A 50,188-nucleotide genomic window follows, 5' to 3' on the forward strand; every position below is an offset into this window, starting at 1 on the left:
TAGTGCGATTCAATCTCCAGGCCGCGTTGCCGGAAGTTTTCCCGCGCCTTGGTCAGCATGGTGCTGCTGCCGTCCGTGGCCACTACCTCAAACCCTGCTTCCTTGAGCTGGACCGCGTGGAAGCCGCTGCCCGTCGATACATCGATCACCGAGCGCACACCATGCTGGCGCAACAGTTCTTCAAAAAAGCCGCTCTCCCCGGCCTTTCGTTTTTCCCAATCGATCAACTCGTCCCAACGCTCCACGAAGTCTGCGGAGTATTGCGTGGCATAACTGGCGACTTCGCTGTGTTTGCGCCCTGACATCTGATTCATCACACACCTACCAAGTTGAATTTTTGAAGGCCAGGTACTTGCTCGCCAATTCCCGGGCAAAGTCGGCGGACTGCTCGATGGACATGGTTGGCTTGGAGTACCCCAGCAGCGCCTGCATGACGGCCATGCATTGCGGGTTGTAGGTGACCGATCCGTCACAGTGGATTTCGTCGATGCCATCCTGGCCCTGGCAGATACTATTGATGCGCACCGCCTCGTCCTGGGGGCAGGCCTCGCTGAACTGCACGTCGATCCGCCCCTCGTGCAGCTTCACCGGATAGCCACCCGGCAGCCCAAGCGGGCCCGGTGCATGCGCCCACACCGGCGTGGGGGAAAACAGGCCCTCGATGACGGTGACCGCAGAGCAGGCCGTCAGGAACTGCCCATCGATCCCGCCCAGGCGGCGGAACTCGGATTTCACCGTGGAGAAGATCTCTGCGTCTGACAGGTGCGTCACTGGCGGCCGGTCGCGCACCTCGTATAACAAGCGGTAGCTGGCACGCGGCGGCAACCCACCGCGCGGCACGTAGTGGCTGAAGTAGTGCTGGGTATACAACTGCACCTGCACGTCCGCGGGCGCGCACTCGAGCAACCGTGCGATGGAAAGCTGCGTGGCCGGGATCAGGTTGGCCACGTTGCCTACGCCGATATCCGGCGCCAGGCCGACCCTGGCCAGAATCGGATTGACGGCATCGGGGAAGGCCGCATTCACGGTCCTGGCCGAGATGCCGGAGGCTTTTACCGCCTGCATCAGGCAATGCATCAACGTCAGGTGCATGGGCAACCAGGGACCGAATTGCGCCTGGTCGAGCTGCTCGAACGACAACCTCGGCAAGCCGGTAATCACCCGCCACGATTGCAACGACGCGCAGTTCACCAGCATGTCCGGCGCTTCTTCACGCAGCACTCGCGTCATCTTGGGGATGTCCGTCAGGTCGGCGATCACCGGCTTGATTGCGATGTACTGGCCCAACTGGGCGCAGGACAGCGCCACCAGGTTGCACAGCCGGACAGTCGACTCTTCGTTGCGCCCCAGCACCACAAATTCGAAGGCGTTTTTTGGCCCGAGAATCTTCAGGATCTGCAGGCACAGGTTGCCGGCGCCCACCAGCAGCAGTTTTTTCTTGCGCAAGGACTGGCTCACCGTGGGTAGGCTCCGTTGTCCACGGGGATGACCTTGCCGGTCATGTGCCGGAAGCCCTCACCGATCAGCAGCAAAATCACCTCGGCCACGCCGCTGGGCAGGATAGGATCCTTGAGGATCTCCTGGCGTGCGTACTCCACACGGCGGTACTCGGGGATGGTGTCGTAGATCGCGGTCTCATGGATCAGCGCCGGCGAGACCGCGTTGACCCGCACAAACGGCGCGAAATTCCAGGCATTGGCCTTGGTCAGGCCAATGACCGCGGCCTTGGTCGCACCGTAGAGTGCGTCACAGCTGCCGACCTCACCCGCTACCGAGGAAATATTGACGATGGCGCGCGGGGCCTCGTGCTTCATCTCGCGCTCGGCAAAATCCTTGGACAGATAGACCAGCGCCTTGAGGTTCACATTGAGGATTTCCTCGATCTGCTCATCGGAATAGGCGTAGACGCTTTTGCCGTGGTAGATCCCGGCGTTATTGACCAGCCCGTAGATCGTTGTATGGCGCTCATACAGCGCGGGGATAAACCCCTTGATAACGGCGGGGTCGGAGAAGTCGGCAACGTGAGTCTCCAGGACCTCGCGGCCATGAAGCCCCTGCAGCCGTTCCAGGCCTTGTCGATCCTTGTCGGCCGCAATAACGAAGTAACCGTCCTTAATCGCCTGTTCGACAGTCGCCCGGCCGATGCCATTGGCCGCGCCGGTAATAATCAACTTCTTCATACCACAATCCTTATTGGCAAAATTCATTCATGCGCGCATAAAACGTGCGGTGGTATTCGTACAATTCCCGCAACTTTGGAAATTGATCGAGTACTGTCATATCAATCTGTTGTTTAGCCGGTGAAATAATCCGCTCACTATTTTCTGCCGCCACGTGCCAACTTCTCCAGGTTTTCCACTGGGGCGGACATTCACGTTTCCACGTCATGGCGTGAGGCAGGAATTCAATCTCCAGGTAATCACATAGTTTGCGTATTACCCGTTCCGGCTCAGCCGCCAGATCATCGGCATTGATCACATAGGGCACTGTGCCGGTCAATTTGGTGACCACGCAAAAGATGTCATATAACGCTTTATGCCCAATGGCCTGGACAGGCATATCGGGATGAACCCGATGATGGGAAATAATGCTGCTGGCCGGTTCACGAATAAGAAAGATGTTGGCTTGTTGTGCAAGAAACCCAAGATCAACTTTCAAGTCATCCAGGCAGTGGTAGCACATGTCTTTATGAAACACATTGCTGCGCTCTTTGGCCGCCAGCAGGTGCTCTTTGATGCCTTCGTACGTGGTGGGCAAACTGTGGTCCCATTCATCCGAGGGGATCGCCGACGCCTCGGTAAACGCCATGTGCGCAAAGGGCTCGTGGAACACTTCAAAATCTCCACGCTCGATGAACACCCGTTCCAGCACGGTGGAGCGCGAACGTGGGTGGGCCCACAACCCGATCATCTTGTTCATGCGATCACCCCGAATTCGGCAGCGAGCAGCGCGGTGAGCGACCGCTTGAACGGCTTCGCCACCGGGCAGAGTCGCACGCAGTAATCGGCCAGCCGCCGGTGCGCGCTGTTGGCCTCGTTGCAGGCGTTGATAAACGCCTCATGGTTGCCGAAGTCGTACGCCTCGATGCTGTCGATGAAATAGGCTTCGCAGAAATACGGAATCCGGATCAGCTTGGCGAAGATCGACGCCGGCGGCGTCAACGGCTGCGTCGCCGGGACAACCGGCTTGCCGTGGCTCTCACGTTCGATCAGGAACTCCACCACGTCCGGCGTCAGCGTGTAGCAGGTCGCCTTCAGCCCGGTTTTTTCCAGGTGCCAGCAGTGCTTGTTGCCGCGCTCGTCGACATCGATCTTGATGCTGGACAACAGGGTCTTGACCGGCACCGTCGACGCCGCGACCAGCGCCTGGATCTGCTCGTAGACCATCAGTTCGGCCCAACGCAGTTCCTCCGGGCTCAACGCCAGGCCGCGCTCCGCCGCCTGCAACGCAAATTCCGGCTGACAGGCAAAACGTCCGATCATGAAGGTAATCACGTGCCGGCAATGACGGGTGTCGATACCGTGACTGCGTGCGGTCGCCATGCCCCGCTCGATGGCCTGCAGGCCGGCCTGGAACTGCGAGACCGTGAAGCAGAAGGTGATATTCACCGAGCCGCCCCGGGCCACCAGGTATTCGACGGTGGCCATGCCCTCCAGGCTGCCGGGCACCTTGACCATCACGTTCGGCGCCAGCTGCTGCAGCTCCAGCCCGCGGGTCGTCATGCGTTCGATACAACGCACATCCACCGGGTCGACCTGCGCGCACATCCAGCCTTCAACCTGGCCCGACTGCACCCAGAGCGCCTGGAGCGCTGCGGCGCCCTCGGCGATCACTTCGTTGTAGAGCTTCTTGCGCAACTCTGCGGGCGACAGGCTCGCCAGGTTGAAGCGCGACGACCAATACTCGCGCTTGTCGAGAATCGCTGCGGTCACCAGCCGGGGGTTGGTGGTCACACTGCTGAAGCCGCTGCCCTGCGAGAATTCATCGGGCATCACCTGCTCGATATGCGCAATCGCCGCCGGGTACTTGTCCAGCAAGTGACTTTTAAAAGGCGCGTACACCACCGGCGATGAATCCCACCACACTTCTGAACCGGGGTCATTGGCCTTAAGCCGTTCTCTATAACCGTGTACGCTCACAACGCCTCCTCCCTGAGTAAGGTCAATGATTAATAAGGGACAACACTTCACGCATATCGGAAAACGGTAATGCCCCGGCCGCTGCCAACTGTGCGTGGCGACTGGGCGGGCCAAACCCCAGCACTTTTATATGTGCTGCCATCGCCGCCTGGACGCCGGTGACACTGTCTTCAACTACCCAGGCGTCAGCGGTGTCAATGTTGTAAGTTGCACAGGCGGTTAAAAACACCAGGGGATCGGGTTTCCAACGCCCCAACTCATAACAACTGAATATCCGCCCCTCGAAGTAAGGCAACAGCCCGGTAATGCGCAGGCAATGTTCTATCTTGTTGCGCGGCGCACTCGACGCTACGCAATAAGGCACCGTCAAGGACTGCAGGACTTCAACCATTCCATCAGTGGCTTTCAAGTTGAGTGTCAGTGCCGCCAGGGCCTGGTGTCGAAAGTGTGCTTCGAACTGACTGTCCAACTCGATATTTAATAACCCTTGCGCTTCGCGCAAACACTCCGCGATGCGACGACCGCGGAAGCGCTCGATATACGTTTCTTCATCCAGTTTGAAACTGCCCGTTACTTGGGCATTCAGCAGGGTAATCAACACAGACAGGGTGATTTCTTCACTGTGAACTAAGACACCGTCGCAATCGAAGATAATCAACTTGGGAGCGCGTAATAACGCGGCCCGTTTTTCCTGCTCTGGTAGTTCCCCTATAACGGCCGACAGGCACATACATTTCTCTTATAGGTGGCCCCGCGATGACATCCGAACTACCAACGGAGCGGGTTGAGGTGTGCCTATAAGACACGCGACAAAAAATCCTGTCAAACGCTTTTGAGCGGTTTTTTAGTATCTTATGGTTATTTCTTATTATTCTTTTATTCCATTTCTCACCATGGTTGTAGTCGCTAAAATCACACGGATGAACTTCCGTTGCGCGACGTCAGTCAGCTACTTGAACTCACGAATTTAAGGTCGGGTGGGCAATGCACATCTCGTTGGAGCAACAAGTGGCACTGGTGACAGGCGCCAGTTCCGGAATCGGCGCCGGCGCGGCCAAGGCGTTGGCCCAGGCAGGCGCCGCCGTCGTGCTCAATTACAACGCCCAGGCCGCACCGGCCGAAGCCCTGGCGGCCCAGATCAATGCAGAAGGCGGCCGGGCGATTGCCATTGGCGCCGATGTGTCCAAAGAGGCCGACGTAGAACGTTTATTCGCCCAGACCCTCGAGGCCTTCGGTCACCTCGACATCCTGGTGGCCAATTCCGGTATGCAAAAGGACGCCAACCTGGTCGACATGAGCCTGGACGACTGGAACAGCGTGATCGGCGTCAACCTCACCGGGCAGTTCCTGTGTGCACGCGCGGCCGTGCGTATCTTCAATCGCCAGGGCCTGCGTGAAGGCGTGTCGCGGGCAGCCGGCAAAATCATCCACATGAGTTCGGTGCACCAGCTCATCCCCTGGGCCGGGCATGTGAATTACGCGGCGTCCAAGGGCGGCGTGGAAATGTTGATGCGCACTCTCGCCCAGGAAGTCAGCGAACAGCGCATCCGCATCAACGGCATTGCGCCCGGCGCGATCCGCACCGCGATCAACCGCGCCGCCACTGAAGGCGCGGCAGCGAAGGAGCTGCTGAAGCTGATTCCCTACGGCCGTATCGGCGATGTGGAGGACGTAGCCAACGCCGTGGTGTGGCTGGCCAGTGATGCCTCCGACTATGTAGTGGGCAGCACTTTGTTTATTGACGGCGGCATGAGCCTTTATCCGGAGTTTCGTGGCAATGGTTGATTTGAATGACGAGCAACAAAGCGCCATCGATGCCCACGGCATCATTGGCGACATGCGCAGTGCCGCCCTGGTGAATGACAAAGGCAGCATCGATTTCTTCTGCTGGCCGGAATTCGACAGCCCGTCGATCTTCTGCTCATTGCTGGACACCCCCGGTGCCGGGATTTTCCAACTCACCCCCGACCTGCCCAACGCGCGACGCGAGCAGATCTACCTGCCTGATACCAATGTGCTGCAAACCCGCTGGCTCAGCGACGAAGCCGTGGTCGAAGTCACCGACCTGCTGACCATCAGCGAAGAAATCGACGACCTGCCCCTGCTGATCCGCCGCGTGCGTGTGGTCAGCGGCAAGGCCACCCTCCACCTGCGTTGCTCCGTGCGCCATGATTACGCGCGCGCGTCCACCCACGCCGCCCTCGATAACGGCACCGTGTGTTTCACCGCCGATGGCCAGCCGGGCCTGCGCCTGGCCGGCAGCCACCCGCTGCAGATCGAAAACGACGCCGCCGTGGCGCACTTTGAGCTGGGCCAGGAAGAAGGCGCCGAGTTCGTGCTCGGCGGCCAGGACGATGAGCGCGTGGACAGCGGCTGCACTGACCTTGCACTGGCCCATACCTTGAAGTTCTGGCGCGGCTGGATCGCGCAGTCGAACTATCGCGGGCGCTGGCGCGAGATGGTCAACCGCTCGGCCCTGGCGCTCAAGCTGCTGACCTCGCGCAAACACGGCGCAATCATTGCCGCCGCGACCTTCGGGCTGCCGGAAACCCCAGGCGGCGAGCGCAATTGGGACTACCGCTACACCTGGATCCGCGACGCCTCGTTCACCGTCTACGCCTTCATGCGCCTGGGCTTTGTCGAAGAAGCCAACGCCTATATGCGTTGGCTCAAAGGCCGGGTCAGCGACTGTTGCGGCCAGCCGACCAAGATCAATATCCTCTACGGCATCGACGGTCGCCAGGAGCTGCCCGAAACCCAGCTGGAGCATTTGAGCGGCCACGGTGGCGCCAAACCGGTGCGCATCGGCAATGAAGCGGTCGACCAGATCCAGCTGGATATCTACGGCGAACTGATGGACGCGGTGTACCTGGTCAACAAGTACGGCGAGGCCATCTCCCACGAGGGCTGGAAACACACGGTGGAAGTCACCGATCAGGTCTGCGAAATCTGGAACCGCAAAGACGTGGGCATCTGGGAGATGCGCGGCGAGCAGCATCACTTCCTGCATTCGCGGCTGATGTGCTGGGTGGCCCTGGACCGGGCGATCCGCCTGGCGTCCAAGCGCTCGCTGCCGGCGCCGTTTGCACGCTGGGACCAGACGCGCCAGGCCATCTACGCCGACATCTGGAGCAACTTCTGGAACGAGGAGCGCGGACACTTCGTGCAGCACATCGGCAGCACGGCGCTCGACGGCTCGATGCTGCTGATGCCGCTGGTGCGCTTCGTTGCCGCCACCGACCCGCGCTGGCTCTCGACCCTGGAAGCCATCCAGAAAAGCCTGGTGCGCGATGGCATGGTCTACCGCTACCGCAACGACGACAGCCAGATCGACGGCCTGCAAGGCACCGAAGGCGCGTTTGCCGCCTGCTCGTTCTGGTACGTCGAATGCCTGGCCCGCGCCGGGCAAGTGGAGAAGGCCCACCTGGAGTTCGAGCAACTGCTGCGCTACGCCAACCCGCTGGGGTTGTACGCCGAAGAGTTCGACAGCCAGGCCCACCACCTCGGCAATACACCCCAGGCCTTGAGCCATCTGGCGTTGATCAGCGCGGCCACCTTCCTGGACCGCAAGCTCAGCGGCGAGAAGACCACCTGGCAACCCTGAGGTGGGCTGTGCACAATGGGGCGCCCCTCGACCCGTCACGGGAGCCCCATGCGCCAGGTACTGCTGATCATCGATGTGCAACCTTCCTTCAACCCTCCCGAGTGGCTGGTGGACGGCATCAATGCCCTGCTCGGGCGGTTGCCGTCAGTGGCCACCGTGGAGCGCCATGACGAAAGCATCACGCCCTTCACCCGCCAGCTCGGCTGGCAACCGGCACCGGATGACCCCAGCCTGATCGCGGCAGATCGCGTCTTCATCAAGCACGGCTATGCACCGACACCCGAAACCATCGCCTACCTGAAAAGCCTCGCTCCCGAGCGCGTGCTGGTGTGCGGCATCCAGACCGACACCTGCGTACTGGCGGCGGGGTTTGCGTTGTTCGATGCCGGGCTGCAGCCGACCTTGATCAGCGACTTGACGGTCGGCTCGTCGCTGGATCGCTCGGGCAAGCTGGGCGTGGATCTGTGGCGGCACCACTTCAAACAGGTGCGCAGCAGCGCCGAGCTGGACCTGGACAAGTAACCCCACTGCCTTCAGGCGCGCCCTATCCCGTCACGCCCGTGGACTACAGTTGCAACACCGCTGACCAACCGACAGGAGCCCCCATGACCGCACTGCTCTATATACGTACCTCCATGCTCGACGTGGCTTATGAAGCCCATGGCCCCGCCGACGGTACCCCGGTGATCCTGCTGCATGGCTTTCCCTACGACCCGCGCGGCTACGACGCGATCGCGCCGGTGCTGGCCGCGCGCGGGTGTCGGGTGCTGGTGCCGTACCTGCGCGGTTATGGCCCGACGCGGTTTATCAATGAACAAGTGCTGCGCTCCGGGCAACAGGCGGCGCTGGCCAAGGACTTGCTCGAGTTCATGGACGCGTTGTCGATCCCGCAGGCCACGCTTGCCGGATATGACTGGGGTGGCCGCGCCGCGTGTATTGTCGCGGCGCTGTGGCCGCAGCGGGTGCGCGGGTTGGTGACCGGGGACGGCTACAACATCCAGGACATCGCCAAGTCGCTCAAGCCGCGCTCGCCCGTGACGGAGCATCGGTTGTGGTACCAGTTCTACTTTCATACCCAGCGCGGCGTGGATGGGCTGACTGCCAATCGCGCGCAGTTGTGCAAGTTGCTCTGGTCACTGTGGTCGCCGTCCTGGGCCGAGGGGCCGAGCCTGTATGACCAGACGGCGCCGTCGTTCGACAATCCGGACTTTGTCGAGGTGGTGATTCACTCCTATCGCCATCGCTTCATGTACGCACCCGGCGACCCGGCGTTGGAGCCCATCGAAGTGGCCCTGGCCCTGCAACCGCCGATTTCGGTGCCGAGCATTTCGCTGTGTGGCGCCGATGATGGCGTGGGACCACCGCCGGAAGAGGACGACGATGTGGAGCACTTCAGCGGCTTTTACCGGCGCGAAGTGTTGCCCGGCGTCGGCCACAATATTCCCCAGGAAGCCCCGCAGGCGACTCTGGCAGCGATCATTGAGTTGCTCGACCGACGCTAGGGCGCAGCCGCAAGCCGGAAGCTGAAGACGCTGCCCTGCCCCGCCACGCTTTCCGCCCACAGCGTGCCGCCATGGGCCTGGATGATCCCGTGGGAAATGTACAAGCCCAGGCCGCTGCCGGTGGGGTTGCCCTCGCGGGACGTCCAGTAGCGTTCGAAGATGTAAGGCAGTTGCGCCGCGCCGATGCCCGCGCCGTTGTCGCAGACGCGAAACAGCACGTGATCATCCGCCGCCTGGGCGAGCACCTCGATTGCGCCGCCCAGGCCGGTGAATTTCAGGGCATTGCCGAGCAGGTTGGAAAACACCTGGAACAGTCGCTCCGGGTCGGCCTCGACGCGCAGCCCTGGCTGGGCCTGCCAGGTCAGATTGACGCCCTTGGCCGCCGCCAGCGGCTGCCACATCAGGCCCAGTTGCTCCAGGGTCGTCACCACATCCAGCGGTTGCGGGGCCACCCGGTAACGCCCGGCCTCGATGCGCGAAATATCAATCAGGTCTTCGAGCAAAGTGTTCATGCGCGAGGTGGCGTTCTGCATGGTTTCAATCGCGCTGGTCAAGCGCAGGCTGGCCTTGGTGTCGTCGACGGGCACCAGCTTGCGCATCATGCCGCACTGCATCAGCAGAATGGTCAGCGGGCTGCGCAGGTCGTGGGAGACCACCGCCACCAACTCATCCCGCGCGCGCACGGCGGCGTGTTCGCGCTGTACCTGGCGCGCCAGGTCATGTTCCAGGGCGTGGCGGCGCAGGCTTTCCACCGCCAGCAACTCCGAGGGCGACCATTGCAGCGCCTTGCCGTCGACCTGCTGCTTCCATCGCTCAAACGACAGGCGCGGGCTCAATGTGGTCGTGCCCGCTTCGCGCGATTTGATCGGCTCGCCGCTCCAGTGCACGGTGGTCTGGACCTCGGGGCGGAACCACATCACCGCGTTGTCCACCGGCTTTGGCAGGCGAAAAGCCAACAGGCCGCTGGCGATGGCTTGATAGGCCACCGCCGGCGGGAACTCCGCGCCCAATTGATGGCTGCAGACCACGCCCTTGCCCTGCGCCTGGAGCCACGGATACAAGGCGCGGATCTCTTCCTCGGTGGGGCACACGCCAAACCGGTGCAGCCGCGCCTCCACCAGAATCGCAAGCCCATCGGCGGCCGTCAGGTTGAGCAAGATCTGCGCGTGCGGGCGCAGGCTCTCCATCACGTCACAGGTCTGCAGCGCCATGGCAGTCGCCAGCGCATCGATCATGCTGGTTTTTTCCTGCTGCTGGCGGCGGGCCTCCTGCTCCTGGAGCAAGGTGATCTGCATCGACAGCAACTGGCCAATGCTGGTGCAGGCGGTGCGCAACTCATGGGGCACGCGCAGGGGCTCGCGGTGGCCGCAGGTGATCAGGCCCCAGAGCTGGTCGTCCTTGAGCAGGGAAATGCTCATCGACGAACGCACGCCCATGTTTTTCAGGTAATGGCAGTGCACCGGCGAGACACTGCGCAGCACCGCGAAACTGAGGTCCAGCGCCTGGCCGGTGTCGGGGCGCAGGGCCGGCAGGATCGGCACTGGCGTGTAGGCGGCATCGGGAATCACGCGAATCCAGTTCAGCCGGTACAGTTCACGCGCCTGGGGCGGGATATCCGACGCCGGAAAACACAGGCCCAGGTACGGCGGCATGCCGTCACTGAGGGACTCGCCGATCACCTTGCCGTGGCCCTCCTGCTCGAAGCGGTACAGGGTGACGCGGTCATAGCCGGTGAGTGCGCGGATCTCGGTGACGCAGATCTGGTACAGCCCATCGAGGCTCTTCGCCGACTGCAGGCGACGCAGGGCACGGGCGACATGCAGCGCGGCGGCATGCCGGGGTGTCACGGCGCGCTCCAGTTCGAGAAACAGCACGCCCTGGTGCCGGTGCAGCAAGGCGTCAAAAAGATCACCGTTGAGCGTCACTGGGTGCAGCTCGTCTTCATCCGTATCCAGGTCGACCAGCGCCAGGCGCACCTGGGCTAACGCGTCTGCGCCGATCAGGCTGCCCAGCGCCTGGCCGCACAACGACTCGCCGCCAAGGCCCAACACGGTATTGACGTTGGCGCTCGCCTGCAGCACCACCAGCGTCGGCTCACTGAGGGTCAGCAGCAACCCGTGGGGCTGGATCGAGCCGGGAATGTGAATAGGCTCGCTCGCGCAGTCGTCCGACAGGGGGACGGCGCCGATCACAGGCAATGGCTTCATGAGCAGCGTCACGCCGGGGGGGCGGAGGAAACAGCGGTGCAGCGGCGGGTGCTCACTGCGCAAGGTAGTCAGCCAACATAGCACCTTGGTACAGATGTGTACGTTTTCGTTCAAGCCGGATCGTAGAACCGCTCACGGTAGGCCTGGGGCGTGACTTGCAGGGCGCGCAAAAAGCTGCGGCGCAGCGTCTCTTCACAGCCAAAACCGCAGTGCACGGCGATGCGCTTGATCGATGCGGTGCTGTCGGCCAGTTGCCGGCGTGCGGTTTCAACCCGGATCAACTCGACGGCGCGCGCGGGCGTCTGGCCAGTTTCGGCGCGGTAGTGACGCACGAAACTGCGCTCGCTCATACCCGCCTGGGCGGCGAGCGTCGCGATGTTGAGGTCGAGGGTGAGGTTGTCGGCGATCCAGGCGTGCAGCTCGGCAAAGCGGCTGCCGGCTTTTTGCAGCGACAGGGTCACGCTGAACTGCGATTGGCCGCCGGGGCGCTTGAGGAACACCACCAGGTGCCGCGCCACTTCCAGGGCCACGGCGCGGCCCAGGTCTTCCTCGACCAGGGCCAGGCACAAGTCGATGCCGGCCGTCACACCGGCGGACGTCCACACTGAGCCTTGCTGGATAAAGATCGGGTTGGACTCCACCGTCAGCGCGGGAAACTTGCGCGCCAGTTCCTCGCAGCGGGTCCAGTGGGTAGCGACGCGGCAACCGTCGAGCAAGCCGCTCGCGGCCAGCAGGAAAGCCCCGGTGCACACCGACGTCATGCGCCGGGTATGACGGGATTTTTCACGCACCCACTGCACCAGCACGGCGTCTTCGGCGACGCCATACACGCCCCAGCCACCGGCGATCACCAAGGTGTCGCAAGGTGCGTCGACAGCGGGCAGCGGCTGCGCCACCAACGCCAGGCCCGCCGAGGTCATGACCGGTTCTGCCTGGTCGGCGATCACGCTGACGGCGTACGGCAACGGCAAGCCGCGTTGGCGCGCCAGGTCATTGGCCGAGGCGAACACCTGCAACGGCCCGGTCACGTCGAGGACCTGAGCGTTATCGAAAGCGAGGACGTGGATGATTCTGGGCATGATTGGCGTGATTGGTGGGTTCAATGGCGTATTCGCCAAAGCCTAGGCCTCTAGAGTGAAGTCGTCCACCCCCTTTAGCGGAGCTTCATTCATGACCTTGCAGATTGGCTTTCTGTTGTTCCCCGGCATCCAGCAACTGGACCTGACCGGCCCTTATGACGTGCTGGGCTCGCTGCCGGAGGTGAAACTGCACCTGATATGGAAGGACCTCGCGCCGGTCACGTCCAGCACCGGCCTGGTGTTCACCCCGACCATGACTTATGCCGACTGCCCTGCCCTGGATGTGATTTGCGTGCCCGGCGGTTCCGGCGTGGGCGCATTGATGGAAGACCCGTCCACCCTGGACTTCCTCAAGGCCCAGGCGCACACCGCGCGCTACGTGACCTCGGTGTGCACCGGCTCGCTGGTGCTCGGCGCAGCGGGTTTGCTGCGCGGGCGCAAGGCCACGACTCACTGGGCCTACCACGACCTGCTCGCCCCGCTTGGCGCGATCCCGGTCCAGGCGCGTGTCGTGCGCGACGGCAACCTGTTCACCGGTGGCGGAATCACCGCCGGTATCGACTTCGCCCTGACCCTGGCGGCCGAGCTGTACAGCGAAGCGGCGGCGCAGCTGGTGCAACTGCAGATCGAATACGCGCCGGCGCCGCCGTTTGATTCGGGCAGCCCCGACACCGCCCCGAAGCACGTCCTGGAAGAAGCCCACAAACGCACCGCCGAGTCGCGCAAGACCCGCGCAGAAATCGTCGCACGGGCGGCGGCACGGTTGGGCTGAGGTTGAGCCTGGGAAGCTGGCGGTACCTGTGGCGAGCTTGCTCGCCACAACAGGCTCAGGCCGGACGAGACATCAGCGCCAGGCGCACGGCCAGCACGGTCAACACCGTCGCCAGGCCCCATTTCTGCAACGCCGCACCCGCTGAACGGCCGGCAAAAAACCGGCTGACTGCGCCGCCGAAAATCCCCAGCAACAGGTGAAACACCGCGGCGATCACCGTCAGTACGCCGCCCAGTACCAGCAGTTGTATCGCGATCGACCCCGTCTCAGGGCGCACGAATTGCGGCAGGAACACCACAAAGAACAGCAGCGCCTTGGGATTGAGCAGGCTGTTGAGCATGGCCTGCAAAAACACTCGGCCCAGCGGCACCCGCTCGACTTGAGCCTGCGCCCCACCCGGACGTTTCTGCAGCGTCTTGAACACCAGCCACAGCAGATAGATCACCCCGGCAAAGCGGATCAAGTCAAACGACGGCGGCCAACTCGCGACCACCGCAGTGACCCCCGAGGCGGTCAACCCGGTCAACAGCAGGTCTGCCACGCCAATGCCCAGCGCCGAGGCCATTCCCCCGCGCCAGCCATGGGTCACACCATGGGTGATCACAAACGCCATGTTCGGCCCCGGCGATAACAGCAACAGCAGCACAGCACCGGAAAACACCGCCAGGGTTGCAAGGTCGATCATGCTCGCGCCGTCCATGAGGAAAAGCCTGCAGATTAGTCGGCTCACCCCGGCCGAACAAAAAATTGTGCTGGATACATTGCGTGCCGGGAATTGCGAATGGCCACGACCACCGTCTAGAATGCGAAACATTATCAATTAAGACTGCTGCGCCAGGATGCCCATGTCGAGCGACCACCCACTGGACCATGCCGCCATCGGCCAGTTGTACCACGCCCATCATTCCTGGCTGCGTGGCTGGCTGAACCGCCGCACCGGTTGCCGTGAACATGCCGCGGACCTGGCGCAGGAAACCTTCGTGCGCTTGCTCAACGCGCGCAAGCAGCAGACCTTGCAACAGCCCCGCGCCTACCTGAGCAGCATCGCGCGCAGCCTGATGATCGACCAATACCGGCGCCGCGAATTGGAACGCGCCTACCTCGAAAGCCTCGCCCACTTCCCCGAGGTCGAGGTGCCGTCGGAAGAAACCCGGTGGCTGATCCTCGACAGCCTGGAACGCATCGACCGCCTGCTCGACCAGCTCAAGCCACGGGTGCGCGAAGCCTTCCTGCTGGCGCAACTGGATGGCCTGACCTGCGCGCAGATCGCCCTGCGCCTGGGCGTGTCCAAGGCTACCGTGGAGCGCGACCTGGCCAAGGCGCTGCACGCCTGTTATCGGTTGCGCTATGCCGAACTCTGACCCGCGCCTGGTGGACCAGGCCATTCAATGGATGATCAAGCTGCGTTTCAACGTGGCCGACGACGCCAGCACCGCCGCGTTCGATCGCTGGCTGCACACCAGCGCCGAGCACCAGCAGGTGTGGCAGCGGGTGGCGACCATGAACGATGATTTCAACCAGCTGCCGGCCCAGGTCGGCCGCCATGCCCTGCAAGGTGCGCGTCAACGCATCAGCCGCCGCGAAGGCTTGAAGCTGCTCGGGCTGGTGGCCGGCGCAGCGGGCTTGACCTGGCTCGGTCGCGACTACACACCGCTGCCCGGCTTGATGGCCGACTACCGCACCGCCACGGGTGAGCGGCGTTGGGTAGCGTTGGACGACGGCAGCAAGATCCAGCTCAACAGCGCCAGCGCCTTCGACGCCACGTTCAGTGCCGAGCGCCGCCTGGTGCACCTGCACCGGGGCGAAATGCTGGTGAACACGGGCGTCGACGACCGGCCACTGTGGGTACAGACCCGCGACGGTTACCTGCGTGCCCTCGCCAGCCGTTTCCTGGTGCGTGAAGAAGCCCAGGGCACGCTGCTCGCCGTCCAACAGGGCGCCGTGGCGTTATTTGCCAACAGCCGGGAGGCCAACGCGCGCCACGTGCTCAAGCCCGGCGAGCAGGTGCTGTTCGACCACACCGGCATTCATGCGCCCATCGCCAACGGCCTCGATCCCTGGGGTTGGAGTGACGGCGTGATCAGTGCCCACAATATGCGCCTGGACGACTTCCTCAGCGAGTTGAGCCGCTACCGCAATGGCCTGCTGCGTTGCAGTGAAGCGGTGGCCGGGTTGCGCGTATCGGGGACTTATCAGTTGAACGATACCGATCAGGTGCTGAGCCTGGTGGCGCAATCGCTGCCGGTCGACGTCACCTACCGCAGCCGCTATTGGGTGACCGTCAGCCCTCGCGTTTAACGCGTCGAAAAATAAATGAGGTGAATTCTCATTGCCGCTCGACCTGTAAGGAAAGGCCGATCAACAGGCCGGTTCTGTCCACTTCCTTCAGGAGCATCCCGCGGTCATGCAAGCGTTCCCCTCACAACGTTCTCCACTCAAGCGCGCGGTACAGGCCGCCTTGCTCGGTGCCTGCCTCAGTGGCGGCGCCGTGCCGCTGGCCGTGCTGGCCGACACCTTGGCGAGTGACACCCAGGCCCGCGACTGGAACATCGCCGCCGGCTCCCTGGCCAGTGCGCTGGACCAGTTCGCCCGCCAGGCCGGGATCAGCCTCTCGTACGACGCCACCAGCGTGGCCGGCAAGGCCAGCCCGGGCCTGAGTGGCCGCTTCGACCGCGAGCAAGCCCTCGGCCAGTTACTGCGCGGCCAGGGCCTGCAAGCCCAGCGCCAGGGCAGCAGCAACTGGCTGCTGTTGCCGCAAGTGGCCGACACCGGCGCACTCAACCTGGGCGCCACCACCGTTACCGGCGACCGACTGGGGGCAACCACCGATGGCACCGGGTCCTACACCACCGGCGCGGTCACCATCGGTAAAGGTCAACACAGCCTGCGCGAAATGCCGCAATCGGTGAGTGTGATGACCCGCCAATTGATGGATGACCAGAACCTCACCACCATCGACGACGTGATGGAGCGCACGCCCGGCATCACCTCCTACGAATCGCCCATGGGCGGCAAGTATTTCTATTCCCGTGGTTTCAAGATGCTCGGCCAGTACCAGTACGACGGCGTGCCGCTGGACATGGGCAAGGACTACGCACAGGCCGACAGTTTCAGCGCCAACATGGCGATCTATGACCGTGTGGAAGTGCTCAAGGGGGCCGCCGGCATGCTCAAGGGCGCCGGCACGGCCAGCGGCGCAGTGAACTTCGTGCGCAAGCGGCCACAGGCCAGCCCCACCACCAGCCTGTCGCTGTCCGCCGGCACCTGGGACAATTACCGCGCCGACGTCGACACCGGCGGCCCGCTGAATGACAGCGGCACGGTGCGCGGCCGTGCGGCGGTCAGCCAGCAGAATCGTGGCTCCTACATGGACATCGCCAAGCGCCAGGACCAGGCCTTCTACGGCGCCCTGGACATCGACCTCAGCGCCGACACCACCCTCGGCCTCGGCGCCAGTTATGAAGATGTCGATGCCACCCCGTGCTGGGGCGGCCTGCCGCGCTACGCCGATGGCAAAAGTGCCAAGCTCAGCCGCTCGACCTGCCTGGGCCAATCCTGGAACGACTGGCAGAGCCGGCGCGCCACGTACTTCGCCGACCTCACGCAGCAGCTCAACGACGACTGGAAACTCAAGGTCGCGGCCGTGCACAGCCGCAACCTGCAAGACATCAAGTACGCCGCCAGCGAAGGCACCATTGCCTACGACAACCCTGCTCCGACCGCCGTCTCCTACGCGGCGCTGATGGACTACGACCACAAGGACTTCGGCCTCGACGCCTACCTCGACGGCAAATTCGAAGCCTTCGGCCTGCAGCACGAACTGATCCTCGGCGCCAACGGCAGCCGTGGCACCCAGGACGACATCTACGCGATCCAGAACCTGCCCACGCGCCAGAGCATCTACCAACCCAACCATCACTTCCCGGAACCGGCCGATAACACCTTCTGGCCCAACATGTACCGTGGCAGCACCATCAAGGAGACCGCGACCCAGTACGGCACTTACGCGACCTTGCGCCTGCGCCTGGCCGAGCCCTTGATGTTCATCGTGGGCAGCCGCGTGAGCTGGTACGAAAACCGTCGCCAGTCCTACAGCCTTGGTTGGGGCGAATGGTCGCTGCAGGATGCTCGCACGAAGGAAACCGGCGAGGTCACACCGTTTGCAGCGCTGATCTATGACCTCAACGAGCACCTGTCGGTGTACGCCAGCTACGCGGATATCTTCCAGCCGCAAAGCGCCTACGCCACCGCCGACGGCGCCGCGCTCAAGCCGAAAATCGGCGACAACTATGAGCTGGGCATCAAGGGCGAATGGTTCGAGGGGCGCCTCAACAGCTCCCTGGCGCTGTTTCGCTCCATCGAGAAAAACGGCGCCGAAACCGACTACCTGAGTTTCTGCCCGACCTCCGCCGATGGCTATTGCTACACCGATACCGGCAAGGTCCGCGCCCAGGGCGTGGAGGCCGAAGTCAGCGGCGAACTGCTCGAGCGCCTGCAGGTGTCCGGCGGCTACACGTACACCCAGACCAAGACCCTGAAGAACATCGACAGCGCCGCAGAAGGCGGTGTTTCCAACAGCTACGTACCGCGCCACATGCTGCGGATGTGGGGCGACTACCAGCTCGACGGCGCGCTGTCGAAATGGAGCGTAGGCGCCGGGGTCAATGCCCAGAGCAGCAACTATCGCGTACAGACCATCAAGCTGGAACAGGCCGGCTATGCAACCTGGAGCGCGCGCCTGGCCTACCGTCTCGACGACACCTGGACCGTGGCGGTCAATGGCAACAATCTCTTCGACAAAACCTATTACAACACCGTCGGAACTGCATCATGGGGCAACTTCTATGGTGAACCGCGCAATTTCACCGTTAGTTTGAAAGGCAACTTCTAATCCCGCGAAACCCCCAGTGGCAGGGCACTTAGTGCGCCCTGCCACGCCCTCTTTGTCCCCCCTTCCTACTGCCGCTGGAAAAAGGTTTGTCCTTTAAACAGGAAAAATCTCACATTTGTTCCTACACTCAAAAACACACCCATTCACCGAGTGTTCGGACAAGGAATGTCAATAAAATGCCACCTAAAAGACTGATTAACCTGTCTAGCGCGCCACCTCCGCACCATCGTCAATTTGTTGACTAAGCACAAAAGGGAACACTCCTTTAGTCACTATCGCCGCAAAATCCCTTCAAATGGATAGCTTCACTGGCATGTGCATTTGGATTGGTAGTTGCGTATTACCCAGAGTAGCCGTAGTTCGAAGTGCCCTCTAACGCCATCGCGGCTTTATTGAAGCGACAACGAACAACAGCAACTGGAGTGCAATGAGGGATGTTTTATGCGAGAAAAGTCGTCCGTCGACAGCCTGTTTTTAACGCGCGCCGGTTTTGTTGAGTTCTTTGTCGTTTTCGTCAAATTGATCCATGGCCTCACGGCCATTCTGCCGCCGCTGGTCCTGGTGCTTTTCCTGGACCCGTTGGCCCCTGAGTTGCGCCCGCATTTCATCGGCCTGCTGGTATTTTTCGCAGTGCTGACCATCATTCTGTTCCAGGCCCTGGGCATCTATTCCGAGGAGCTGTTCAGCAACCGCCTGCGCCTCAAAGCCAAGATCAAGGCCTGGACCGCGGCGTTTTGCATTCTGCTGTTCATGTACCAGATCCTGCAGTTTTTCCCGCAGTTGACCCCGCGCAACCTGGCCGTGTGGTACGTCGCGAGCCTGGGCCTGCTGTGCCTCGAACGCCTGGTCATGCTGCGCCTGTACCGCCGGCTGATGAGCGCCGGCAAGTACCTGCAACGCACGGTGATCCTGGGCTTTACCGACACGGCCGTGCACGTTGCCGACCACCTGCAGCGCAACGGTGATATCCGTTCCGGCCTGATCGGTTTTATCGACGACCGCACCGAGCGGATCCCCAAGGAGCTGAGCAACCTGCCCTTGCTCGGCAACACTCGCGACCTGGAAAAACTGATCCGCGCCGAGCAGGTCAACCAGGTCATGATCTGCCTGCCGTGGGCCGCCGAGCAACGCATCCACGGGCTGGTCAACCGCCTGCGGCAGATGTCGGTGAACGTGATGCTGGTGCCCGACATGGCCGCCCTGCGCTACGGCCACAGCCGCATCACCGACGTGGGCGGGATCCTGATGTTCAACACCTCGCAATTGCCCTTGCGCGGCTGGTCGCCGGTGATCAAGCGCTGTGAGGATTTCCTCCTGGCGAGCCTGGCCCTGGTAGCGTTGTCACCGGTGATGCTGGCGACCGCGATTGCGATCAAACTCGACTCCAAGGGACCGGTGCTGTTTCGCCAGAACCGCTACGGCTATAACGACAACGAAATCCGCGTGTTCAAGTTCCGCTCGATGTTCACCGACCAGAGCGACTTCACTGCCGAGCGCCAGACCACCCGCCATGACCCGCGCATCACCCGCGTGGGTCGCATCATCCGCAAGACCAGCATCGACGAGTTGCCGCAGCTGTTCAACGTGCTGCTGGGCAACATGTCCATGGTCGGCCCGCGCCCGCACGCCACCGCCACCAAGGCCGCGGGCATTCCCTTCGAAGTGGCGGTGAGCGAGTACAGCTCGCGGCACCGGGTCAAGCCGGGCATCACCGGCTGGGCGCAAATCAATGGTTACCGGGGTGAGACCGACACCCTGTTCAAAATCCAGAAACGTGTCGAGTACGACCTGGAGTACATCTCCAAGTGGTCGGTGTGGTTTGACTTGTACATCGTCTTCATGACGGTCCCGGCCGTCCTTTCCACCAAGGAAGTCTATTGATGAATACCCTCAACGGATTAATTCCCTGCATCATTTCCGGTGGTTCGGGCACGCGGCTGTGGCCGGTGTCCCGGCAGAACATGCCCAAGCCGTTCATGCGCATGCGCGATGGCCAGAGCCTGCTGCAAAAGACCTTCCAGCGCGCCGCCAAGCTGCCCGGCGTGGAAAGCGTGTTGACGGTGACCAACCGCGACCTGCTGTTTCGCACCCTGGATGACTACCGCCTGGTCAACAAGGCGCACCTGCCGCTGGATTTGCTGCTGGAGCCGTTCGGCCGCAACACGGCCGCGGCGATTGCCGTGGCGGCGCTGCATGTGCAGGAGCATTTCGGCGGCGATGCGCAATTGCTGGTGATGCCTGCCGACCACTTGATCCTCAATGAAGTCGCGTTCGCCGCGGCGGTGACCCAGGCCCGCGACCTGGCCGAGGCCGGCTACCTGGTGACCTTCGGCATCCAGCCCGACCACCCGGAAACCGGCTTCGGCTATATCGAACAAGGTGAGCCGCTGAGCACCGGCAACCGGGTCAAGCGCTTCGTCGAGAAGCCCGACTTGGCCACCGCCCAGGCCTACCTCGACGGCGGCAAGCACCTGTGGAACGCCGGCATGTTCTGCTTCAAGGCCAGCACCCTGGTAGATGAACTGGCCACCCATGCCCCCGACGTGCTGGAGGCCGCGCGCGCCGCGCTGGAACACAGCCAGAGCCTGCAGAACAAAACCTCGCGCCAGCGTGAGCTGGACGCCGATGCGTTTGGCAGCGCGCCGGATATTTCCATCGACGTGGCCCTGATGGAAAAGTCCCAGCAGGTCGCCGTGGTGCCCTGCGATATCGGCTGGAGCGACATCGGTTCCTGGGAAGCGCTGCGCCAGCTCACGCCCAGCGATGCGCACGGCAACCAGGTCAACGGCGAAGCGATCCTGCATGACGTGCACAACTGCTACATCGACTCGCCCAAGCGCGTATTGGGCGCGGTGGGCGTGCGCGACCTGATCATCGTCGACACCCCGGATGCGCTGCTGATCGCCGACGCCAACCGCAGCCAGGACGTGCGCTACATCGTCGCCGAACTCAAGCGCCAGAATCACCCGGCGTACAGCCTGCACCGCACCGTCACGCGGCCGTGGGGCACCTACACCGTGCTCGAAGAAAGCAGCCGCTTCAAGATCAAGCGCATCGTGGTCAAGCCCCAGGCCTCGCTGTCATTGCAGATGCACCACCACCGCAGCGAACACTGGGTGGTGGTCAGCGGCGCGGCGCAGATCACCAACGGCGAGCGTGAATTCCTGATCAACGCCAACGAGTCCACGTACATCCCCGCCGGGCACAAACACCGGCTGACCAACCCCGGCATCATCGACCTGGTGATGATCGAGGTGCAGAGCGGCGAGTACCTGGGCGAAGACGACATCGTACGCTTCGACGACATCTACGGGCGCGCCCCTCTCGAGGCGAAGAAATGACATGCGCACTTCGCTGATCATCCCGACCCGAAACGCCTCCAGCCACCTGGCGCGCTTGCTGCCGGCGCTGAAGATGCAAACCCTGCAACCGGACGAGATGCTGGTAGTCGACAGCGCCTCCAGCGATGACACCGTGGCGCGTTTTCGCGAGTTCGGTGCGCGGGTGGAGGTGATCGACGCGCGTGATTTCAACCACGGCGGCACGCGCCGCTGGGCCAGCGAACAGGTGGGTGGCGACGCGCTGATCGTCATGACCCAGGACGCCATCCCCGCGACCCCGCAGACCTTCGCCAACCTGCTGGATGAATTGCAGCAGGACCCGCTCAACGGCGTGGCTTATGGTCGCCAGCTGCCGCACCCCGATGCCGGGGTGCTGGGCGCGCAGTCGCGGCACTTCAACTACCCGGAGCAGAGCCGCAGCAAAAGCCTGGCCGATGCGCCCGTGCTGGGGATCAAGACCTGCTTCAGCTCCGACTCGTTTTCCGTGTACCGGCGCAGCGTGCTGCAGGCAGTCGGTGGCTTTCCCGCCGACGTGATCGGCAGCGAAGACGCCTACGTTGCGGCGCGCATGCTGCTCGAAGGCTACAAGGTGCGCTACGCCGCCACGGCGCTGGTGCATCACTCCCACGATTACAAACTCATGGATGAGTTTCATCGCTACTTCGACATTGGCGTGTTCTACGGTCGCGAGCCGTGGATCAGACAGGCCTTTGGCGACGCCGGCGGTGAAGGCAAACGCTACGTGCTGGCCGAACTCGCGGCCTTGCGCAAAGCCGGTGCCTTGCACCGCGTACCCGAAGTGCTGGTGCGCAGCGCGTTCAAGTTGCTCGGCTACCGCCTGGGCCATCTTGAGCGCCGCCTGCCGCTGGCCCTCAAGCGGCGCATCAGCATGTTTCCCGGTTATTGGAGGTGAGCAGCATGACCCACAGGAAGTCCCGCTTGATCAAACCCGCCGTGCTCGCCTTGGCCATGCTGGCCCTGTCCGCCTGCAATACGCCGGCACGCATCGTCCCGCCCGACGACCAGACTGTCGAGGACGGCAAGCGCGCCCTCGACCAACTCGCCCAACTGCCGCCGGCGGTGGAACGCATCCGCATCGGCGACCAGTTGCGTATCGTCCGCGATGCCGGCGAGATGCCGACGCTGTCGGCGTTCAACGTCAGCACCATCTACGAGCTGACGCTGTACACGGTGCAGAACGACGGCAAGATCAACTACCCCTTCCTGGGGCCGATCCAGGTGGCGCATCGCACCCCCGCCGAGGTCGCCGCCGACCTGACCAAGAGCCTCGCCCCGGTGTACCGCGAGCCACGCGTGACGGTGAACATCAACCAGGCACCGGGCAACTCGGTGATTGTCGGTGGCGCGGTGAACAACCCGACAGCGGTCCAGATCGCCACGGCCAACACACTCGAGGAGGCAATCGTCGGCGCCGGCGGGGTCAACCCCTCGGGCAACGCGAGCATGGTCGCCTTGCTGCGTGAAGATGCCCAAGGCGCCTACCACGCCTACTTCCTGGACTTCAGCCAGTACCTCAAGACCGGCCCCAACGGACGCAAACAAGTGCCGCTGCAACGCGGTGACGTGGTGTTCGTGCCCAAATCCAACGTGGGCGAGCGCATCCAGGGCGTGGATACCTACCTGAACCAACTGATCCCGTTCACCAAATCCATTGGGGTTGGCTACAACTACACCAGAACCAGCGGCGGCAATAACTAAAGGAGCGACATCCCATGATCGAGATCCGTTCTTTTCGTGATCTTCTGCGCCTGTTTTTCATCTTCCGCCACGAGTTCAAGCTGGCGGCCATCGCGGCGCTGGTGATCATTCTGCTCGGCGCTTTCCTGCTGCCGGCCAAGTACGAGTCCACCGCACGCCTGCTGGTCAAACCGGGGCGTGATTCGACCCTGCCGATCGAGATCAGCAACCGCCAGGCGCTGGTGATGCCCAGCACCCAGCGCGACCCGATCGTCGACGAGGAGCGCCTGCTCACCGGGCGCCCGATCGTGCGTGCGGTGGCCGAGCACTATCTGGAAGTGATCAACAATGCGCCGCCGCCCCAAGGCTTTTTCAAAAGCGCCAAGCATTACCTCAAGGAAGGCGTGGGCGCAGTCTTCGATGGCCTGCGCGTGGTCCTGGAAACCCTCGGCGTGGTGGAAAAAACCACCCCGGTGGAACGCCTTGCCGCCGGCCTGGAAAAGAGCTTTGAGGTGAGCCACGCCGCCGGCTCCACGGTGATGGACATCAGCTTTACCTGGGGCGACCCGGAAATTGCCCAGGCGGTGGTCAAGGACTGGGTCGAGACCTACATCAACGAACGCACCCAGGCCCTGGGGCGCAAGAGCCTGTATGCCTTCTACGAAGGCCAGGTGAATACCAGCGCCACCGAGATCAAGAGCTACAAGGAGCAGATCCTCAAGCACCTGAACGAGATCGGCGCGGCGAGCATCACCGACCGCCTGGAAGACTTGTCCGAGCGCATCAACGTGCTGCGCGGCGAGACCTTCAATACCACCCGCCTGATCGCCTCGTCCGACAGCGCCATCGAGAGCACGCGCAACCAGCTCAAGGGGCAGCCCAAGGAAGTCACCACGGTGCGCCAGATCGCGCTGAACCCACAGCAGCAGGACTTGCGTCGCCTGCTCAACCAGAAGCTGCTGGAACGCGCCGACATGATGCGCACCTACACCGACAACGCGCCGCCGGTCAAAGCGCTGGACGCATCGATTCGCGCCATGCAGGCCCAGGTCGCCAACGAGAGCAACACCGTGCAGGCCTCGGAGAACCGTGCGCCGAACACCCTGGAAATCCACCTGCAGCGGGTGCTGCTGGATGAGTCGAGTAACAACCTGGCCCTGCGCACCCAACTGGTTCAACAGCAGAAGCAACTGGTGAATCTCGAAGACCAGCGCAAGCAGGCCCTGGAGATCGAACCGGAGCTGGCGCGCCTGTCCCGTGAGCTCAGCGCCACCGAGCGCAACTACGCGCTGTACGTGGACAACCTGGAAAAATCGCGCATCGACCGCGAGCTGGACAACAGCCAGATCAGCAACATCGCGGTGATCGAAGAAGCCACCCTGAACCCGGGTCGCATCTTCCCGAAAACCCTGTTGATGCTGGTGTTGGCGATTCCGTTTGCAATCGTCGTCGGCCTGCTGGTGATCTATCTCTGCTACCTGCTCGACCAGCGCATTCACGACGGTGGCCTGGTGGAACGCAAGTTCGGCTTGCCGCTGTGGACCACCCTGCCGGAGCTGGACACCACCACCGCGCAAAGCGCCAACGCCTTCAATGCAAGTATCTACCGGCTGTACAGCCTGTTGCAGCCCGACCGCATTGCCGAACGCGGCCTGACCCTGGGGCTGACGTCGGCGCGCCATGGCGAAGGCGTGACCTTTGTGGTGGAACAGCTGCGCCTGTTGTTGCGCGAGAACGGCATCAATGTCCGGGTCGGTGGGCTTGAAGCCGCCGCACCGGGCGAAGTGGTGCTGCTCGACGCCTCGGCCTTGCTCGACAACCGCGAAGCCTTTATCACCTTGCGCCGCGCCGACCTGATCGGCCTGGTGGTGGAAGCACGCAAAAGTACCGTGCCGGTGGTCGAGCATGCGCTGTCGATCCTCAATACCGCGTTTGGCAAGGTCGACGGCATCATCATCAACCGTCGCAAGTTCGAAGTGCCGAGCAAAGTGCTGCAGACCATCGCCAAGTACCGGGGAGCGTTCTGATGCGTATCGCCCTGCTTGCACCCTTGCCGCCGGAAAAAAACGGCATCGCCGACTACGCGAACCACTTTCGCACGGCGCTGGAGCAGCTCGGTGTGACGGTGCTGACGCCGTTGGCCGGGGTGGCGGGCACTTCCGAGGCGATCAAGCACGCGGTCGCGACGTTCAACTGGCAGACCGTGGACCTGGTCCACGCCGAGCTGGGCGGCGGGCGCCTGGGTGAGTTCCTGGCCCTGCGCGAGTTGCGCAAGGCCTACTCGCACCTGCCGCTGACCGCCACCGTGCACGACCCGGAGCGCATTGTGTGGCGCCGTGAACGCCTGCCGTTTCCGCTGAACCTGCTGGAGCGCTTGCCCAGCCCCTTGCCGCAGGCGGCCGTGGTACTGGCCGACCCATTGACCCTGCGTGAGGAACGCCAGGTCGCCAAGGGCCTGACCCGCCTGGTGACGCTGACTCGCCTGGGCGCCGATTGCCTGCGCCTGCGCATGCAACTGCCGCCCGGCAAGGTGGCCGTGATCAACCATGCCAACCTCGCCGTGCCACCGGCACCGCTGCCCGCGCTCGACACCCTGCGCCTGCTGTATTTCGGGTTCATCTACCGCGGCAAAGGCATCGAAGACCTGGTGCAGGCGCTGGCCGATGTCTTCGCACAGGCCCCTGAACTGCGCGGTCACGTGCGCCTGACGCTGGCCGGCGGCACGGCGGCGGAAATGGCCTTTGGCGCCGGCGGCAACTACCTGGAGCAACTCAACAGCCAGATCGCCGCACTCGGCCTGACCGACGCCATCGACTGGCGGCTGAACCTGCCGGCCGACGAGATTGCCCAGACCATCCAGGCCCATCATGTGATGGTGCTGCCCTACCGCGAATCGAAAAAACTCGGCCTGCTCGGGCGCCAGCGCGGCACCAGTGGCGCGCTGTCCTGGGCCGCCGCCTGTGGGCGCGGAGCAATCACCTCCGACGCACGCGCGTTTGCCGAGGAAGTTGCCAGTGGCAATGGCGCCATCTACCCCGAAGGCGATGTGGCGGCGCTGGCCGAACAATTGCTGCGCCTGGCGCGCACGCCGGCGCTGGCCAGGGACTGGGCCGAACGCGCTGGCGAGATCGGCCGTGAACGCCTGTGGCCGCTGACCGCGCAGAAGTTCACCGAAGTGTTTGCCGAGGCCATCGCAGGAGCCCGCCATGGCGCGTAGACAAACGTTCCTTGCCAGCCTTGCGGTGGTCGCCGTGCTGGGCCTGACCGCCGTTTTGTGGGGACGCCAGGCGGATGCCGAAAGCCATGTGCTCAAGGGCAACAAGACCGTGGTGTGGAAGGACTTTTTGGGCGTGAACGCACAGTTCCTCTGGTTCAGCCCCCAGCGTTACCAGATGCAGATCGACCGTCTCAAGGACCTGGGCCTGGAGTGGGTGCGCCTGGACCTGCATTGGGATCAGTTGGAGCCGGCGCAGAACCAGTATCAGGTGGCCACCCTCGATCAACTGGTCGGCAAGCTGCAAGACAATCAACTTAAGTCGGTGTTCTACCTGGTGGGTTCGGCGCCCTTCGCCACCACCGCGCCGGCGGGTGCGCCCTATCAGGACCAGTACCCGCCCAAAGACCCGAACGTGTTCGCCAACCGTATGGCGCTGCTGGCCCAGCGTTACCCCAGCGTCAACGCCTGGCAGGTGTGGAACGAACCAAACCTGCTGGGCTTCTGGCGCCCGGTGGCAGACCCGGCCGGCTACGCCACGCTGCTCACTGCCAGCGCCGCCGCACTGCGCGCGGTCGCCCCGAACACCCCGGTGGTGGCTGCCGGCATGGCGTTCTTCAGCGAAATGCCCAACGGCCAGACCATGTTCGACGCCCTTGCCGCGCTGGGCGTGGCCAGCCTGAACACCGTCGTGTCCTATCACCCCTACACCCAATTGCCCGAAGGCAACGATCCGGCCAACCTCGACTTTATCGCCAAGACCACCCAGCTCAACCAGGCACTGCGCAACGGCGGCGTGCAAACCTTGTGGAGCACCGAGTGGGGCTGGTCCACCTACCCCGGCCCCAAGGACGCCCAGGACATCATCACCCAGCAGGGCCAGGCCGATTACGTGGTGCGGCGCCTGGCGCTGATGAGCGCGCTGGATTACGACCGCATCTTCCTGTTCACCTTGAGCGACCTCGACCAGCGCGCCAGCGTGCGCGACCAGTTCTACGGGCTGCTGGACATCGACGCCAACCCCAAGCCGGTCTACACCGCGCTGAAGTATTTCCTCGACGTCAGCGGGCCGTCGCTCACCCCGGGTGACCCGCCGGTCGCCGACGCCTTGCCCGACGGCCTGTTCAGCATTGGCTGGACGCGTGCCGATGGGCGCAAGGTGTGGTTCTTCTGGTCGGCCGAAGGCGGTAACGCGCACTTGCCCAACCTGGCCAGCGCCACCCTGTACGACCCGTTGCGCGGTACGCAAACCCCGGTAAGCGGCACCAACGGCCTGACCGTACCCGTCAAGCCGAACCTGCAAATCCTGTTATGGGACTGAGGCCTGCCATGCGCATTTTATGGATCCTGCCCTACTCGCCCTGGCCCGCCACCAGCGGCGGCAAGACGCGCCAGTTCCATCTGCTGCGCAGCCTCGCCGCGCGGGGGCACCGGATCACCTTGCTGCTGCATGACAAGCACCCGGTGTCACTCGCCGACCGCCAGGTGCTGGAGGCGTTCCTCGAGCAACTGATCGTCCTGCCGCGCCGCCCGCTGCGCAGCGCCACGACCCTGTTGGCCGGGCTGTTTGCGCCCTACCCGCTGCTCGCCAGTGTGAACGGCCTGTCGGGCGCCTTGCAGGACACTTTCAACAGGTTGCTGAATGAGCACTGGGATGTGGTGCAGATCGAGCACACCTACACTTTCCAACCCTACGAAGATGCGCTGGCACGCAAATCCCAACCGTTCGCGCTGACCGAGCACAACGTCGAATCGGCCCTCGGCGCCGCCACCTACGACCGTCTGCCGCGCTGGGCGCTGCCGTTCATTCGCTACGATCAATGGCGCTATGCACGTTGGGAGCGCCGGGTCATGCGCCAGGCCACGCAGGTGATCGCAGTGACCGACAGCGATGCCCAGGTACTGGAAAAAATCGCCGGCAAGCCGGTGCCGGTGGTGGTCAACGGCGTGGACTGCGACCACTTCGCCGCCGCCCGGCCCGACCCGTCGACACGCCGCGTGCTGTTCCTTGGCAACTACGAATACGCGCCGAACGTGGACGCCATCGAGTGGGCCCTGGATGACATCCTGCCCAAGGTCTGGGAGCGCTGCCCGCAGGCGCGCATGAGTGTCTGCGGCTTCGGCATGCCGGCCAGTTGGCGCGAACGCTGGCAGGACCCGCGTATCGAATGGCAAGGCTTCGTACCCAACCTGCTGGCGCTGCAATCGAGCTGTTCGGTGTTCCTCGCGCCGTTGCGCCATGGCGGCGGCTCCAAGCTCAAGGTGCTGGAAGCCCTGGCCGCCGGCCTGCCGCTGGCGAGCACCGCACAGGGCGTGTCGGGGCTGGACCTGGTGGAAGGCCTGGACTACCTCGGCGGGCAAACCGCTAGCGCCTTGGCGGACGCGGTGGTGCGCCTGTTGCAGTTCCCCGATGCCGCCGAACCGATGGGTGAAGCCGGCCGCGCCTATGTACGCCGCGCCCATGACTGGAGCGTTGCCGCCAGCCAGTTGGAGCAGGTGTACGCGAGCCTTTTACCGCTCACGCACAAGGAGCCCGTATGCGTGTAGGCCTGGATTACCGCACCGTCGGCACGTCGCCGCAATCGGGCATCAGCCGCCAGGTGTATGCGCTGGAAAGCGCCCTGCGCACCTTTCCAGGCATTGAGCTTGAGCGTTTTACCGTGGCGCCGCTGGGCGACGAAACCCGCTTGAAGGCCCATTGCCCGGCCTGGGGCTGTGCCAAGACCGCCATGCACCAACCGCAGAATCGCCTGCGTTTCGAGGCTGGTTTTTTGCCGCGCGCCTTGCGTGAGCAGCACATCGACCTGTACATCAGCACCTTCAATATGGGCTTGCCATTGCCGCCCAAACCCAAGGGCCTGCGCAGCGTGGTGCTGTTGCATGACCTGTTCCAGATCACGTTGGACAACTACCACGCCAACCGCCTCAAGGCACTGATCTACAAGACCAGCGATCGCCTGTCGATTGCCTACGCGGTGCACAGCGCCGACCGCGTGTGGACGCCGTCGCAGTACAGCGCCGATGAAACCGCGCGGCTGTTTCCCAAGGCTGCGGGCAAGATTCGCGTGCTGCCCAATCAGGTCGACGCCTTTGCCGAGCTGGCAGCGGACCTGTCGGCGCGCCAATTGCCGGAGCGCTACTGGCTGCTGGTGGGCACGCGCGAGCTGCGCAAGAACGTGCCATTTCTGGTCGATGCCTGGCAGCAGGCGCGATGCCAGGCCCCCGGTGTGCCGGAGTTGGTGCTGGTGGGCAGCCTGGAACACCTGCCCGAGTCCCAGCGCACGCTGCCGGGGATTCGGGCGCTGAGCGGCGTGTCGGATGCCGAGTTGCATGCGCTGTACCGGCAGGCGTCGCGCCTGTGGCAACCGTCTTACGCCGAAGGCTTTGGCCTGCCGGTGATCGAAGCCCTGAGCGTCGGCACGGCAGTGGCAGTGGCCAGCGGCACCTCGCTGGATGAAATCACTCCGCCGTCGGCGCCACGTTTTTCGCCTACCGACGGCCCGGCGCTGGTGCAGTTGATGGTCAGCCTGGCGCAGCAGCCTATTGAAGAATCGGCCGCGCAACGGCGCCAGTGGGCGGAGCGTTTCAACCATCACGCCTACCGTCGACGCCTGGCCGAACTGATCGAGGAACTGAAGTGAGAGTGAATCTGGCAAGCCTCGTCGCGGTGCTCTTCGGCCTGCTGTTCGGCGCCCTCGCCCTGCTGCTGTCACCGGCCAAGGCCTTCCTCGCCGTGGTCGGCCTGGCGGGCGCGGTGACGATCCTGCGCTTTCCGTTCTGGGGCCTGTTGCTGTTTGCCCTGGTGGCGACGTTCATGCCGTTTTCGACGATCAACCTGGGCATCCGCAGTACCGTCAGCGAAGCGATCCTGGCGCTGACCTGGGGCGCCATCCTGTGGCACAGCTTTCTCGCGCGCCTGCCCGACACACCAGGCCTGGCGCGGCGCCCCACCGACCAGATGCTGTTGTGGCTGATGCTGTTCAGCGTGTTCCCGTTCATTGTCGGCCAGGTCACCATCCATGCCGACACCAGCGGCGTGGCCAACTGGCTGCGCTGGTTGCTGAACCTGTCCGGGGTGTTTATCGCGGCCAAACTGCTGGTGGACCACAAGCACCGGGAAGCGCTGGTGATCGCCCTCCTACTGGGTACCCTGGCGATGCTGGTGCTGTCGATCGCGGTGTTTGTGCGCACCCGCTCCGGCGCCGGAATTGCGCCGATCCTGGCGCTGTTCAACTACGCCAACTTCGACATGCTCAAATTCGGCCTGGAGGCGATGTCCTCGCGCATGGGCTCGCCGTGGACGCACCCGAATGCCATCGGCGGGATCATGGCGCTGCTGCTGCCGTTGGCGTTCTGTTTCGGCATGACCGAGCAAGGCTGGAAACGCGCACTCGGCCTGGGCGTGGCGTGCCTGGGGGCGGCCGCCTTGCTGTTGGCGAGCAGCCGCGGCGCGATGGTCAGCCTGGCGTTGGTGCTGATGTGGATGGCCACGCGGCGCGTGCCGTACACCGGGCGCCTGTTGATGATCGGCGCGGCGCTGACCGTGGCGCTGGTGATTGCCTACCCGCCGTTGCAGGAGCGCCTGGCAACGATTTTCTCTTCGGACAACGCCAGTACCGAAGTGCGTTTCGACGAATACCGCATGTTCCCGCAGGCGGTGGCGGCCTACCCGTTCGGCATCGGCTTCAAGGTCGACCCGCCGGTGCCGGGTACGCATTTCCTGGGGATTTCCAACCTGTGGCTGAACTACATCTACAAGATCGGCATCGTCGGCATGCTGTTCTTCGTCGCGGTGACCGTGCGTTGGTGGCGTGAGGCCCGTCCGGAAAAAGGCCCGATTCGCCTGACCAAGGACAACGCCCTGTGGCTGGGCACCACCGGTGGGATTCTGTCGGCGCTGGTCAGCGGTTTGTTTGACCACTACTTCAGCTTCGCAGTGGTGATGGTGGCGCTGTTCTGGTTGATGGTCGGCATCAATGTGCTGGAGGCGCGGCGCCTGTTTCCGGCGCGCCTGCCGCAGGTCAAGACGGTGGTGTTTCGCAAGCCGCTGCTTGATGGCGCGCGTCCCTGATGCTGGGCTCGGCCGTTTGGCTGACCCTGGCGACCCTGCTGGGCCTGTGCCTGGGGTTTGCGCGTGAATGGTTGCTGGTGGCAGCGTGGGGCGCGGGTGAACGCAGCGATGCGTTTCTGATCGCGCTGTTTTTGCCGGAAGCGCTGCGCATGTCCCTGGCGGGTGGCGTGCTGAGTGCCGCCGCGCTGCCGCTGTACCTGCAGCGCAAGGACGGTGAGCGCCTGGATTGGCTGGCCGTGTTGTTCCCGGCGTTGATGCTGATCGCGCTGGTCACCAGCCTGCTGCTGACGCTGCTCGCGCCATGGCTGGTGCAGCTGCTCGGCCCCGGCTTGGCGGCCAGCGCCACCGCCCTCGCCGCGAGCAATTTGCAGATCGTCGCCTGGTGCGTGCCGGGGTTGATGCTGCATGCGCTGTTCAGCATTCCGTTGCAGGCGCGCGAGCGTTTTGTGCTGGCGGGGCTGGGCTCGTTGCTGTTCAACCTGCCGCCCGTGACCTACCTCGCCCTCGCCGGCACCGCGACTCAACCGCACTCGCTGGCCCTGGCCTGCCTGGCGGGCAGCTTGCTGATGCCGCTGGCGTTGCTGCCGTCGGTGTGGCGCCAAGGCTGGCGGCCGTGGCGTTGGCAGCTGACCTTCGCGCCGCTGCGGGAGCTGGGTCAGCGCATCGGCCCGCTGTTGCTGAGCAACGGCGCCAGCCAGGGCCTGGCCCTGATCGAGCGCCTGGTGGCGTCGCTGTTGGGCGAAGGCGCGGTGACCTGGGTCAACCTGGCCCGCAAACTGATGAACCTGCCGCTGATTGCGCTGATGAGCCTCAATCAGGTGCTGCTGGGCATGATGAGCCGGCGCCAGGGCGATGAGCGCCTGGCCCTGCTCAAGCGCGGCCTGGAAACCGCCAGCGTGCTGACCCTGCCCGCCGGCGTCGGCCTGGTGGCGGCAGCGCCGAGCCTGGTGGCGCTGCTGCTGCCCAAGCAATCGGCAGATTCGCCATTGCCGCTGCTGTTGGCCTGGTTCGCCGTACCGTTGGTATTCGGCGCCTGGAACGCCTTGCTCGCCCGCTATGCCTATGCCGCCGGCGACACGCGCCAGCCGTTGCGCTGCGAGTTGCTCGGGAGCCTGGTCAACGTGTTGCTGCTGGGTGCCCTGCCCTTTGTATTTGGCCTGGCCGGAATCCCGCTGGCCGCGCTGGCCGGGGTGATCTGCACCGCGTTGCTGCTGATGCAGCGCCAGGCATTGCTCGACGCCCTGCCCTGGGTGCGCCAATGGCTGCTCAGTGCACTGGTGATGGGGTTGGCGGCGCTGGCGCTGTTTCGTATTGAAGGCGTGTGGCTGCAACTGGGGTTGAGCACCTTGGCCGGCATCCTGGTGTTGCTGGGGATGGGACTATGGCTCAAGCCGTGGCGCAAGGCATGACGGCGTGCCAGTTCCTGCCAGGGGCTGTGCGGTTCACAGAGGGAGGATGAACAGGTGAAACATCGTTGGATTCAAATGGATATCGCCAAAGGCATCGGCATCCTGGTGATCGTGTATGCCCACAGTTGGTTTGTCGCCACGTCCCCGGACCTGATGTACCCGATCCTGGCGTCGTTCGTGCTGCCGTTGTTCTTCTTTCTGTCCGGGGTGCTGTTCAAGCCGGAGCAGCCCTTCGGGGAGATGGCCGTGCGCAAGGCGGATGGCCTGCTCAAGCCGTTTTTCTTCACCATGCTGGTGTATGTGATCGTGCGCGATGTGCTGCGTGGCCAACCGCTGCTGCCGGACATCGGTGGCGTGCTGTATGCCTCGGTGGACACCATCCCGTGGCAAGCGATGTGGTTCCTGCCGCACTTCTGGGTGGCGATCCTGTTCAGTTGGGCGTTGTTACGCCTGATCCAGCGCCTGCCGCTGGCAGTGAGTTGCGCGCTGACCCTGGTGCCGCTGCTGGTGGGCATCTGGATGCTGCCGTTTTTCTGGCAACTGCCGGTGACCGTGGGCGGGCAAACCTGGGTGCTGCCCGGCCTGCCCTTCAGCCTGGATATCACCCTGGTCAGCAGCGCCTGTTTCATCTACGGCTACCTGCTGCGCAATTGGCTGCGCACCCATGCGGGGTCGCTGCTGACCTTGGTGGTGTCGGTGGTGTTGTTCACCGCCGTGTTCCTCTATCGGGGCGACACCATGGACCTGGCGCAGCGCCGCTACGACCACTGGCTGTGGACCAGCCTGCTGGCGGTGATTGGCGTGTACGTGTGCTGGGCGCTGGCGCGGGTGCTGATGGTGTCGGCGCTGATCACGCGGGTGATGACCTATATCGGCCAGTCGACCCTGATCCTGTTGATCTTCCATGGGGAGATCCAGCACAAGGCGTTTGACCTGATGGAGCGCCTTGGCCTGCCGCCCTTTGTCGCGGCCTGCATCGGTTTTGTGGTGGGGGTTGGAGTGCCGTTGTTGATCGGGGAAGTGATCAAGCGCGTGGCGTTCTTGCGGTTTTTCTACTTTCCGTTTCCGCAGCGTAAAGTCTCTGAACCGCGCACCTGAAGCCTGTTTGGCAAGGAAGATTGCTCCCGCTGAGGTACGCAGCGCCGCCAAAACGCTTGCGACTGCTACGCAGTCGAGCGGGAGCAAGCTCCCTCCCTACTTAAGCGCTTCGATCAGCGCCGGGTCAGCCAGCGCCTTGGGCGCTGGTCAATCATCCAATTGCTGTTGCGGCGCGGCATGCTTGGCCGGCTTACCCGCCTTGGCGCCTGGCTTCGCGGCCGGGGCGGCAGCGGGTTCAGGCTCGGCCGGGGCGGCCATTTCTTTCTCGGCCATCGGCATCTGGTCGATCGCGCTGAAGAATTCCTTCAGGTCGAGGGTATCCGGTGGCACGGTCTTCTCGACTTTCTTCTCGCCATCCTTGCCAACCAGGATCACCTTGGTGCCGCTGCCGGCGCCCAGCTTGAGGGCACGGATCAGCGCATTGGTTTCAGGCGGCGTGAGTTTCTTGTTGTCCTTGGGGTCCTTGGCGAACTTCTCGCCCTCGGCCCCGATGCTGCCGAACTTCACGGTGTAGAACACCATGCTGCGCTCTTCAAAGGCTTGCTTGGTGGCCGGCTCTTCCAGCTGTTTCTTCAGGTCCGTCAGCGCGGCGTTGCCGGAGTCCAACTCCACCACCACCAGCGGCCGGGACTTGCCCAAATCCTGCTTGAGCGGGTTGATATCATCAGCAGCCAACAGCGGCCCCGTAAAAGCCATCAAGGTAGCCAGGGTCAGCGACCGGATGAGCATGCGCACCTCCTTTGAATTCCATGCAGGGTTCTTGAGTTTCATGTCTGCGACAGTCAAATTCAAGGATGATTCCTACACCACTTTAAGAAAGCGTAGGCCAGGACGCCCGCTACGCAAGGGTTTGGATAGGTTCAGGAGTCATTGTTTCTTCTGATTGCGGAAGCCCAGGCGCTGAGTTTTTCGCAGGCCGCCAGCGCGATTTGCTCATCTGTCTTGCCTGGATAGTGGCGGTCCACGGCGTCTGCGGCGACCAGCCCGGCAATCAGCGGCGTGCCCACCGCATCGGTCAAATCCAGCCACTCGCCCCAATTGGCGGGCGCGTCGTACCAGCGCAGGTAGCCGTCCTCGGACGCCGGCCACCAACGCTGATCGAACTGCAGCACGACTTTTTCCAGGCGGCCCATGGTGAACAGCTCCAGGGCGTGGCGATACGTCGCCGGCAAGTCCGGGGTAAAGCTCAATTGCTTGAGCACCGGTATCGGCACCGTGCAGATGCAGGCATCGGCATCCCGATCATCCACGCGCACACCGTGCTCGTCCCAGCTGATGTGCTGCACAGGGTGGTTGAGGTGGATATCCAGGCCGCTGGCAGCGTCTGCCAGCAGTTGCCCGTAACCGTGCGGCAAAAACTGGTCGCCATGGCCGACGCCCTCCTCGTCAAGCGTCTGGGTCGACAGCTGGTCCAGGGGCAAACCGGCTTCGAGGATCAAGTTCGCGTCGATGGCATAGCGTGCCGCGCGGCGCTCGCTGGCGGTCAAGGTGGCCAGGTAGCGGTCGACGCCCGGCGCCAACGGTTGCTGACGGTCGATGGCCTGTTTGAGTCGGGCATAGGCGCGGTTGATGTCCGGCAACGGGCCGTCCCACGCGGCGGCCAATGGCTGCGAGAAGTCTGTCGGGCGCCGCTCCAGGCCCAACTGCTCGGCACGCCGCGCCAGCGGGTTGATCGCATACTGCTGCAACCAGGCGGCGCCCACATCCACCATTTGCCCACCGAGGGCTACGCTGTGCACTCGCCCGCCGATGCGGTTACGCGCCTCGAGTACGCGCACCGCCACGCCCTGCGCCTGCAAGGCGCGGGCAGCGCCGAGGCCGGCAAAACCGGCACCGATGACAATCACCGTTCGAGCCGAGGTCGCGATCACCGCATTGGCGGCGCGCAGCCCGCTGTCCCAGGCGCTGTGGGTCATGGCCGAGTGATCGTGGTTGAAGGCTTCGCCAGCAAGAAACAGACGATTATCAATCGGCGTTGACAACAGGCGCCGCAGGCTCGGCTCGCCACCTGGCAACAACGCGCTGTAGGCGCCCTGGCTGAAGGGGTCATCGCACCAGCGCGTGACGTGCCAGGCGACAGGCCGCGGCGCGGTCATTGCGCGGGCCAATGCCGCGCGAATACGGGGGCCACGACGGGATCGGCATCCACTTGTGCAAGGCTCTGGGCAAAACCCGGCGCCAGGGCGGCCAGCGCTTCGCGCGCCGCGTCCCAGCGCGACACCGCCGCCGCCATGATGCCCAGCGCATTCGGCTCGCCGCTGGGCGCAAACAACTGGTCGGCAAACTGATCGGCAAACACCACCCAGGCCTGGTGCAGATAGCGCCGCGTGCCGGTGATCAACTGGTTCTGCACCACGGGTTCGGCCTCGCCCAGCCAGCGTTGCGGGTAGTCGATGATGCCAATGGCCGAATAACAGTTGGCGGCGATGTACACCAGGCCGCGCAGGATCTGCCCACGGTTGCCCACCAGCAGGTTGGCGTCGGGGTATTCCAGGCCCAGGTGGATCAGGATCGCCGCACTCTCCGTCAACACCTGGCCATCAGGGGTGACCAGCGTGGGGATCTGCTTGAGCGGGTTGATGCGGGCCAGGGCGTCGGTGCCCGGGCCTTCCTGCCAGGAACTGGCATCCACGCGGTGCCACTCGACCGCGCAACGCGCCAGGGCGATTTCGATCATGCAGGAGCCGGACTCGTCGGTACCGTAGAGCGTGTACATGGGCCTTTCCTCCTATCGCAGCAGCTTCGCCTGCAGGTTGGCTTTCACCTGCGGCCATTCCGAATCGATGATGCTGAAACGCACCGAGTTGCGCTTGCGCCCGTCGGGCATGATGCGTTCATGGCGCACGATGCCTTCCTGCACGGCGCCCAGGCGCAGGATCGCAGCACGGGATTTTTCGTTGAGTTCATCCGTGGTGAACTGCACCCGCACGCAGTCCAGCACCTCGAAAGCGTAGGTCAGCAGCAGGAGCTTGGCTTCGGTGTTGATCGCGCTTTTTTGCGTCGACAGCGCCAGCCAGGTGTGGCCGATCTCCAGCTTGCGATTGACCCGGTCGACCTTCCAGAACCGCGTGCTGCCGACCACCTGGCCGGTGTCGCGGCGCACGATGGTGAACGGGATCACGCTGCCCGCAGCACGCCCGGCCAGCGCGGTATCAATGTATTGGTCGACGGTGCCGGGGCCCGGCACGTTGGTGACCTTGAGGTTCCACAGCTCGCCATCGGCGGCGGCGTCGAGCAAGGCGGCCTTGTGTTCGGGTTGCAGGGGCTGGAGTTCGACTATAGTGCCGGTCAAGGTAATGTGAGTCATGGGAGCTGCGCCGTCGGGTGGTCGTCAGTGACCAAGAGTGCAGGCTCGCGCAGTGCCTCGGCAAGTGTTTTAGAACAGGCCCATTTGCCCGCCGACCAGGGTGCCGAAATCGTCATTCACGAACGGCAGGATCGCATCGGCCACCGGCTGCAATTGCCGGGTGACGTAGTGGTCGTAGTCAATCGGCGCCTGGCGCACCTCCAGCGGTTCGGGGCCGTTGACGCTGATCACGTAGCTGATCCAGCCGCCGCGCTGGTACTGACGCGGACGTCCGAGGCGGTCGTTGTATTCATCGGCCAGGCGCGCAGCACGCACATGCGGCGGCACGTTGCGCTCGTAGTCATCCAACTGGCGGCGCAGGCGCTTGCGGTAGATCAGCAGCTCATCGAATTCGCCGCTGAGGGTACGGCGTACGTAGTCGCGAATGTAGTCCTGATGGGGCTGGCGATGGAAAATGCGCTGGTACAACTCCTGCTGGAACTGCCGGGCCAGGGGCGACCAGTCACTGCGCACGGTTTCCAGGCCTTTGTAGACCATCTCTTCGCTGCCGTCGCTGCGCACCACCAGGCCGGCGTAGCGTTTCTTGCTGCCCTCCTCCGCGCCGCGAATGGTCGGCATCAGAAACCGGGTGAAGTGGGTTTCGTACTGCAGTTCCAGCGCGCTTTGCAGGCCGTATGCCGTGCGCAGGTGCTCGCGCCACCAGGCGTTGACGTGCTGCACCAGCGCGTGGCCGATGCGGCTGGCGTCCTCTTGGGTATGCGCACCGCCGAGCCAGACGAAGGTGGAGTCGGTGTCGCCGTAGATCACTTCATAGCCCTGCGCTTCGACCAGCTCGCGGGTCTGGCGCATGATCTGGTGGCCGCGCATCGTGATGGACGACGCCAGCCGCGTATCGAAAAACCGGCAACCACTGGAGCCGAGCACGCCGTAAAAGGCGTTCATGATGATCTTCAGCGCTTGGGACAGCGGCGCGTTATGTTCGCGCTTGGCCTCTTCGCGGCCTTCGGACACCCGCGCGACGATGGCCGGCAGGCAATGGCGGGTACGCGAGAAACGCGCACCACGAAAGCCTTCCACAGAGGTGCTGTCGTCGGGGTGCTTGAGGCCTTCGATCAGGCCCACCGGGTCGATCAGGAAACTGCGGATGATCGACGGATAGAGGCTTTTGTAGTCGAGCACCAGCACCGATTCGTAGAGGCCGGGCCGCGAGTCCATGACAAAGCCGCCGGGGCTGGCCTCGGGCGGCTTGTCGCCGAGGTTCGGCGCAACGAAGCCCTGGCGGTGCATCAGCGGCATGTACAGGTGGGTGAACGCGGCGACGGAGCCGCCGTTGCGGTCAGCCGGCAACCCGGTGACGCTGGCGCGTTCGAGGAGGAACTTGAGCAGCTCGGTCTTGGCGAAAATCCGCGTGACCAGTTCACAGTCCTTGAGGTTGTAGCGCGCCAGGGCGGGCTTGTCCTCGGCGAACATGCGGTTGATTTCGTCCATGCGCTGGTACGGCGTGGAGATGTCCTTGCCCTCGCCCAGCAGGGTCTGCGCGACGTTTTCCAGGCTGAAGGATTCGAAGCTCCAGGTGGCCGAGCGCAGGGCCTCGATGCCGTCGATGATCAGCCGCCCGGCCGCGGCGGCGAAGTAGTGGTTACGGCTGCCATGCTCGCGCCAGGCCATCGGTTCGCCGCCGCGCCCGAGCAACAGCGGCACGCCCAGGCGCTGGGCATGTTCGTGGAGCACGCGCAGGTCGAACTGCACCACGTTCCAGCCGATGATTGCATCGGGGTCATGGAGGGCGAGCCATTGGTTGAGGCGCTCGAGCAGTTGGGCGCGGGTGTCGCAGTAGTCGAGCTTGAAGTCCACCGCGTCGGTTTTATTCGGCGGGCCGAGCATGTACACCTGGCGCTCGCCGCAGCCTTCGAGGGCGATGGAATAGAGATCGCCCTGGGCGGTGGTCTCGATGTCCAGCGACACCAGCTTCAGCGGCGGGCGGTAATCAGGCGCGGGTTTCATCTGCGCGTCAAGCAGCGTGCCGTCGGCATCGGCGACGCCGCCGAACCACACCGGGGCGGTGATGAAGCGCTCCATCATGTAGCGCTCGGGCGGGCGCACGTCGCCCTCGTAGACATCCACCCCGGCGGCACGCAGGCGTTTTTCCAGGTCCATCGCCTGGCGGTGCTGGCGCGTGTACAGGCCCAGCACCGGGCGATGGTGGAAGTCGCACAACTGCAGCGGGCGCAACTCGATATCGCGCTCGCCCTTGAGCAGCCAATCCAGCGGCTTACGATGGGCCTCGGGGATAAACATCACCGAGGTCTGCACGGGTAGGCGGATACACCGTGGCCCGTGGTCGGTGGCCAGCCAGAAACTGACCTCCGTGCCCGCCGGGGTATCGCGCCAATGCCGGGTCAGGACAAAACCCTGCTGTAAATCCACCGTACCGCACCTCAGGAATCGCTTTCAGGGCGTGATTCTACTCGGCATCCGGGCAAACGCGATGGGCGATGGCATTTATCCGTCAACCCGCACAGCAGGACACTGCGCGGGCCGCTGGTCGGCCGTCCGCGCAGGCACGCTCACGCGCTTCACAATTTTGTTGCAGAACATTAATAACAATCACTATCATTCGCACCGGAGTCGTATCCGCGCAGCGAGGACGCGCAACGTTGTTGCCCTTTTCCTCACCACTGACGGTTCGCCGTCCGGATCGACCATGCCCACCCGTACCCCATTCGCCGTGCCGTTTCGCCCGACCCTGCTCGCCCTTTGCTGCTCCCTGAGCCTTGCCGCTCACGCCGCAACCCCAGCCACCCCGCAGGATGCGAACCACAGTCAGGATGGCAACACGCTGGAACTGGGCGCCACCAACATCAACGCCGACGCCCCATCGCCCGGCGCCCTGCCCCCGGTATATGCCGGCGGCCAGGTGGCACGCGGTGGCCAGTTGGGTGTGCTGGGCAACCAGGACATCATGGATGTGCCGTTCAGCATGTCCTCCTACACCGAGAAACTGATCCGTGACCAGCAGGCCGAGACGCTGGGTGATGTCCTGCTCAATGACTCGTCCGTGCGCCAGGCGTCAGGCTTTGCAAACCAATCCCAGGCGTTCGTGATTCGTGGCCTGCCGCTCAACGGCGACGATATTTCCTTCAACGGTTTGTACGGCATCCTGCCGCGCCAGTTGATGTCCACCGACGCCCTGGAACGCGTCGAAGTATTCAAGGGCCCCAACGCCTTTATCAACGGCGTGACGCCGAGTGGCTCGGGCATCGGCGGCGGTGTGAACCTGCAACCCAAGCGTGCCGATGACGTGCCTTTGCGCCGCTTCAGCACCGATATCAGCAACGATGGCCGCATCGGCGAACACCTGGACATCGGCCAGCGTTTTGGCGAAGACAATCGGTTTGGCGCACGGGTGAATATTTCCCAGCGCGAAGGCGATACCGGTGTGGACGACGAGAGCCAGCGTTCGAAGCTGTTTTCGGTCGGCCTGGATTATCGCGGTGATGCCCTGCGCCTGTCCGGCGACTTTGTGTATCAGAAGCAGCAAGTCAACGGCGGGCGTAACTCGGTGTTTCTCGGCCCGGGCCTGACCAGCATCCCCAACGCGCCCTCGGCGGACACCAACTACGCGCCGAAGTGGGACAGCACCAGCCTGGAAGACACCTTTGGCATGCTGCGCGGCGAGTACGACCTCAATGACAACTGGACCGCATATGTCGCGGGCGGCGCCAAGCACACCCGCGAAATCGGCCGCTATTCGTCGCTCACCGTGATCGACGCGCAAGGCAATGCCACCGTGAGCGGCTCCAATATCGCCCACCAGGAAGACAACACCAGCCTGATGGCCGGCCTGAATGGCAAGTTCCAGACCGGCGCCGTCAGCCATAAGCTGAACCTCGGCCTGACCGGCACCTGGACCCAGGCGCGCAACGCCTTCGACTTTGCCTCGGGTACGCAAGCGACCAACCTCTACAACCCCGTCGATGTGACAGCGCCAGCCAAGGGTGGCTTCACCTCCGGCAGCGACCTGAACGACCCGGGCATCACCGCCAAGACCTTCGCGCGCAGCGCGGCGGTGTCGGACACCCTCGGTTTCATGGATGACCGCTTGCTGTTCACCGCCGGCCTGCGTCGCCAGGAGCTGGTGGTCCAGGGTTATGAATACGGCACCGGCTCACGCAACGCCAACTACGCCAAGGGCATCACCACGCCGGTGTATGGCCTGGTGTTCAAGCCGTGGGACCACGTGTCGTTCTACGCCAACCACATTGAAGGGCTGGCATCCGGACCGACCGCCCCGGAAACCGCGGCCAATAACGCCAGGGTCACCAACAACGGCCAGACCTTCGCCCCCGCGCGTTCGAAACAGACCGAAGCCGGCGTCAAAGTCGACATGGGCACCTACGGGGCGACACTCGGTGTGTATCGCATCGAGCAGCCGACCCAGGGCTATTCCCAGCTGAATTCGGACGGCACCGCGACCTACGTGTTCCAGGGTGACCAGGTCAACAAGGGCGTGGAGCTGAATGTCTTCGGTGAACCTGTCCCAGGCCTGCGCCTGCTGGGCGGCGCCACTCTGATAAACACCGAGGTAAGCGGCACGGCCAACGGCACCAACGACGGCAACCGCGCTATCGGCGTGCCTTCGTTCCAGCTCAATGCCGGGGTGGATTGGGATGTGCCGGGCCTGCAAGGCGTGAGCGTGAATGGCCGCATGTTGCGCACCGGCGGCCAGTACGCCGACGCGGCCAACAACCTCAGCCTGCCGACCTGGAACCGGTTCGACGTGGGCGCGCGCTATAACTTCAAGGTCGATCAGCGGGACGTGACGCTGGGCGCCACGGTGGAGAACGTCGCCAATACCAAGTACTGGGAATCGGCATTGGGCGGTTACCTGACCCAGGGCGATCCGCGCGTGGCGAAGTTGTCGGCGACGGTGGACTTCTAAACGTCAACGGGTGGCAGCCTGGGCTGCCACCCGTTACACGCTACCAGTCGTAGGACACGGCCAACGATGCCGTGCGCTCCTGTCCGTAATAGCAGCCAAAGGCATAGTTGCATGCCGAAACGTACTCGCGATCAAACAGGTTCTGCACGTTCAGGCTGGCTTCCGCGCCTTTGAGCGTGGGGCTGACACGGCCCAGGTCGTAGCGGATGGTCGTGTCGTACACCACAAACGAAGGGGTTTTGAAGGTGTTGCCCGAATCACCGTATTTCTTGCCGGTGTAACGAGCGCCCCCACCGACGGTCAGGCCTGCCAGGGCATTGCTCGCGAAGTGGTAGTCGACCCAGGTACTGGCGGTCCACGGTGCCTGGGACTCGTTGCGGTTGCCTTTATTGCCGTAATTGCTCTTGGTGTAGAACGAGTCCAGGTAGGCCACCGCTCCAATCATCTCGAACTGACCAACACGCGTCTTGCCTTCGAACTCGACACCCCGCGAGCGCACCTCGCCTTCCTGCAGCTGATACTCCGGGTACTCAATGTCGCCGGTCAGCACGTTCTTCTGCTTGATCTGGTACACCGACAACGTCAGCAATGAACTGTCGTTGGGCTGGTATTTGACCCCCGCCTCGTACTGCTCGCCCTCCACCGGCTTGAACGCCGACGCCCCGCGCTGTGGGGCCTGGCTGCCGATGCTGGGGAAGAACGACTCGGCGTAACTGACATAGGGCGCCAGGCCGAAATCAGTGAGGTAGGTCAAGCCGATTCGCCGGGTGAGTTTCTTGTCTTTCTGGCTGACCGTGCTGTCGGCCAGCAGGTCGCGGTTCTCGACTTCGGCCCAGTCTTCACGCAGGCCGACGGTGAGGATAAACCGGTCAAGCTTGATCTGGTCCTGGGCGTACAGGCCGGTCTGCTTGATGGTGTTATCCCACTTGGTGGTGAGGGTCGGCTGGCCCAGGGTGTGGTAGTTGCTGGGTTTATACAGCTCGATGATTTCTGCGCCGTACAGGTTGTAGCCCTGGTACTTGCGGGTGAACTGGCGGTAATCGACGCCGGTCAGCAGCGTATGGTCCAGCGCACCAGTGGCGAATTTGAACTGCAGGTTGTTATCAATCGTGTAGGCAGAGTTGTGCTGGCGCCAGTCGAGCTTGGTGCGGGTGGCGCGGGTGTCGTCGATGCTGTTATCCGGGAGCGTGACGAAGCGGTTCAGGTAGAAGCCTTTGTAGCGGTCGTTGACGTCGGTGTAGCGCGCCGTCGAGTGGTATTCGAGGTTGTCGTTGAAGGCGTGGGAGAAATCGAAGCCGAGCACGTACTGGTCGCGGATGTAGTCGTTCCAGTCCGAGTCGCCCAGGAAGGTGTCGCGGTCGATATGCCGGCCCTCGGCGCTGCGGTACAGCGTGCCAATGGCGGGCAGCGCCTGGTAGTCGGCCAGGGACTTGTCGCGCTGCAGCTGCGCGTAGACCGTCAGCGCCGTCTCGTCGGTCGGCGCCCAGGTGAGGCTGGGCGCGAGCAAGGTGCGGCTGTCGGTGGCGTGGTCGACCATCTCGTTGCCGTCACGGGCCAGGGCAATCAGGCGATAGCTCAAGGTCTTGGCCTGATCGATTGGCCCGCTGAAATCCAGCGCACCGTTGACCCGGTCATAACTGCCGATGCCGAACTTGACCTGGTGCCGCGCCTCGGTGGTCGGCCGCTTGGAGACCATGTTGATCATCCCGCCCGGCTGGTTTTGCCCGTACAACACGGATGCCGGCCCCTTGAGCACTTCGATACGCTCGAGGGTGTACGGATCGATTTGCGGGGCGCCGCCCAGGCTGCCGGCGTACGGCAGGTAGGCGCCGTCGAGGTACAAAAGGGTTGGCGCGAAGCCACGGCTGGCGACTTCATCGGCGATGGTGTTGCGGTCGGTATAGCCGTTGGTGTCGATACCCGGCGTGTAGCGCAGGGCCTGCGTGAGGTTGCGTGCACCCTGGACCGCGACCTGGTCGGCCGTGACCACGTTGACCGTCTGCGGGATTTCCAGAATCGGCGTATCGGTCTTGGTCGCGGTGCCGCTGCGCGTGGCGACGTAACCGTCTACCGGGCCCCAGGCATTTTCCGTGGCCGCCCCGGTCACGGTGGTGGGGCTCAGATTCAGCGAATTGCCTTCGGGCAGCAGGTACAGGCTCCAGGTACCGTTGTCGGTAATGATCAAGCCCAGCCCGCTGCCGGCCAGCGCCTGTTGCACGGCCTGCTCCGGCGTCAATTGGCCCTGGACGGCAGCAGCCCGGCGACCTTGCAGCAAGGCCGGGGTCACCGACAACGTGCGCCCGCTTTCGCGGGACAATCGGCTGAGGGTGTCACCCAGCGCGGCCGCAGGCAGGTCGAAATAATGGGTGGTGTCCTGGGCCATCGCAGGTTGGCCGATGACGGCCAGCGTAATGGCCAGCGTCAGCAGGCAAGGACGAATCATCAAGGGTGCCATAGGGGTGGATACTCGTTGTCAGGTTGGCGTTCTCTAACCCTGACTCGCGAGACGTGCGATCCCCTCACGGCCTGTGAAAATAATCGTTTATTGCACGTCAATCAGCGTCAACCACGGCCCATAGCGACGAATGCGCAACGGGAATGTCTGGGCAAGCGACTGCAGCGTCTGCTCCGCATCATCCAGCGGATACACTCCGTACACACGCAGCGCCGCCGCTTGCGGGCTGATGCGCAGCACGCCCCGGCGATACGGGCGCAAGGCATCAATCAGCGAGCCCAGCGGCTCGTCGCGAATGTCGATCCGACCGTCGCGCCAATCCACCCGCCCGGCTGCCGACAACGGTACCGGCCGCACCCATTCCTCGCTGAACCACGCCGCCTGCCCCGCTTCCACGCGCCGCTGGTGACCGCCCTGGGTGGTGACTTTCACACTGTGCAGTTGCACCGAGGTCAGGCTGCCGGCGGCTTCCTGGCTGACCATGAACTGCGTGCCGAGGGCCTGGACTTCGCCCTGTGCGGTGGTGATGACAAACGGCCGGCGGGCATCGGCGGCGACATCGACAAACACCTGGCCTTCACGCAGATGCACGACGCGGCGCTGCTCAGTGAACTGGATATCCACCGAGCTGCGCGCGTTGAGGCTCAAGCGGCTGCCGTCGGCCAACGTGAAGGTACTGCGCTCGCCGGTGGCGGTACGCCGGTCGGCCCACAACCCGTTGAGCGGTTGGGCACGGTCGAGCAGCGCAGCGCTACTGACGCCAAACAACATCAGGGCCAGGCCGCCACGCAGCACCTTGCGGCGCGACACGGTGTCGGGCGTCATCAGCGCCTGGGACGCCGCACGCAGTTGGCCAGGGCTGTGCGCCTCGACCCGGTGCAGCGCGGCAATCGGTTGCTGCAACAGGTTGCCCACCCGCTGCCAGGCCGCCGCGTGCTCGGGGCTGGCGTGCAACCAGGCGTCGAAAGCCTGGCGCAGGTCGCGGTCCTCGCCGGCCGCCTCCAGGCGCAGCAGCCAATCGACGGCCTCGCGGGTACAGGCATCCACCTTGGGCTGCGTCATGCCAGCTCCGCCGATTCCGCCAGGCAATGCAGGAACGCCCTGCGCAAATCGCGCTCGACAGTCGCCAGGGAGACATTCAGTTGCTGGGCGATCAGAGGTTGGGTCAAGCCTTCGAGGCGACTCAGGATAAAGATCTGGCGTACCCGCGCCGGCAGGCCGTTGAGCAGCCGGTCAATGCTTTCCAACGCTTCGCGGACCAATGCAAGGTCTTCTTCGGAAGGGCTGTAGCACTCCGGCAGTAAAGCCAGGCTGTCGAGGTAGCTTTGTTCGAGGCGCTTGCGCCGCCAGAAACTGAACAACAGTCGGCGTGCAACCGTGCTCAAAAACGCCCGCGGCTCCTCAAGTTGGGTGAGCTGGCGCGCATCGAGCACACGGATGAAGGTGTCCTGGGTCAGGTCTGCGGCATCCTGGGGGCACTTCAACTGGCGATACAACCACGCACGCAACCACCGATGGTTATCGTCGTAGAGCGCGGCTAAAAGGGCCTTGGGATCAGTAGATGTGGACACGCAACACTGCCAGACGTTAATGATAATTCATCTCATTATCTGCGCAGACTCTGGCACATTGCAATCGTTAAAACACCCAACCTGCAGCGCATTTGTGTATCTGCGCCCCTCCACTAGACTCAGGAGTTCCTCTTACATGGAAGTGCCCTAAATGAAAGTAACGCGCCCTCTTCGCCACGCCATCGCCCTGGTCACACTGCTGGCCGCCGGTAACCTCACGGCCTTCGCGGCCGATATCCCGCTGTCCAAGACCCTGGAAGCCGACGAAGTCACCACCAAAGTGCTGGCCGTGGATGCCGCCAAGCACCAGGTGGTGCTGCAAGGCGCCGAAGGTGGCGAGGTGCATGTGCAACTTACCGACGCCGCCAAGGACCTGGGTAATCTCAAGGTCGGCGACCAGGTCAAAGTGCTGACCACGCACTCGGTCGCTGCCGTGCTGGACACCGATGTGGACAAAAGTGCGCCGGATGCCAGCGAAAAAACCGGTGTGATCCGCGCCACCGCTGATAATCCCAACCCCGGCGGCGCAGCGTTCCGTCAGGTACAGGTGCAACTGAAGATCACGCACATCGACTTGAAGAAAAACCAGGTCACCCTGGAAAACCCAGCCGGTGCGAGCAAAGTGTTGAATGTCGAGAAACCGGAAATTCGCGCGGGTCTCAAGGACCTCAAGGTCGGTCAGAGTGTGCTGGTGACGTTTACCGACACCCTGGAAATCACCACCGCTCACGAAGGCTGACAGTCATCAACGCGGGCATCAGTGATGATGCCCGTTGGGGTCAGGCCTGGCGGGCCTGGGTCAAATATTTTTCAATGTTGCTCATCTGCTCGTCCCAGCCCCGGGAGTTCATCTTGAAGGCTTTCTGCCGACGGGCTTCGGGCACTTTATCGAAACCGGACTCGACGACCCGCAGCAAAATGCCCGGCGCGCGATCCTCGATCGTGAACTCCACCAGTGTCGGGGTTTCCTGGTCATAGTCGACGCCCTCCTCCACCGCAAAGGGGTGCCACCAGAAAGAGAACAGTGTCTGCGGCAGGATACGTTCGATTTTGGCATTCCAGATCACATGCTCGTACCCCGGATAAGTGATCGGTGCCTTGATGGTTTCCCCCGCTGCAAAGGTTTTGCCCTTCAGAGCAATTCCGAACCAGTTGCCGAATTGCTCGGCATCGGTGAGTGCTTCCCAGACTTGTTTGCGTGAAACGTTAAGCAGGACTTTTCGTTCTATGCGATCTAATACGTGCATAAGTCACCTCCTCCATTGACAGTAGGCGACATCGAACAATGCGCAACCTTGGGTTGTGCGCGATGATGATGACCCCATCCTTGACCCGGCATTTACGTTATGACTGACGCGTTGAATGGAAGTTGCTTCTGCAAGGCCGTCCGCTACCAGGTGGACCGCTTGGACATGCCCATCAGCCACTGCCACTGCGACAGCTGCCGCAAGGTGCACGCGGCGGCGTTTGTGGCCACAGCCGGGGTGATGCGTGAGCATTTTCGCTGGACGCAAGGCGAGGGTCTGTTGTCGTCATTCGAGTCTTCGCCGGGCAAGCTCAGGCATTTCTGCTCGCGCTGCGGCTCACACCTGATGGCCGAGCGTGGGCACCAGCCGCATGTGATCGTGCGGGTGGCGACGCTGGATGATGATCCGGGCGTGCGGCCCACCGCGCACATCTGGACGGCGTATGACGTGCCCTGGCTGGCCTACACGGGCGTAGACCAGTGGGACGAGTGGCAGGTGTGACTCAGACGTGCGGGTCACCCGGTGCTTTAGCCGGGGTCGCATACTGCGGCTTGAGGTGACCTTCCTGGTCGAGCAGCCAGGCGTCCATGATCTGCCGCACCACCGGGCCTGCCACCCGGCCACCGGCTTCGCCGTTTTCGATCATGACCGAGATCACGATCTTCGGATGCTCGGCCGGGGCAAAGCCGACGAACAAGGCGTTGTCGCGATGCCGCTCTAGAGTCTTGTCGCGGTTGTAGCGCTCACCCTGTTTGATCGCGACCACTTGCGCAGTACCACTCTTGCCGGCGATGCGGTATTGCGCACCTTGCGCGGCGGCCCGAGCGATGCCGCGCGGGTCATGCATCACCAACTGCATGCCATGGTTCACCTGCTCCCAGTCACGCGGGTCCTTGAGGACCACATTCGGCATCGGGTTCTCGTCTACGGGCGGCACGCCGTTGATAGTCTTGGCCAGGTGCGGGCGATTCCACACGCCCTTGTTGGCGATCAACGCTGTCGCCTGGGCCAATTGCAATGGCGTGACCTGCATATAGCCCTGGCCGATACCGAGGATCACGGTTTCGCCTGGGAACCATGGCTGGCGGCGGGTCGCACGTTTCCAGGCCTGGGATGGCATCAGGCCGGCTGACTCTTCGAACATATCCAGGGAGACTTTCTGGCCCAGGCCGAACTCCGCCAGGTAGTCGTGCAGGCGGTCAATGCCGAGCTTGTGGGCCAGGTCGTAGAAGTAGGTGTCGTTGGAACGCATGATGGCGGCGTCCATGTCGACCCAGCCGTCACCGCTGTGGTTCCAGTTGCGGTATTTGTGATCAAAATCGGGGAGCTGGTAGTAACCCGGGTCGAACACGCGGGTCTGGGCGGTCACCACACCGCTGTCGAGCCCGGCAATGGCCACCTCAGGCTTGATCGTCGAACCCGGCGCATAGAGCCCGCGCAGGACGCGGTTGAACAGCGGCCGGTCGATGGAATCGTGCAGCGCGGCATATTCCTTGAAGCTGATGCCGGTGACAAACAGGTTCGGGTCGAAACTCGGCTTGCTGACCATGGCCAGGACTTCGCCGGTTTGCGGGTCGAGCGCGACCACCGAGCCACGGCGATCGCCCAGGGCTTCCTCGGCGGCTTCCTGAAGGTGGACGTCGAGACTGAGCACAATATTTTTGCCAGGGATCGGGTCGGTGTGCTTGAGCACGCGCAGCACACGCCCCTGGGCGTTGGTCTCGACCTCTTCGTAACCGACGTGGCCGTGCAGTTCGGACTCGTAGAAACGCTCGATGCCGGTCTTGCCGATGGACTGTGTACCGCGGTACTCCACAGAGTCGAGAGCCTTGGACTCTTTCTCGTTGATGCGCCCGACATAGCCGATGGAGTGTGCAAAGTGCGCACCCAGCGGGTAGTGCCGGACAAACTGCGGCTCTACGTCGACGCCAGGCAAGCGAAACTCGTTCACGGCCAGGACCGCGATCTGCTCTTCGGTCAGCTCGTAAAACAATGTCACCGGGACGAAAGGATGGCGGGCCTGCTTCAAGGCCTTGTCGAACACCGCACGGTCTTCAGCAGGCAGGTGCAGCAGGTTGACGATGGCGTCCAGCTCACCCTTGAGGTCTGTGGTGCGCTCCCGGGTGATGGTCAGGTTGTAGCTGGGGCGATTGTCGGCGAGCACCACGCCATTCCGGTCGTAGATCAACCCACGAGTCGGCGTTATCGGCAGGACGTGGACCCGATTATTCTCGGAAATCGTCGAGTGATAGTCGTACTGCACCACCTGCAGGAAATACATGCGGCCCACCAGGGCACAGGTGATGCCGATCACCAGCAGCGCGCAGGCGAGCAGGCGCTTGTTGACCAGGCGGTTTTCTTTTTCGTGATCCTTGATGGGTATTGGTTCAGGCATTTCTACAGCATCTCGTTGAAGAAGGTCGACGCCGCATCCTGCGGATAAAGATCAGTCCTTGTGAAAATGTGCTGCACCATACCAAAAATGCAGAAACACTTTGCATCGATTTCCCCGAACGGCATGCCGATAGCGATTTTTGTCATGAAAGTGTGGGATCAAGCCCAGCAAGGCTTCAGATCAGGACGCCTATTCGTGGCCAGGGGAACGCGCTGTCCTCTACCGGGCGTGCTTTTCGACCGCCGA

General features: G+C 63.4%; 43 protein-coding genes (1 of these 43 only partly in view). 24 read left to right on the forward strand and 19 right to left on the reverse strand.

The window, feature by feature from the left end; translation table 11 throughout:
• The 6 genes from NTD80_RS23365 to NTD80_RS23390 all read right to left on the reverse strand — a co-directional run.
• A protein-coding gene (locus tag NTD80_RS23365) for a class I SAM-dependent methyltransferase (protein ID WP_065907189.1) crosses the window boundary here: on the reverse strand, nucleotides 1-314 show its 5' portion. 457 nt of this gene lie to the left of the window's left edge; 314 of the gene's 771 nt are visible here — the first part of the coding sequence; the start codon lies at nucleotides 312-314; its stop codon lies beyond the left edge, outside the window.
• A gap of 7 nt (nucleotides 315-321) precedes the next feature.
• Nucleotides 322-1,458: a hypothetical protein gene (locus NTD80_RS23370; RefSeq protein ID WP_262135166.1), complete on the reverse strand. Its 1,137-nt coding sequence runs from the start codon at nucleotides 1,456-1,458 to the stop codon at nucleotides 322-324.
• On the reverse strand, nucleotides 1,455-2,180 hold the full coding sequence (locus tag NTD80_RS23375) for an SDR family NAD(P)-dependent oxidoreductase (RefSeq protein ID WP_262135167.1): 726 nt from the start codon (nucleotides 2,178-2,180) through the stop codon (nucleotides 1,455-1,457). The genes NTD80_RS23370 and NTD80_RS23375 overlap by 4 nt, the downstream gene beginning before the upstream one ends.
• 10 nt (nucleotides 2,181-2,190) lie before the next feature.
• The gene (locus NTD80_RS23380; RefSeq protein ID WP_262135168.1) at nucleotides 2,191-2,919 is read right to left on the reverse strand and encodes a sulfotransferase family protein; all 729 of its coding nucleotides are present in this window, start codon (nucleotides 2,917-2,919) and stop codon (nucleotides 2,191-2,193) included.
• Nucleotides 2,916-3,992, reverse strand: a complete 1,077-nt coding sequence (locus tag NTD80_RS23385) for a transaldolase family protein (protein ID WP_410017431.1) — start codon at nucleotides 3,990-3,992, stop codon at nucleotides 2,916-2,918. The genes NTD80_RS23380 and NTD80_RS23385 overlap by 4 nt, the downstream gene beginning before the upstream one ends.
• Before the next feature lie 169 nt (nucleotides 3,993-4,161).
• Entirely contained in the window at nucleotides 4,162-4,869 is a 708-nt protein-coding gene (locus NTD80_RS23390) for an HAD family hydrolase (RefSeq protein ID WP_065907202.1), read from the reverse strand.
• Nucleotides 4,870-5,123: 254 nt separating this feature from the next.
• On the opposite strand from NTD80_RS23390, the gene NTD80_RS23395 reads away from it, so the two are divergent.
• The 4 genes from NTD80_RS23395 (at nucleotide 5,124) to NTD80_RS23410 (ending at nucleotide 9,245) form a co-directional block, all read left to right on the forward strand.
• Nucleotides 5,124-5,924 carry a glucose 1-dehydrogenase gene (locus NTD80_RS23395; protein WP_065907205.1) on the forward strand — a complete coding sequence of 267 codons (801 nt, stop codon included), beginning with the start codon at nucleotides 5,124-5,126 and terminating at the stop codon, nucleotides 5,922-5,924.
• Nucleotides 5,917-7,743: a glycoside hydrolase family 15 protein gene (locus tag NTD80_RS23400; protein ID WP_262135170.1), complete on the forward strand. Its 1,827-nt coding sequence runs from the start codon at nucleotides 5,917-5,919 to the stop codon at nucleotides 7,741-7,743. Before NTD80_RS23395 ends, NTD80_RS23400 begins: the two co-directional genes overlap by 8 nt.
• A 48-nt stretch (nucleotides 7,744-7,791) precedes the next feature.
• A complete protein-coding gene (locus NTD80_RS23405; RefSeq protein WP_065907210.1) occupies nucleotides 7,792-8,265 on the forward strand; it encodes a cysteine hydrolase family protein in 474 nt (157 codons plus the stop codon).
• An 83-nt stretch (nucleotides 8,266-8,348) separates the two neighbouring features.
• Nucleotides 8,349-9,245 (forward strand): alpha/beta fold hydrolase, encoded by an 897-nt coding sequence (locus NTD80_RS23410; RefSeq protein WP_262135171.1) that lies wholly within the window; start codon nucleotides 8,349-8,351, stop codon nucleotides 9,243-9,245.
• On the opposite strand, the gene NTD80_RS23415 is transcribed toward NTD80_RS23410, so the two are convergent.
• Together NTD80_RS23415 and NTD80_RS23420 are read right to left on the reverse strand one after the other, a co-directional pair.
• Nucleotides 9,242-11,452 (reverse strand): ATP-binding protein, encoded by a 2,211-nt coding sequence (locus NTD80_RS23415; RefSeq protein ID WP_262135172.1) that lies wholly within the window; start codon nucleotides 11,450-11,452, stop codon nucleotides 9,242-9,244. The two genes, NTD80_RS23410 and NTD80_RS23415, sit on opposite strands and share 4 nt — an antisense overlap.
• Before the next feature lie 110 nt (nucleotides 11,453-11,562).
• Nucleotides 11,563-12,531, reverse strand: a complete 969-nt coding sequence (locus tag NTD80_RS23420; protein WP_262135173.1) for a GlxA family transcriptional regulator — start codon at nucleotides 12,529-12,531, stop codon at nucleotides 11,563-11,565.
• 91 nt (nucleotides 12,532-12,622) lie between these two features.
• On the opposite strand from NTD80_RS23420, the gene inhA reads away from it, so the two are divergent.
• Nucleotides 12,623-13,303: an isonitrile hydratase gene (gene inhA, locus NTD80_RS23425; protein WP_262135174.1), complete on the forward strand. Its 681-nt coding sequence runs from the start codon at nucleotides 12,623-12,625 to the stop codon at nucleotides 13,301-13,303.
• A 55-nt stretch (nucleotides 13,304-13,358) separates the two neighbouring features.
• Here the strand turns inward: inhA and NTD80_RS23430 are convergent, their stop codons facing one another.
• A complete protein-coding gene (locus NTD80_RS23430; RefSeq protein ID WP_201143893.1) occupies nucleotides 13,359-13,988 on the reverse strand; it encodes a LysE family translocator in 630 nt (209 codons plus the stop codon).
• A 160-nt stretch (nucleotides 13,989-14,148) separates the two neighbouring features.
• Here NTD80_RS23430 and NTD80_RS23435 point away from each other — a divergent pair, with 160 nt between their 5' ends.
• The 15 genes from NTD80_RS23435 (at nucleotide 14,149) to NTD80_RS23505 (ending at nucleotide 34,025) form a co-directional block, all read left to right on the forward strand.
• Nucleotides 14,149-14,664 (forward strand): sigma-70 family RNA polymerase sigma factor, encoded by a 516-nt coding sequence (locus tag NTD80_RS23435; RefSeq protein WP_106804607.1) that lies wholly within the window; start codon nucleotides 14,149-14,151, stop codon nucleotides 14,662-14,664.
• Nucleotides 14,651-15,601 (forward strand): FecR domain-containing protein, encoded by a 951-nt coding sequence (locus NTD80_RS23440; protein ID WP_262135175.1) that lies wholly within the window; start codon nucleotides 14,651-14,653, stop codon nucleotides 15,599-15,601. The genes NTD80_RS23435 and NTD80_RS23440 overlap by 14 nt, the downstream gene beginning before the upstream one ends.
• A 106-nt stretch (nucleotides 15,602-15,707) precedes the next feature.
• Nucleotides 15,708-18,194 (forward strand): TonB-dependent siderophore receptor, encoded by a 2,487-nt coding sequence (locus NTD80_RS23445; RefSeq protein WP_262135176.1) that lies wholly within the window; start codon nucleotides 15,708-15,710, stop codon nucleotides 18,192-18,194.
• A gap of 441 nt (nucleotides 18,195-18,635) precedes the next feature.
• Nucleotides 18,636-20,075: an undecaprenyl-phosphate glucose phosphotransferase gene (locus NTD80_RS23450; protein WP_262135177.1), complete on the forward strand. Its 1,440-nt coding sequence runs from the start codon at nucleotides 18,636-18,638 to the stop codon at nucleotides 20,073-20,075.
• Nucleotides 20,075-21,535, forward strand: a complete 1,461-nt coding sequence (locus tag NTD80_RS23455; protein WP_262135178.1) for a mannose-1-phosphate guanylyltransferase/mannose-6-phosphate isomerase — start codon at nucleotides 20,075-20,077, stop codon at nucleotides 21,533-21,535. The genes NTD80_RS23450 and NTD80_RS23455 overlap by 1 nt, the downstream gene beginning before the upstream one ends.
• A gap of 1 nt (nucleotide 21,536) precedes the next feature.
• A complete protein-coding gene (locus NTD80_RS23460) occupies nucleotides 21,537-22,448 on the forward strand; it encodes a glycosyltransferase family 2 protein (protein WP_065907241.1) in 912 nt (303 codons plus the stop codon).
• Between the two features lie 5 nt (nucleotides 22,449-22,453).
• On the forward strand, nucleotides 22,454-23,254 hold the full coding sequence (locus NTD80_RS23465) for a polysaccharide biosynthesis/export family protein (protein ID WP_410017430.1): 801 nt from the start codon (nucleotides 22,454-22,456) through the stop codon (nucleotides 23,252-23,254).
• Between the two features lie 14 nt (nucleotides 23,255-23,268).
• The gene (locus tag NTD80_RS23470) at nucleotides 23,269-25,260 is read left to right on the forward strand and encodes a GumC family protein (RefSeq protein WP_262135179.1); all 1,992 of its coding nucleotides are present in this window, start codon (nucleotides 23,269-23,271) and stop codon (nucleotides 25,258-25,260) included.
• Nucleotides 25,260-26,450, forward strand: a complete 1,191-nt coding sequence (locus tag NTD80_RS23475; protein ID WP_106804613.1) for a glycosyltransferase — start codon at nucleotides 25,260-25,262, stop codon at nucleotides 26,448-26,450. The genes NTD80_RS23470 and NTD80_RS23475 overlap by 1 nt, the downstream gene beginning before the upstream one ends.
• The gene (locus NTD80_RS23480) at nucleotides 26,440-27,768 is read left to right on the forward strand and encodes a GH39 family glycosyl hydrolase (protein WP_106804614.1); all 1,329 of its coding nucleotides are present in this window, start codon (nucleotides 26,440-26,442) and stop codon (nucleotides 27,766-27,768) included. Before NTD80_RS23475 ends, NTD80_RS23480 begins: the two co-directional genes overlap by 11 nt.
• A gap of 8 nt (nucleotides 27,769-27,776) precedes the next feature.
• A complete protein-coding gene (locus NTD80_RS23485; RefSeq protein WP_262135180.1) occupies nucleotides 27,777-28,994 on the forward strand; it encodes a glycosyltransferase family 4 protein in 1,218 nt (405 codons plus the stop codon).
• The gene (locus NTD80_RS23490) at nucleotides 28,985-30,088 is read left to right on the forward strand and encodes a glycosyltransferase family 4 protein (protein WP_262135181.1); all 1,104 of its coding nucleotides are present in this window, start codon (nucleotides 28,985-28,987) and stop codon (nucleotides 30,086-30,088) included. The genes NTD80_RS23485 and NTD80_RS23490 overlap by 10 nt, the downstream gene beginning before the upstream one ends.
• Before the next feature lie 2 nt (nucleotides 30,089-30,090).
• Entirely contained in the window at nucleotides 30,091-31,518 is a 1,428-nt protein-coding gene (locus NTD80_RS23495; protein WP_065907258.1) for an O-antigen ligase family protein, read from the forward strand.
• Entirely contained in the window at nucleotides 31,518-32,927 is a 1,410-nt protein-coding gene (locus NTD80_RS23500) for a lipid II flippase MurJ (RefSeq protein ID WP_262135182.1), read from the forward strand. The genes NTD80_RS23495 and NTD80_RS23500 overlap by 1 nt, the downstream gene beginning before the upstream one ends.
• Nucleotides 32,928-33,002: 75 nt before the next feature.
• Nucleotides 33,003-34,025, forward strand: a complete 1,023-nt coding sequence (locus NTD80_RS23505) for an acyltransferase family protein (RefSeq protein WP_262135183.1) — start codon at nucleotides 33,003-33,005, stop codon at nucleotides 34,023-34,025.
• Nucleotides 34,026-34,172: 147 nt separating this feature from the next.
• Here the strand turns inward: NTD80_RS23505 and NTD80_RS23510 are convergent, their stop codons facing one another.
• From NTD80_RS23510 to NTD80_RS23530, 5 genes are all read right to left on the reverse strand, one after another.
• On the reverse strand, nucleotides 34,173-34,754 hold the full coding sequence (locus NTD80_RS23510) for a DUF4174 domain-containing protein (RefSeq protein ID WP_106804619.1): 582 nt from the start codon (nucleotides 34,752-34,754) through the stop codon (nucleotides 34,173-34,175).
• A 131-nt stretch (nucleotides 34,755-34,885) separates the two neighbouring features.
• On the reverse strand, nucleotides 34,886-36,121 hold the full coding sequence (locus tag NTD80_RS23515; RefSeq protein WP_262135184.1) for a flavin monoamine oxidase family protein: 1,236 nt from the start codon (nucleotides 36,119-36,121) through the stop codon (nucleotides 34,886-34,888).
• Complete coding sequence (locus tag NTD80_RS23520; RefSeq protein ID WP_065907272.1) at nucleotides 36,118-36,741, reverse strand: glutathione S-transferase N-terminal domain-containing protein; 624 nt, start codon at nucleotides 36,739-36,741, stop codon at nucleotides 36,118-36,120. Before NTD80_RS23520 ends, NTD80_RS23515 begins: the two co-directional genes overlap by 4 nt.
• A gap of 12 nt (nucleotides 36,742-36,753) precedes the next feature.
• A complete protein-coding gene (locus NTD80_RS23525) occupies nucleotides 36,754-37,332 on the reverse strand; it encodes a GNAT family N-acetyltransferase (RefSeq protein WP_201143884.1) in 579 nt (192 codons plus the stop codon).
• A 69-nt stretch (nucleotides 37,333-37,401) separates the two neighbouring features.
• The gene (locus tag NTD80_RS23530; protein ID WP_065907277.1) at nucleotides 37,402-39,759 is read right to left on the reverse strand and encodes a DNA polymerase II; all 2,358 of its coding nucleotides are present in this window, start codon (nucleotides 39,757-39,759) and stop codon (nucleotides 37,402-37,404) included.
• 277 nt (nucleotides 39,760-40,036) lie between these two features.
• Between NTD80_RS23530 and NTD80_RS23535 the strand changes: the two genes are divergently transcribed.
• On the forward strand, nucleotides 40,037-42,274 hold the full coding sequence (locus tag NTD80_RS23535; protein ID WP_262135185.1) for a TonB-dependent receptor: 2,238 nt from the start codon (nucleotides 40,037-40,039) through the stop codon (nucleotides 42,272-42,274).
• A gap of 40 nt (nucleotides 42,275-42,314) precedes the next feature.
• Here NTD80_RS23535 and NTD80_RS23540 read toward each other — a convergent pair whose 3' ends face one another.
• The 3 genes from NTD80_RS23540 to NTD80_RS23550 form a co-directional block, all read right to left on the reverse strand.
• Nucleotides 42,315-44,729 carry a TonB-dependent siderophore receptor gene (locus NTD80_RS23540; protein ID WP_262135186.1) on the reverse strand — a complete coding sequence of 805 codons (2,415 nt, stop codon included), beginning with the start codon at nucleotides 44,727-44,729 and terminating at the stop codon, nucleotides 42,315-42,317.
• Nucleotides 44,730-44,816: 87 nt separating this feature from the next.
• On the reverse strand, nucleotides 44,817-45,791 hold the full coding sequence (locus NTD80_RS23545; RefSeq protein WP_262135187.1) for a FecR family protein: 975 nt from the start codon (nucleotides 45,789-45,791) through the stop codon (nucleotides 44,817-44,819).
• Entirely contained in the window at nucleotides 45,788-46,300 is a 513-nt protein-coding gene (locus NTD80_RS23550; protein ID WP_262135188.1) for a sigma-70 family RNA polymerase sigma factor, read from the reverse strand. The genes NTD80_RS23545 and NTD80_RS23550 overlap by 4 nt, the downstream gene beginning before the upstream one ends.
• A 151-nt stretch (nucleotides 46,301-46,451) precedes the next feature.
• On the opposite strand from NTD80_RS23550, the gene NTD80_RS23555 reads away from it, so the two are divergent.
• The gene (locus NTD80_RS23555) at nucleotides 46,452-47,039 is read left to right on the forward strand and encodes a hypothetical protein (protein ID WP_262135189.1); all 588 of its coding nucleotides are present in this window, start codon (nucleotides 46,452-46,454) and stop codon (nucleotides 47,037-47,039) included.
• 40 nt (nucleotides 47,040-47,079) lie between these two features.
• Here NTD80_RS23555 and NTD80_RS23560 read toward each other — a convergent pair whose 3' ends face one another.
• Entirely contained in the window at nucleotides 47,080-47,547 is a 468-nt protein-coding gene (locus tag NTD80_RS23560; protein WP_262135190.1) for an SRPBCC family protein, read from the reverse strand.
• Nucleotides 47,548-47,646: 99 nt separating this feature from the next.
• Here NTD80_RS23560 and NTD80_RS23565 point away from each other — a divergent pair, with 99 nt between their 5' ends.
• Nucleotides 47,647-48,048, forward strand: coding sequence for a GFA family protein (locus NTD80_RS23565; protein ID WP_262135191.1), 402 nt, complete (start codon nucleotides 47,647-47,649; stop codon nucleotides 48,046-48,048).
• Between the two features lies 1 nt (nucleotide 48,049).
• Here the strand turns inward: NTD80_RS23565 and mrdA are convergent, their stop codons facing one another.
• Nucleotides 48,050-49,942 (reverse strand): penicillin-binding protein 2, encoded by a 1,893-nt coding sequence (gene mrdA, locus NTD80_RS23570; RefSeq protein ID WP_065907300.1) that lies wholly within the window; start codon nucleotides 49,940-49,942, stop codon nucleotides 48,050-48,052.
• Here mrdA and NTD80_RS23575 point away from each other — a divergent pair.
• The coding region (locus NTD80_RS23575; protein WP_262135192.1) for a hypothetical protein at nucleotides 49,930-50,188 on the forward strand (259 nt) is incomplete at its 3' end. The genes mrdA and NTD80_RS23575 overlap by 13 nt on opposite strands.

This window comes from Pseudomonas sp. 13B_2.1_Bac1 (assembly GCF_025466155.1).
In the GTDB taxonomy this organism is placed as follows: Bacteria; Pseudomonadota; Gammaproteobacteria; order Pseudomonadales; family Pseudomonadaceae; genus Aquipseudomonas; species Aquipseudomonas aylmerensis.

Excerpts from the sequence above, each read along its gene's own strand:
- NTD80_RS23375 (WP_262135167.1), bottom strand. The coding sequence starts at position 2,180 with ATGAAGAAGTTGATTATTACCGGCGCGGCCAATGGCATCGGCCGGGCG.
- NTD80_RS23380 (WP_262135168.1), bottom strand. The coding sequence starts at position 2,919 with ATGAACAAGATGATCGGGTTGTGGGCCCACCCACGTTCGCGCTCCACC.
- NTD80_RS23385 (WP_410017431.1), bottom strand. The coding sequence starts at position 3,992 with ATGCCCGATGAATTCTCGCAGGGCAGCGGCTTCAGCAGTGTGACCACC.
- NTD80_RS23390 (WP_065907202.1), bottom strand. The coding sequence starts at position 4,869 with ATGTGCCTGTCGGCCGTTATAGGGGAACTACCAGAGCAGGAAAAACGG.
- NTD80_RS23395 (WP_065907205.1), top strand. The coding sequence starts at position 5,124 with ATGCACATCTCGTTGGAGCAACAAGTGGCACTGGTGACAGGCGCCAGT.
- NTD80_RS23400 (WP_262135170.1), top strand. The coding sequence starts at position 5,917 with ATGGTTGATTTGAATGACGAGCAACAAAGCGCCATCGATGCCCACGGC.
- NTD80_RS23405 (WP_065907210.1), top strand. The coding sequence starts at position 7,792 with ATGCGCCAGGTACTGCTGATCATCGATGTGCAACCTTCCTTCAACCCT.
- NTD80_RS23410 (WP_262135171.1), top strand. The coding sequence starts at position 8,349 with ATGACCGCACTGCTCTATATACGTACCTCCATGCTCGACGTGGCTTAT.
- NTD80_RS23415 (WP_262135172.1), bottom strand. The coding sequence starts at position 11,452 with ATGAAGCCATTGCCTGTGATCGGCGCCGTCCCCCTGTCGGACGACTGC.
- NTD80_RS23420 (WP_262135173.1), bottom strand. The coding sequence starts at position 12,531 with ATGCCCAGAATCATCCACGTCCTCGCTTTCGATAACGCTCAGGTCCTC.
- inhA (WP_262135174.1), top strand. The coding sequence starts at position 12,623 with ATGACCTTGCAGATTGGCTTTCTGTTGTTCCCCGGCATCCAGCAACTG.
- NTD80_RS23430 (WP_201143893.1), bottom strand. The coding sequence starts at position 13,988 with ATGATCGACCTTGCAACCCTGGCGGTGTTTTCCGGTGCTGTGCTGCTG.
- NTD80_RS23435 (WP_106804607.1), top strand. The coding sequence starts at position 14,149 with ATGTCGAGCGACCACCCACTGGACCATGCCGCCATCGGCCAGTTGTAC.
- NTD80_RS23440 (WP_262135175.1), top strand. The coding sequence starts at position 14,651 with ATGCCGAACTCTGACCCGCGCCTGGTGGACCAGGCCATTCAATGGATG.
- NTD80_RS23445 (WP_262135176.1), top strand. The coding sequence starts at position 15,708 with ATGCAAGCGTTCCCCTCACAACGTTCTCCACTCAAGCGCGCGGTACAG.
- NTD80_RS23450 (WP_262135177.1), top strand. The coding sequence starts at position 18,636 with ATGCGAGAAAAGTCGTCCGTCGACAGCCTGTTTTTAACGCGCGCCGGT.
- NTD80_RS23455 (WP_262135178.1), top strand. The coding sequence starts at position 20,075 with ATGAATACCCTCAACGGATTAATTCCCTGCATCATTTCCGGTGGTTCG.
- NTD80_RS23460 (WP_065907241.1), top strand. The coding sequence starts at position 21,537 with ATGCGCACTTCGCTGATCATCCCGACCCGAAACGCCTCCAGCCACCTG.
- NTD80_RS23465 (WP_410017430.1), top strand. The coding sequence starts at position 22,454 with ATGACCCACAGGAAGTCCCGCTTGATCAAACCCGCCGTGCTCGCCTTG.
- NTD80_RS23470 (WP_262135179.1), top strand. The coding sequence starts at position 23,269 with ATGATCGAGATCCGTTCTTTTCGTGATCTTCTGCGCCTGTTTTTCATC.
- NTD80_RS23475 (WP_106804613.1), top strand. The coding sequence starts at position 25,260 with ATGCGTATCGCCCTGCTTGCACCCTTGCCGCCGGAAAAAAACGGCATC.
- NTD80_RS23480 (WP_106804614.1), top strand. The coding sequence starts at position 26,440 with ATGGCGCGTAGACAAACGTTCCTTGCCAGCCTTGCGGTGGTCGCCGTG.
- NTD80_RS23485 (WP_262135180.1), top strand. The coding sequence starts at position 27,777 with ATGCGCATTTTATGGATCCTGCCCTACTCGCCCTGGCCCGCCACCAGC.
- NTD80_RS23490 (WP_262135181.1), top strand. The coding sequence starts at position 28,985 with ATGCGTGTAGGCCTGGATTACCGCACCGTCGGCACGTCGCCGCAATCG.
- NTD80_RS23500 (WP_262135182.1), top strand. The coding sequence starts at position 31,518 with ATGCTGGGCTCGGCCGTTTGGCTGACCCTGGCGACCCTGCTGGGCCTG.
- NTD80_RS23505 (WP_262135183.1), top strand. The coding sequence starts at position 33,003 with ATGGATATCGCCAAAGGCATCGGCATCCTGGTGATCGTGTATGCCCAC.
- NTD80_RS23510 (WP_106804619.1), bottom strand. The coding sequence starts at position 34,754 with ATGCTCATCCGGTCGCTGACCCTGGCTACCTTGATGGCTTTTACGGGG.
- NTD80_RS23515 (WP_262135184.1), bottom strand. The coding sequence starts at position 36,121 with ATGACCGCGCCGCGGCCTGTCGCCTGGCACGTCACGCGCTGGTGCGAT.
- NTD80_RS23520 (WP_065907272.1), bottom strand. The coding sequence starts at position 36,741 with ATGTACACGCTCTACGGTACCGACGAGTCCGGCTCCTGCATGATCGAA.
- NTD80_RS23525 (WP_201143884.1), bottom strand. The coding sequence starts at position 37,332 with ATGACTCACATTACCTTGACCGGCACTATAGTCGAACTCCAGCCCCTG.
- NTD80_RS23535 (WP_262135185.1), top strand. The coding sequence starts at position 40,037 with ATGCCCACCCGTACCCCATTCGCCGTGCCGTTTCGCCCGACCCTGCTC.
- NTD80_RS23540 (WP_262135186.1), bottom strand. The coding sequence starts at position 44,729 with ATGGCACCCTTGATGATTCGTCCTTGCCTGCTGACGCTGGCCATTACG.
- NTD80_RS23545 (WP_262135187.1), bottom strand. The coding sequence starts at position 45,791 with ATGACGCAGCCCAAGGTGGATGCCTGTACCCGCGAGGCCGTCGATTGG.
- NTD80_RS23555 (WP_262135189.1), top strand. The coding sequence starts at position 46,452 with ATGAAAGTAACGCGCCCTCTTCGCCACGCCATCGCCCTGGTCACACTG.
- NTD80_RS23560 (WP_262135190.1), bottom strand. The coding sequence starts at position 47,547 with ATGCACGTATTAGATCGCATAGAACGAAAAGTCCTGCTTAACGTTTCA.
- NTD80_RS23565 (WP_262135191.1), top strand. The coding sequence starts at position 47,647 with ATGACTGACGCGTTGAATGGAAGTTGCTTCTGCAAGGCCGTCCGCTAC.
- mrdA (WP_065907300.1), bottom strand. The coding sequence starts at position 49,942 with ATGCCTGAACCAATACCCATCAAGGATCACGAAAAAGAAAACCGCCTG.